This window comes from Peribacillus sp. NPDC096540 (assembly GCF_050278525.1).
GTDB lineage: Bacteria > Bacillota > Bacilli > Bacillales > DSM-1321 > Peribacillus.
Window position 1 is genome coordinate 172,241 of sequence record NZ_JBNNTG010000002.1, and the last position, 57,671, is coordinate 229,911.

At 38.0% G+C, this 57,671-nt stretch carries 52 protein-coding genes, 1 pseudogene and 4 riboswitches (2 of these 57 running past the window's edge); of the genes and pseudogenes, 33 read left to right on the forward strand and 20 right to left on the reverse strand.

Annotated features, from left to right (window positions below):
- From cysT to ACQKMR_RS02930, 5 genes are all read left to right on the forward strand, one after another.
- Positions 1-693 carry the 3' portion of a sulfate ABC transporter permease subunit CysT gene (cysT, locus tag ACQKMR_RS02910; protein ID WP_427695940.1) on the forward strand. Its footprint begins 147 nt before the window's first position, so the window shows 693 of its 840 coding nt (coding positions 148-840); the start codon falls outside the window, past its left edge; the stop codon is at positions 691-693.
- Positions 694-722: 29 nt separating this feature from the next.
- On the forward strand, positions 723-1,589 hold the full coding sequence (gene cysW, locus ACQKMR_RS02915) for a sulfate ABC transporter permease subunit CysW (RefSeq protein WP_427696086.1): 867 nt from the start codon (positions 723-725) through the stop codon (positions 1,587-1,589).
- Positions 1,590-1,600: 11 nt separating this feature from the next.
- Entirely contained in the window at positions 1,601-2,665 is a 1,065-nt protein-coding gene (locus ACQKMR_RS02920; protein WP_427695941.1) for a sulfate/molybdate ABC transporter ATP-binding protein, read from the forward strand.
- Positions 2,666-2,800: 135 nt separating this feature from the next.
- A riboswitch (M-box (ykoK) riboswitch) is annotated at positions 2,801-2,966 on the forward strand.
- 288 nt (positions 2,967-3,254) lie between these two features.
- Positions 3,255-4,613 carry a magnesium transporter gene (mgtE, locus tag ACQKMR_RS02925; RefSeq protein WP_427695942.1) on the forward strand — a complete coding sequence of 453 codons (1,359 nt, stop codon included), beginning with the start codon at positions 3,255-3,257 and terminating at the stop codon, positions 4,611-4,613.
- Between the two features lie 187 nt (positions 4,614-4,800).
- A complete protein-coding gene (locus ACQKMR_RS02930) occupies positions 4,801-5,256 on the forward strand; it encodes a hypothetical protein (RefSeq protein WP_427695943.1) in 456 nt (151 codons plus the stop codon).
- A gap of 524 nt (positions 5,257-5,780) precedes the next feature.
- Here ACQKMR_RS02930 and ACQKMR_RS02935 read toward each other — a convergent pair.
- A complete protein-coding gene (locus ACQKMR_RS02935; RefSeq protein ID WP_427695944.1) occupies positions 5,781-6,845 on the reverse strand; it encodes a M14 family zinc carboxypeptidase in 1,065 nt (354 codons plus the stop codon).
- A 673-nt stretch (positions 6,846-7,518) separates the two neighbouring features.
- On the opposite strand from ACQKMR_RS02935, the gene ACQKMR_RS02940 reads away from it, so the two are divergent.
- From ACQKMR_RS02940 to ACQKMR_RS02970, 7 genes are all read left to right on the forward strand, one after another.
- Positions 7,519-8,172: an HAD family hydrolase gene (locus ACQKMR_RS02940; protein ID WP_427695945.1), complete on the forward strand. Its 654-nt coding sequence runs from the start codon at positions 7,519-7,521 to the stop codon at positions 8,170-8,172.
- A gap of 439 nt (positions 8,173-8,611) precedes the next feature.
- Positions 8,612-9,187: a TetR/AcrR family transcriptional regulator gene (locus ACQKMR_RS02945; protein WP_427695946.1), complete on the forward strand. Its 576-nt coding sequence runs from the start codon at positions 8,612-8,614 to the stop codon at positions 9,185-9,187.
- Positions 9,188-9,265: 78 nt separating this feature from the next.
- The gene (locus ACQKMR_RS02950) at positions 9,266-12,433 is read left to right on the forward strand and encodes a bifunctional cytochrome P450/NADPH--P450 reductase (protein ID WP_427695947.1); all 3,168 of its coding nucleotides are present in this window, start codon (positions 9,266-9,268) and stop codon (positions 12,431-12,433) included.
- Positions 12,434-12,975: 542 nt separating this feature from the next.
- On the forward strand, positions 12,976-14,382 hold the full coding sequence (locus tag ACQKMR_RS02955) for a PcsB-like coiled-coil domain-containing protein (RefSeq protein WP_427695948.1): 1,407 nt from the start codon (positions 12,976-12,978) through the stop codon (positions 14,380-14,382).
- A gap of 203 nt (positions 14,383-14,585) precedes the next feature.
- Positions 14,586-15,032: a hypothetical protein gene (locus ACQKMR_RS02960; RefSeq protein ID WP_427696087.1), complete on the forward strand. Its 447-nt coding sequence runs from the start codon at positions 14,586-14,588 to the stop codon at positions 15,030-15,032.
- Complete coding sequence (locus ACQKMR_RS02965) at positions 15,020-15,319, forward strand: YxcD family protein (protein ID WP_427695949.1); 300 nt, start codon at positions 15,020-15,022, stop codon at positions 15,317-15,319. The genes ACQKMR_RS02960 and ACQKMR_RS02965 overlap by 13 nt, the downstream gene beginning before the upstream one ends.
- A gap of 152 nt (positions 15,320-15,471) precedes the next feature.
- Positions 15,472-16,443: an aldose 1-epimerase gene (locus tag ACQKMR_RS02970; RefSeq protein WP_427695950.1), complete on the forward strand. Its 972-nt coding sequence runs from the start codon at positions 15,472-15,474 to the stop codon at positions 16,441-16,443.
- 45 nt (positions 16,444-16,488) lie between these two features.
- Here ACQKMR_RS02970 and ACQKMR_RS02975 read toward each other — a convergent pair whose 3' ends face one another.
- Positions 16,489-17,877 (reverse strand): amino acid permease, encoded by a 1,389-nt coding sequence (locus ACQKMR_RS02975; RefSeq protein ID WP_427695951.1) that lies wholly within the window; start codon positions 17,875-17,877, stop codon positions 16,489-16,491.
- A gap of 559 nt (positions 17,878-18,436) precedes the next feature.
- Between ACQKMR_RS02975 and ACQKMR_RS02980 the strand changes: the two genes are divergently transcribed.
- The 3 genes from ACQKMR_RS02980 to ACQKMR_RS02990 all read left to right on the forward strand — a co-directional run bounded on the left by ACQKMR_RS02980 (position 18,437) and on the right by ACQKMR_RS02990 (position 20,379).
- Positions 18,437-18,604 carry a YezD family protein gene (locus ACQKMR_RS02980; RefSeq protein WP_427695952.1) on the forward strand — a complete coding sequence of 56 codons (168 nt, stop codon included), beginning with the start codon at positions 18,437-18,439 and terminating at the stop codon, positions 18,602-18,604.
- Between the two features lie 198 nt (positions 18,605-18,802).
- Entirely contained in the window at positions 18,803-19,588 is a 786-nt protein-coding gene (locus ACQKMR_RS02985; RefSeq protein WP_427695953.1) for a serine hydrolase, read from the forward strand.
- A gap of 212 nt (positions 19,589-19,800) precedes the next feature.
- Positions 19,801-20,379, forward strand: a complete 579-nt coding sequence (locus tag ACQKMR_RS02990) for a YdcF family protein (protein ID WP_427695954.1) — start codon at positions 19,801-19,803, stop codon at positions 20,377-20,379.
- Here ACQKMR_RS02990 and ACQKMR_RS02995 read toward each other — a convergent pair whose 3' ends face one another.
- Positions 20,380-20,583: a hypothetical protein gene (locus ACQKMR_RS02995; protein WP_427695955.1), complete on the reverse strand. Its 204-nt coding sequence runs from the start codon at positions 20,581-20,583 to the stop codon at positions 20,380-20,382.
- 469 nt (positions 20,584-21,052) lie between these two features.
- On the opposite strand from ACQKMR_RS02995, the gene cspC reads away from it, so the two are divergent.
- Positions 21,053-21,253 (forward strand): cold shock protein CspC, encoded by a 201-nt coding sequence (gene cspC / locus ACQKMR_RS03000; protein ID WP_010331195.1) that lies wholly within the window; start codon positions 21,053-21,055, stop codon positions 21,251-21,253.
- A 145-nt stretch (positions 21,254-21,398) separates the two neighbouring features.
- On the opposite strand, the gene ACQKMR_RS03005 is transcribed toward cspC, so the two are convergent.
- Entirely contained in the window at positions 21,399-21,566 is a 168-nt protein-coding gene (locus ACQKMR_RS03005; RefSeq protein WP_162878786.1) for a hypothetical protein, read from the reverse strand.
- A gap of 584 nt (positions 21,567-22,150) precedes the next feature.
- On the opposite strand from ACQKMR_RS03005, the gene ACQKMR_RS03010 reads away from it, so the two are divergent.
- Positions 22,151-22,402 carry a hypothetical protein gene (locus tag ACQKMR_RS03010; RefSeq protein WP_427695956.1) on the forward strand — a complete coding sequence of 84 codons (252 nt, stop codon included), beginning with the start codon at positions 22,151-22,153 and terminating at the stop codon, positions 22,400-22,402.
- A gap of 489 nt (positions 22,403-22,891) precedes the next feature.
- Here the strand turns inward: ACQKMR_RS03010 and ACQKMR_RS03015 are convergent, their stop codons facing one another.
- Together ACQKMR_RS03015 and ACQKMR_RS03020 are read right to left on the reverse strand one after the other, a co-directional pair.
- Complete coding sequence (locus tag ACQKMR_RS03015) at positions 22,892-24,124, reverse strand: aminopeptidase (protein ID WP_427695957.1); 1,233 nt, start codon at positions 24,122-24,124, stop codon at positions 22,892-22,894.
- Between the two features lie 583 nt (positions 24,125-24,707).
- Positions 24,708-26,195, reverse strand: a complete 1,488-nt coding sequence (locus ACQKMR_RS03020) for an aldehyde dehydrogenase family protein (RefSeq protein WP_427695958.1) — start codon at positions 26,193-26,195, stop codon at positions 24,708-24,710.
- 297 nt (positions 26,196-26,492) lie between these two features.
- Between ACQKMR_RS03020 and ACQKMR_RS03025 the strand changes: the two genes are divergently transcribed.
- Entirely contained in the window at positions 26,493-27,698 is a 1,206-nt protein-coding gene (locus ACQKMR_RS03025; RefSeq protein WP_427695959.1) for an MFS transporter, read from the forward strand.
- A 40-nt stretch (positions 27,699-27,738) separates the two neighbouring features.
- Here the strand turns inward: ACQKMR_RS03025 and thiE are convergent, their stop codons facing one another.
- The 5 genes from thiE to tenA are packed head-to-tail and all read right to left on the reverse strand — an operon-like array spanning position 27,739 to position 31,165.
- Positions 27,739-28,371 carry a thiamine phosphate synthase gene (thiE, locus tag ACQKMR_RS03030; protein ID WP_427695960.1) on the reverse strand — a complete coding sequence of 211 codons (633 nt, stop codon included), beginning with the start codon at positions 28,369-28,371 and terminating at the stop codon, positions 27,739-27,741.
- Positions 28,352-29,167 (reverse strand): hydroxyethylthiazole kinase, encoded by an 816-nt coding sequence (gene thiM / locus ACQKMR_RS03035; RefSeq protein ID WP_427695961.1) that lies wholly within the window; start codon positions 29,165-29,167, stop codon positions 28,352-28,354. The genes thiE and thiM overlap by 20 nt, the downstream gene beginning before the upstream one ends.
- Positions 29,164-29,970, reverse strand: a complete 807-nt coding sequence (thiD, locus tag ACQKMR_RS03040; RefSeq protein WP_427695962.1) for a bifunctional hydroxymethylpyrimidine kinase/phosphomethylpyrimidine kinase — start codon at positions 29,968-29,970, stop codon at positions 29,164-29,166. Before thiD ends, thiM begins: the two co-directional genes overlap by 4 nt.
- Positions 29,939-30,460: an energy coupling factor transporter S component ThiW gene (thiW, locus tag ACQKMR_RS03045; RefSeq protein ID WP_427696088.1), complete on the reverse strand. Its 522-nt coding sequence runs from the start codon at positions 30,458-30,460 to the stop codon at positions 29,939-29,941. Before thiW ends, thiD begins: the two co-directional genes overlap by 32 nt.
- A 15-nt stretch (positions 30,461-30,475) precedes the next feature.
- Positions 30,476-31,165: a thiaminase II gene (gene tenA / locus ACQKMR_RS03050; RefSeq protein ID WP_427695963.1), complete on the reverse strand. Its 690-nt coding sequence runs from the start codon at positions 31,163-31,165 to the stop codon at positions 30,476-30,478.
- Between the two features lie 118 nt (positions 31,166-31,283).
- Positions 31,284-31,373, reverse strand: a riboswitch (TPP riboswitch).
- A 75-nt stretch (positions 31,374-31,448) separates the two neighbouring features.
- Positions 31,449-31,553, reverse strand: a riboswitch (TPP riboswitch).
- Between the two features lie 148 nt (positions 31,554-31,701).
- Positions 31,702-31,806, forward strand: a riboswitch (SAM riboswitch).
- A gap of 177 nt (positions 31,807-31,983) precedes the next feature.
- Between tenA and ACQKMR_RS03055 the strand changes: the two genes are divergently transcribed.
- Positions 31,984-32,172, forward strand: coding sequence for a Fur-regulated basic protein FbpA (locus tag ACQKMR_RS03055; RefSeq protein WP_053345075.1), 189 nt, complete (start codon positions 31,984-31,986; stop codon positions 32,170-32,172).
- Positions 32,173-32,445: 273 nt separating this feature from the next.
- Complete coding sequence (locus ACQKMR_RS03060; RefSeq protein ID WP_427695964.1) at positions 32,446-32,637, forward strand: Spo0E family sporulation regulatory protein-aspartic acid phosphatase; 192 nt, start codon at positions 32,446-32,448, stop codon at positions 32,635-32,637.
- A 96-nt stretch (positions 32,638-32,733) separates the two neighbouring features.
- Here the strand turns inward: ACQKMR_RS03060 and ACQKMR_RS03065 are convergent, their stop codons facing one another.
- Positions 32,734-33,240 (reverse strand): N-acetyltransferase family protein, encoded by a 507-nt coding sequence (locus ACQKMR_RS03065; protein ID WP_427695965.1) that lies wholly within the window; start codon positions 33,238-33,240, stop codon positions 32,734-32,736.
- Positions 33,241-33,471: 231 nt separating this feature from the next.
- On the opposite strand from ACQKMR_RS03065, the gene ACQKMR_RS03070 reads away from it, so the two are divergent.
- A complete protein-coding gene (locus tag ACQKMR_RS03070) occupies positions 33,472-34,173 on the forward strand; it encodes a GDSL-type esterase/lipase family protein (RefSeq protein WP_427695966.1) in 702 nt (233 codons plus the stop codon).
- Between the two features lie 91 nt (positions 34,174-34,264).
- Here the strand turns inward: ACQKMR_RS03070 and ACQKMR_RS03075 are convergent, their stop codons facing one another.
- Positions 34,265-36,076, reverse strand: a complete 1,812-nt coding sequence (locus ACQKMR_RS03075; RefSeq protein ID WP_427695967.1) for an ABC transporter ATP-binding protein — start codon at positions 36,074-36,076, stop codon at positions 34,265-34,267.
- A gap of 213 nt (positions 36,077-36,289) precedes the next feature.
- Between ACQKMR_RS03075 and ACQKMR_RS03080 the strand changes: the two genes are divergently transcribed.
- The 3 genes from ACQKMR_RS03080 (at position 36,290) to ACQKMR_RS03090 (ending at position 38,063) form a co-directional block, all read left to right on the forward strand.
- A complete protein-coding gene (locus ACQKMR_RS03080; RefSeq protein WP_427695968.1) occupies positions 36,290-36,772 on the forward strand; it encodes a DinB family protein in 483 nt (160 codons plus the stop codon).
- Between the two features lie 74 nt (positions 36,773-36,846).
- A complete protein-coding gene (locus ACQKMR_RS03085) occupies positions 36,847-37,395 on the forward strand; it encodes a M15 family metallopeptidase (RefSeq protein ID WP_427695969.1) in 549 nt (182 codons plus the stop codon).
- A gap of 125 nt (positions 37,396-37,520) precedes the next feature.
- Positions 37,521-38,063, forward strand: a complete 543-nt coding sequence (locus tag ACQKMR_RS03090) for an acyl-CoA thioesterase (RefSeq protein ID WP_427695970.1) — start codon at positions 37,521-37,523, stop codon at positions 38,061-38,063.
- 28 nt (positions 38,064-38,091) lie between these two features.
- Here the strand turns inward: ACQKMR_RS03090 and ACQKMR_RS03095 are convergent, their stop codons facing one another.
- Positions 38,092-38,727: a Bax inhibitor-1/YccA family protein gene (locus tag ACQKMR_RS03095; RefSeq protein WP_427695971.1), complete on the reverse strand. Its 636-nt coding sequence runs from the start codon at positions 38,725-38,727 to the stop codon at positions 38,092-38,094.
- A gap of 508 nt (positions 38,728-39,235) precedes the next feature.
- Here ACQKMR_RS03095 and ACQKMR_RS03100 point away from each other — a divergent pair.
- The 7 genes from ACQKMR_RS03100 (at position 39,236) to ACQKMR_RS03130 (ending at position 46,438) form a co-directional block, all read left to right on the forward strand.
- On the forward strand, positions 39,236-40,261 hold the full coding sequence (locus ACQKMR_RS03100; RefSeq protein ID WP_427695972.1) for an ABC transporter ATP-binding protein: 1,026 nt from the start codon (positions 39,236-39,238) through the stop codon (positions 40,259-40,261).
- Entirely contained in the window at positions 40,239-41,165 is a 927-nt protein-coding gene (locus ACQKMR_RS03105; RefSeq protein WP_427695973.1) for an ABC transporter ATP-binding protein, read from the forward strand. Before ACQKMR_RS03100 ends, ACQKMR_RS03105 begins: the two co-directional genes overlap by 23 nt.
- Positions 41,166-41,180: 15 nt before the next feature.
- Positions 41,181-42,146: an oligopeptide ABC transporter permease gene (gene opp4B, locus ACQKMR_RS03110; protein WP_427695974.1), complete on the forward strand. Its 966-nt coding sequence runs from the start codon at positions 41,181-41,183 to the stop codon at positions 42,144-42,146.
- Between the two features lie 21 nt (positions 42,147-42,167).
- Positions 42,168-43,067 (forward strand): ABC transporter permease, encoded by a 900-nt coding sequence (locus ACQKMR_RS03115; protein ID WP_201183392.1) that lies wholly within the window; start codon positions 42,168-42,170, stop codon positions 43,065-43,067.
- Between the two features lie 19 nt (positions 43,068-43,086).
- Complete coding sequence (gene opp4A / locus ACQKMR_RS03120) at positions 43,087-44,859, forward strand: oligopeptide ABC transporter substrate-binding protein (RefSeq protein ID WP_427695975.1); 1,773 nt, start codon at positions 43,087-43,089, stop codon at positions 44,857-44,859.
- A 303-nt stretch (positions 44,860-45,162) separates the two neighbouring features.
- Entirely contained in the window at positions 45,163-45,300 is a 138-nt protein-coding gene (locus tag ACQKMR_RS03125; RefSeq protein ID WP_427695976.1) for a hypothetical protein, read from the forward strand.
- Positions 45,301-45,391: 91 nt separating this feature from the next.
- The gene (locus ACQKMR_RS03130; RefSeq protein ID WP_427695977.1) at positions 45,392-46,438 is read left to right on the forward strand and encodes a M42 family metallopeptidase; all 1,047 of its coding nucleotides are present in this window, start codon (positions 45,392-45,394) and stop codon (positions 46,436-46,438) included.
- A gap of 237 nt (positions 46,439-46,675) precedes the next feature.
- Here ACQKMR_RS03130 and ACQKMR_RS03135 read toward each other — a convergent pair whose 3' ends face one another.
- Positions 46,676-46,849: a hypothetical protein gene (locus ACQKMR_RS03135; RefSeq protein ID WP_427695978.1), complete on the reverse strand. Its 174-nt coding sequence runs from the start codon at positions 46,847-46,849 to the stop codon at positions 46,676-46,678.
- Between the two features lie 161 nt (positions 46,850-47,010).
- On the opposite strand from ACQKMR_RS03135, the gene ACQKMR_RS03140 reads away from it, so the two are divergent.
- Both ACQKMR_RS03140 and cphA read left to right on the forward strand, forming a co-directional pair.
- Positions 47,011-47,823, forward strand: a complete 813-nt coding sequence (locus ACQKMR_RS03140) for a cyanophycinase (RefSeq protein ID WP_427695979.1) — start codon at positions 47,011-47,013, stop codon at positions 47,821-47,823.
- The gene (cphA, locus tag ACQKMR_RS03145) at positions 47,820-50,441 is read left to right on the forward strand and encodes a cyanophycin synthetase (protein ID WP_427695980.1); all 2,622 of its coding nucleotides are present in this window, start codon (positions 47,820-47,822) and stop codon (positions 50,439-50,441) included. Before ACQKMR_RS03140 ends, cphA begins: the two co-directional genes overlap by 4 nt.
- 216 nt (positions 50,442-50,657) lie before the next feature.
- Here the strand turns inward: cphA and ACQKMR_RS03150 are convergent, their stop codons facing one another.
- The 5 genes and pseudogenes from ACQKMR_RS03150 to ACQKMR_RS03170 all read right to left on the reverse strand — a co-directional run.
- Complete coding sequence (locus tag ACQKMR_RS03150; protein WP_427695981.1) at positions 50,658-54,986, reverse strand: S8 family serine peptidase; 4,329 nt, start codon at positions 54,984-54,986, stop codon at positions 50,658-50,660.
- A 468-nt stretch (positions 54,987-55,454) separates the two neighbouring features.
- A complete protein-coding gene (gene yidC / locus ACQKMR_RS03155; protein WP_427695982.1) occupies positions 55,455-56,240 on the reverse strand; it encodes a membrane protein insertase YidC in 786 nt (261 codons plus the stop codon).
- A gap of 28 nt (positions 56,241-56,268) precedes the next feature.
- Complete coding sequence (locus ACQKMR_RS03160; protein WP_427695983.1) at positions 56,269-56,556, reverse strand: hypothetical protein; 288 nt, start codon at positions 56,554-56,556, stop codon at positions 56,269-56,271.
- Positions 56,557-56,940: 384 nt separating this feature from the next.
- Positions 56,941-57,150 (reverse strand): annotated as a pseudogene (locus tag ACQKMR_RS03165) (IS5/IS1182 family transposase); the annotation flags it as partial.
- A 223-nt stretch (positions 57,151-57,373) separates the two neighbouring features.
- Positions 57,374-57,671, reverse strand: the final stretch of a protein-coding gene (locus ACQKMR_RS03170) for a glycerophosphodiester phosphodiesterase (RefSeq protein ID WP_427695984.1). It continues 521 nt past the right edge of the window; 298 of the gene's 819 nt are visible here — the last part of the coding sequence; the start codon falls outside the window, past its right edge; its stop codon occupies positions 57,374-57,376.

Genomic DNA, 57,671 nt, shown 5'->3' on the forward strand with positions numbered 1-57,671 from the left:
CAGGATTTTTGGGCGACTATTACCGAACCAAGGGTTGTTGCTTCCTATAAACTAAGCTTTCTGACAGCTTTAACTGCGGCCTTTGTGAACGCAGTTTTTGGCGTTTTGATTGCCTGGGTACTGACTCGTTATGAATTTCCTGGAAAACGAATCATCGATGGTCTGGTCGATTTGCCTTTTGCCCTTCCGACTGCTGTGGCAGGGATTACGTTGACCACTTTGTACTCACCGAATGGGTGGATTGGACAATTTTTCAGCTTTAAAATTGCCTTCACTCCCATCGGGATTATCATTGCCCTGATATTTATCGGTCTGCCATTCGTTGTACGCATGGTCCAGCCGGTGCTTGAAAATATAGAAAAAGGAATGGAAGAGGCCTCTGCTTCGCTAGGGGCGAACCGAATGCAGACGTTTATTAAAATTATCTTTCCAGAATTGATACCAGCGATATTGACGGGTTTTGCACTTTCTTTTGCGAGGGCGCTTGGAGAGTATGGATCCGTTGTGTTCATTGCAGGAAATATGCCCTTTAAAACAGAGATTTCACCGCTCATCATCATGACAAAACTCGAACAGTATGATTATCAAGGTGCAACCGCTGTAGCAGCTGTCATGCTTATTATTACATTTCTAATTTTGTTCACCATCAATATCTTACAATGGTGGACTAGTAAAAGATATACCGGGAAATAGGAGGGGACATGTTGGTAAATCACAATTCAGTGGCTGCAGAGACGAATAAACCAGTCATTTTAACGAGAAACGCAACAAAAGAGCCTAAATCTATACAGTGGATTCTTATTTCCATTGTGTTGCTATTTCTTACTTTATTTTTAGTTGTTCCATTAATCGCAATCTTTGTAAAAGCCTTTGAAAAGGGGGCTGATGCTTATTTTGCGGCCATAGCCCATCCTGATTCTATGTCTGCCATTAAATTAACATTAATCGTTGTCCTAATCACGTTACCCCTTAATGCTATATTTGGGGTAGTGGCGGCATGGACGATTACAAAATATGAATTTAAGGGAAAAAACTTTTTAATAACTTTGATTGATCTACCCTTTTCGGTTTCACCAGTCATTGCTGGATTGATTTTCGTACTTTTATTTGGCTTACATGGGGCCCTTGGTCCATTGTTGCAAAACTATGATATTAAAGTGATCTTTTCGATACCAGGGATTGTCATCGCCTCTATTTTCATTACCTTTCCATTCATTGCACGTGAATTAATTCCCCTCATGCAAAGCCAGGGAACGTCTGAAGAAGAGGCATCGCTCACACTAGGAGCAGGGGGATTCAAGACGTTTTGGTATGTAACGCTTCCTAATATTAAATGGGGACTTTTATATGGAGTCATTTTATGTAATGCGAGGACAATCGGAGAATTTGGGGCCGTATCGGTCGTATCAGGCCATATACGCGGGATGACGAACACGATGCCGCTTCATATTGAAATCTTATACAATGAATATCAATTTTCAGCGGCCTTTGCCGTGGCATCACTGATGTCCATTTTTGCAATCATAACGTTGGTTATTAAAAGTTTCATAGAATGGAAAACAGACTTTAAATCAACAAAAGGAAGTTAGGAGGGAAAGAAATGAGTATCGTCATCGAAAATGTAACAAAATATTATGGGTCTTATCAAGCCCTCCAAAATATCAATCTGGAAATAAAAAGCGGAGAGCTTGTAGCGCTACTTGGCCCCTCCGGTTCGGGAAAAACATCATTGCTACGAATCATTGCAGGACTCGAACAGGCGGAAAATGGAAATATCTTATTTAATGAAGAAAATTACACCAATAAGCATGTGAAAGATCGGAATGTGGGTTTTGTCTTTCAGCATTATGCTCTTTTTCGCAACATGACCATTTTTGATAATGTTGCCTACGGTTTAAAGGTTCGTCCAAGAAAAATAAGACCTAGTAAAACAGCGATTGAACAAAAAGTTACAGAATTGCTTCAGCTAGTTAAATTGGAAGGATATAAGGACCGTTATCCTTCCCAATTATCAGGTGGCCAGCGTCAGCGTGTGGCATTGGCAAGGGCTCTTGCTGTAGAGCCGAATATTCTTTTGCTTGATGAACCATTCGGGGCACTGGATGCTAAAGTGCGTAAGGAACTAAGGCGTTGGCTAAGGAGGCTTCATGATGAATTCAATGTTACGAGTGTCTTTGTGACACATGATCAGGAAGAAGCGATGGATGTTGCTGATCGGGTTGTAATCATGAATGAAGGGAAAATTGAACAGATTGGAACTCCGGAAGAAGTGTATGATCAACCCAAAAATCCGTTTGTTTACGATTTTCTCGGAAGTGTCAATCTTTTCAAGGGCAAGGTTCATCAAGGGAAGTTGACAACAGGAAATGTGGAAATAAATGTTCCAGACAGTGAAGATGGAGAGAGTACTGGTTATGTAAGAGCCCATAACTTTATCATAGAAAGAGAGTCATTAGAAACGGATTCGATTGCATCTGTAATTGATCATATTCATACAATTGGACCTATTGTCCGTATTGAAGTGATTCGTCAGGATATAAATGAACCGCTTGAAATCGAACTTACAAAAGAACAATATAATAATCTTGATTTAAAAAAAGGAGAAATAGTGTTTGTCCGTCCTAAAGAATTGAAGGTCTTTGTTGACTATATGGCTGGCATCTAACAGAACGTCGATAAGTTAACCAAAAAACCGCTCATTAGCGGTTTTTTGGTATTTTCATTAACTAGATATCTAATATTATCTATAAAATAAACATTGACTTCTCAAAGAAACTCTTTTAAAGTGGATTTGTAAACTAAATATCCTCGTTAGGTGAGGCTCCTGTGTAGGAGATATGCTACTGCCCAAAAATGTCGAAAGACGCCAATGGGTCAACAGAAACCATCGACATAAGGTGGTTTTTAATGTAGCTGGCGTTGTCCTATGCCACACAGTGCTAAAGCTCTACGAATGGAGGAACAGGATTTCTGCTATGTATTTTTGTCATTCAGACAGTGTACGTATGTGTATTTGTCATTCAGAAATGTATGTAAATGAACCGTGTGAACACCTCCATTTGTAATGGAGGTGTTTTTAATTTTTCTGGGAGGTTAGGAAAGTGGATAACTATTCACGATCATACTCGAACGAAGCATAATAATAATCAAATAAATACAAAGATTAAGGAAGGGGAATTATTAAATATTTTTCTTACTTTTGTTATATCGTTAAGGGGAAATATTTTTTGCTCCTCAAAAAAGGAGTTGCGAAGATGATAAAAGACATGACTGAAGACCAAATAACTCTTCAAATTATAAAAGCATTAAAAGAAGGAAAAAAGAAGGAATTTCAAGCAATATTAGAAGAACTCCAACCCTATGATATTGCTCGAATTTTTGAGGGGCTTCCAGAAAAACATCATACACGTTTCTTATTGTTTCTTACTCCAGAACAAATCGCTGAATTAATACAGGAACTTGAAAAAGTACATCAATTAAAAATTCTTACTAAATTAGGAATTGAAAAATCAGGTCAAGTAATGGATCTAATGGATAATGATGATTTAGCTTCATTGTTAGAGAATCTATCTCCTGATAAAATTGAAGAACTTCTTTCAGGTATGAAACAAGAAGAATCTAAAATCGTTCAAAATATCATGAATTATCCACCTGAAACGGCAGGACGAATAATGACAAACCGTTTTGTGTGGATACCTCAACACTATACGGTTCGTGAATCAGTTGAAAAACTTAAAATATTTGCGGAGTTCTCGGAAACGATTAACTATCTGTATGTTATTGATAATAATAAAAAATTAGTAGGTGTAGTCTCATATCGAGATTTGATAATTCATGATGAATATGAAAAAATTCAAGATATTATGTACAGCCGAGTTATCTCCGTATTTGCTTATGAAGACCAAGAAGAGGTAGCACATGTTATTGAGCGTTATGATTTTTTATCAATTCCTGTTGTAGATAATAATAATGAATTATTAGGAATTGTAACCGTTGATGATATTATTGACGTTGTCATTAAGGAAGCAAACGAAGATATTGAAAAACTTTCGGCATCTGGTAAAGCTATTGATTTTGACACGAAGGCACACGTGGCTGCGTATCGCAGACTTCCCTGGCTTATTTTACTTTTATTTATCGGATTAGTGTCTGGAACTATTATTAGTGGTTTTGAAGAAACATTGTCTAAAGTTGTTGCACTTGCCTTCTTTATGCCGATGATTGCAGGGATGACTGGAAATACAGGTACTCAATCTTTAGCTGTTGTTGTAAGGGGTCTAATTACTAGTGATACGGATAAAGGAGTTGTTATCAGACTCATTATTCGAGAACTTAAAGTTGGATTGATAATAGGAATTACCTGTGGAATATTAATTTCCATTATAGCTTTTGTTTGGCAAGGAAATCCTGTTCTAGGATTAGTGGTTGGAAGTTCATTAGTTATGACCCTAATTATTGGGACTTTAGCAGGGACCATTATTCCTCTAATTTTATATAAATTCAACATCGACCCAGCAGTAGCCTCTGGTCCATTAATTACAACACTAAATGATATACTATCGTTACTTATATACTTTGGCATAGCAACAATGTTTATATCAAAATTGATGTAGTAAAACCACTTTTTCAAAATAAATCTTAACTAAACTCATTTACCAAGACTTGTTAAGCTAACGGTTGTTTTACTTCAATTAGGGAGGTTGCTGAGGCAACCTTTTTTTATGCAACAAATGGGGTATAAAATCTTAAGAGGAAAATTGGATTATTGTGGTAAAATAACAATAGATGGAGGGGAGTAGAATGACCTATATCGCAAGAACTCAAAGAGTGCTTTTGGGATTGTTACTGGCAACAATAGTTCTGCCGCCAATTATTACGCATAATTTCTCTATAGGTTTAATACCTTACTTTCAATTTCTATTAATTATTTTTATTTTTGTAGCAATCTTTATTCAATTTAAATTTAGAATAGATAAAGAGCGTTTATCGTATCAAATATTATTTTTGACAATGCCTATTTATAAAAAAGTAGTTTATCCTAAACAAATTGTCCAGATGAAATTTAAACGTGTCGGTTGGGCAACCAAAGGTGTTATTATCCAAGTAAACAAGGGGCTAAACATTCGGATTTTTGGTTTTGCCCCAGATAAAGTCTTAATAGATTTAATTATGTTCGCTAATGAAAACGATATATCAATATTTAAAACTAAAGATTATCTGGTTTTGGAAAAAACAGAATTAAGGCAGCATTCCTAACTAATAAAGATGAATATACAACCTTATTAATGCAAGGTGTCTGATGTGAACGGGGTATCTTCCAAGACATCAAAGGTCATTATAGTCATTATAGTTATTAATGAAATACTAGATTTTAAAGTGATCAAAATAGTAGAACTCTTCAAAAAAATAAGCAATTGATCAAGGAAGCAAAGGCTATTCAATAGAGAGTTATAAAACGAGTTTAATAAATGAAAGTTATAGTGGATTGAGTATGTTTTGACCTTATACTTGAAGGGGTTATGACCTTCTTGTTAAAAAGACTTAATACATCGTTAGTAAGAATACTATTTTTTATAGATAAAATAAAAATTCACTGCAAAAAGAGAGAAGTAAAGGTGGACATGTTTAAAATATGAGAACTTCACCATTACTAGAAAAACTCCTTGTTCAAACGTTGGTTATGTCAATGCTATGAGTCATACGATTTATTGGAGATGACAAAAAGGCCATAAAACCAAAAAAACACATCCCATTAGAAAAAATAGGATGTGTCGATTATTTTATTCGTCTGCTTCTTCCCCGGAACGATTTGTTTGTGTTGGAAGAGTGTCCCAAAAACTATCTTCAACAGTTTCAATTGAATTATCAGCAAGAGCTCTAACAGCAGCATCCAAAGTGGTGACTGTTTGCTTTATTAGATACCCGTTGCTTTTTTGTCCAAGTGCAACTGACTCGTTATTATGGTCTGACATACCTCTCATTTCAAAGAGAAGCGTTGCAATATCATAACGAACAGCTGCCCCGTTTCGACCTATATTTTCTCCTGATCCTCCATCATATTTACCAATATGCCCCCAACCAGTAGGTTCTATTGCGTTATATACAACAGCACCTAGTTTTTTAGAAGCTTCTAACACTTCAGGTTTTACGTTAGCGTTTGTTGGATAAAGCATCGAACCTGAAACAAGTTCACCCTCTGTTTCGCTTAGCGTCCCTTGATGATGTAAATCAATCATATAATCAATATCGTATTTTGCAAAAACATTTTCATGTAATGCCTTTACTTCCACTTGCATTTCACTAGTTTTTTTATCATGCTCACGGTTTAAGTCGATACCGTTAGCGTTTGCACGAGTTAGATGTCGATCACCCTTTGCTAAATAGTCATCAAGAGAGAAATTAACATCACCCATAGCTCCATCTGCATTTAACATAGGAATGATTAGGATATTAACATTTTCTAGCAAACCTTTAGTCTTATTCGTGCCTAGATGTTTAATAAATTCGAGTGCACCTTCAGTAGTCAGTTGTTCATTTCCATGCTGTTGGGTTAAAAATAGTATAGTAGGGTTTTCAGGATTAGATATGTACTTTGCTAGGTAAATATCTCGCCCTTTTACCGTTTCCCCGATTACTTCAAGTTTCAATGCTTCTTGTTTAGCATCCTGGGTTTTAAGGTAACTTACCAAGCTGTCATAAGTATGTAGAATTGAAGTTGTTACTTGACCATTTCCTGCACTGGGACCATTTCCAACCGCATCGACTGGTATCGCAACAGCTGTTACAGCGCTTAAAGTTATTAAACTAGATAATGAAACTGATAGCACTTTCTTCTTAAAATTCATCAAATACCTCCTATTTTTGTTTTGTAATTACCAGAAATACTATATATTAACATTTTATTATTTATAACACTGGGTGTTAATGGTTAAAAATAACTAAATTTTTCATTAGTCGAATCGTTATTCTAGTGGACAACTTTAGATACTGGTCTATGTAAACTTTAGAGGTCTCATAGGTTTTCCCCGGTTTTAATCTAAGGCGATGTAATTCTCGTATCAATAGTGATAATAATTGCATTAATGAAGATACAAAAGAGTGTATTAACCGACTGCAAAGGTAATGCAGAACAAAATGAAGAAAAACGGTAAGCTGATAAGTTGGTAAGTCGCCTCAATAGAAGTATTGTTTTGGAGCTTAATAATAATATGTATCGATTACTCAACTAACGAGTGCTTTAGTTGAGATGTTTTTTTAAAACGTAGCAAGATTTGTATGAGAGTACTGTTTGATCTTTATTCAACATTTGGGCCCTATTCTTGAATAATTGGAGAAAATATTAAACATTGAATCGAAGCTCTAATTTATTCAATAATAGAACAATTAAGTTGAACAATGGTATTCATTAAGGTACGTTTATTTAAGGATAGAAATTACTTTGAAACTTTTGCTATTCAATCAATGTGTTTTTCAGGGGAAAATGTGACCTTCTAATAAGAAAAAAAGGGGGGAATTAATTTGATTAAAGCAGTTATTTTCGACTTTGATGGTTTAATTTTAGACACAGAGACGGCTTGGTATGAGGCTTATAAAGAAACTATGGGTTTTTATAAATCTGATTTGCCTCTCGAACATTTTGTTAAATGTATCGGAACAGATAATACTGAACTTTATGAGTTTTTCAAAGAACAACTGGGGGAAAGTTGCAATATTGAAGAAATTGAAGCCAAAGCAAAAAGCTTATATAAAGTAAAGATGAAAACATCGCAGGCACGTGAAGGTGTAAAGGATTATTTAGAAGAAGCAAAAAAAATTGGATATAAAATTGCCCTTGCTTCAAGTTCCACAAAAGAGTGGGTCACTCATTATTTGGGTAAACTCGGACTGTTAAACTATTTTGAAGTTATTATCACAGGGGATGATGTTGATAAAGTAAAGCCAGCGCCTGATTTGTATTTAAAGGCAATTGAAGCCTTAAACATTCATTCCACAGAAGCCGTAGCATTTGAAGATTCGTTAAATGGGCTTCAATCGGCTCTACATGCTGGATTAAAGTGTGTAATTGTACCAAATCCCGTGACTGAAGCCTTGGCTTTTGAAAATCATCATTTACGACTTCAATCTATGATGGAAAAGAAATTGACTGATGTGATAAAGCTTATTGAGCAATAAGGCGTTCGAGAATAACTCTGCCCTATTGCTTATATGATTATGGTGAGGTGTTCATAAAAATTGAGTACAATTCAATGGAACACTATTCAACAAGTGTCTTTAGTAAATTAACTGAGGAGCCATCTTTGCAGATCTATCGTATTTTCAATATTCGCAATCAGTCGATATTACAGTGCTCTCTTTTCCATGTCCAACATATTGAAAAACTAATTGAAAATACAATAAGCTATCTTAAACCTCAAAAAATTCTATCTTTAACGAGATTATCTATTTAACTCCTTTTCTCAAATGAGGGCTACTCAGCCTTTTATCCCAACTCCGTTAACAAAACCTTCGCAAATTATAGGTCCAATGCGTGATTGAGATGGAATATTATGGGGTGTATAATCAAAAGGAATGAACATTCATTCTGTATTTAATAATGAAAGGCTGAATCATTATGCAAACTGCAGTTAATAAACGAGATAGTATAGTATCTAGCGCTTTAGTACTATTTGCAGAGCGGGGATATGATGCGACGACGATTCCAATGATAGCTACATCAGCAGGAGTTGGAGCTGGTACCATCTATCGTTACTTTGAAAATAAGGAAGTGCTTGGGAATAAGATTTTTCAAGAGTACTTGAATATTTTTACTGAAACACTTAAGACTGGGTTTCCTTATGATGAATCGATTCGTAATCAGTTCCACCATATTTTTAAATCAATGATCCACTTTACAACAGAGCACAGTCAAGCCCTTTATTTTATAAAAACACATAGCAGTGCCCATTTTTTAAATGAAGAAAGTCATTCTAGCTTTCAAGGGCTACTGAATATATTAAAATGTTTTTTTGATTCAGGAAAAGGGAAAAAAGAGATTAAGGAGCTTCCTTCTTCAGCTTTGATTGCCATTATTTATGGAGCGTTTCTTGAGCTTCAACGACTTGTCCGTATTGGGGAGTTAGAACCTGAAGCAATACTTTTAGCAGATGTAGAAGAAAGCTTTTGGGATGCTGTACGATTACACGTTTGAGAAAAATTTGATATCTCATTCAATAAACGGAATGAACGTTCATTCCGTAATCAAATCTATTTAAAGAGGTGCTAAAAAATGACAAACACAAATCAATTTCCACAGCCAAAGACTTATGGACCCCTGGGCAGCCTGCCTGTTATTGATAAGGATAAGCCACTTCAGTCATACATGAAGCTGGCAAGGGAACTTGGGCCCGTTTTTCAGTTTCAATTTCCGGGTCGCATTAGTACCTTTGTATCCAGTGCTGCTCTCGCTAAAGAAATTTGTGATGAAACAAGATTTGATAAGAAAGTCGGTCCTGCCCTGCAAAAAGTGAGAGCATTTGGCGGCGATGGCCTTTTCACAAGTGAAACGTCTGAGATAAATTGGAAAAAGGCTCATAACATTCTGCTGCCTAGCTTTAGCCAGCAGGCAATGAAGGGCTATCATGCAAAAATGGTTGATCTTGCTACCCAACTCATTCAAAAATGGGCTCGCTTAAATCCAGCTGATGAGATTGATGTTCCTGAAGATATGACACGCTTGACCTTAGATACGATTGGACTCTGCGGATTTAATTACCGCTTTAACAGCTTTTATCGGGAAACTTCCCATCCCTTTATCGACAGTATGGTGCGTGCATTAGATGAAGCGATGAGTCAAACGCAGCGACTCGGTGTTCAAGATAAACTGATGATTAAGTCTAAAAAACAATTCAGAGAAGACATTCAATACATGTTCTCTCTTGTAGATGAATTGATTGCAGAACGAAAACTAACTGGTGATAATGGAGAAGATGACCTTCTTTCTCATATGTTAAAAGGTGTTGATCCTGAAACCGGTGCGGCGCTGGATGATGAAAATATTCGTTATCAAATCATTACCTTTTTAATAGCTGGGCATGAAACAACTAGCGGTCTCCTTTCCTTCGCCATCTATTTTCTTATGAATAACCCAGAAAAGTTAAAAAAAGCACAGCAGGAAGTCGATGAAGTGCTGGGTGACGATGTTCCGGATTACAAACAAGTGAAAAAGCTGAAATATGTTCGTATGGTGCTGAATGAAGTGCTTCGTCTGTGGCCAACTGCTCCGGCGTTTTCCGTTTATGCGAAAGAAGACACCCTGTTAAACGAAAAATACAATGTGAAGAAAGGTGATGTGTTCACGCTGCTTATTCCTGAGCTTCACCGTGATCCATCCGTTTGGGGTGATGACGTTGAATCGTTCATTCCTGAGCGGTTCGAGAATTTGGATTCCATCCCTTATCATGCTTATAAACCGTTTGGAAACGGGCAGCGAGCCTGTATCGGACAGCAGTTTGCACTTCATGAAGCGACATTGGTGCTCGGAATGGTTTTACAGCACTTTGACTTGATTGATCATGAAGATTATCAATTGGATGTTAAAGAAACCTTGACTCTTAAACCAGACGGATTAACGATGCGCGTTTCACCTAGAAAACCTGTGATGTCATTTACCGTTGCTTCTTCAGAACCAGCGTATGCGGATATAGAAGCAACGGCGGCTTCTATCGGATCTGCACATGGCACGCCATTACTTGTTCTGTTTGGGTCAAACATGGGAACCGCAGAAGGAATTGCTCGTGACCTCGCTGAAATAGGGAGTCAACAAGGCTTCCATACAGAGGTTGCTCCTTTAAATGATTACACCAACCAGCTTCCTCAAGAAGGAGCTGTTCTCATTGTCTCAGCATCTTATAATGGAAATCCTCCTGATAATGCAGGTGACTTTGTTTCATGGCTGAAGGAATGTCAGGATGGAACATTGGACGGTGTTCACTATGCTATCTTTGGATGCGGAGACCGCAATTGGGCCAATACGTACCAACGCATTCCAACATTCATTGATGAGCAACTGGAACAAAAAGGAGCTAATCGTCTGTCAGAAACAGGTTATGGAGATGCAAGTGATGATTTTGAAGGGGATTACGAGAAATGGGCAGAAGCTCTTTGGCCGAATCTTGCCCAAACCTTGAACATTGAACTAAATACAAATGATCGAGAAAGTAGCTCGATTACGATGAATTTTGTAAGTGATGTTAGCGACACACCGCTCGCCCGAACTCACCATGCTTTTACAGCTGTTGTGAACAGGAGTGTAGAATTACAACATGAAGATAGCGGAAGAAGTACACGACATATAGAATTAACTCTTCCAGGGGGTATTCATTATCAAGAAGGCGACCATGTCGGGGTTCTTCCTCAAAATCCATCGGAGCTCGTTGAGCGAGTGCTCAGTCGATTCAATCTAAACGGCCAAGACAATGTCAAGCTGACTGGAGATTTAGGTAAAGCTGCCCATCTTCCTACAGAGAAACCTGTAAAACTTCAGGAGTTACTATCAAACTATGTGGAGTTTCAAGAACCTGCTACCCGTTCTCAAATTCGGGCGCTTGCTACTCACACAGTATGTCCTCCCCATGTAAAAGAGCTTGAAAAGCTTCTAGAGGACAGTACCTATAAACAGGAAGTCCTGAACAAACGTATTACCATGCTTGACCTGGCGGAAAAGTACCTTGCATGTGAAATTCCATTTGAAGGGTTTCTAGCTTTACTGCCTCCTTTAAAGGCAAGATACTACTCTATTTCTAGCTCTCCACTTCACAAGGAAGGAGAAGCAAGCATCACTGTCAGTGTCGTCCGTGGAGATGCCTGGAGTGGCAACGGAGAATACAAAGGAATCGCATCAAATTATTTAGCAGAACGTTCCGAAGGCGACAAGATAGCCTGCTTTATCAATACACCGCAATCCAACTTCCAGCTTCCGGAGCAAACCGGGAAACCTATCATTATGATTGGCCCTGGAACAGGAATTGCACCGTTTAGAGGATTTATTCAGGCTCGCCGCAGTCTAAAAGAAAAAGGTGAAACCCTAGGGGCGGCCCATCTTTACTTTGGATGCCGCAATCCGGAACACGATTTCCTATATCATGAAGAACTTGTGCAAGCTGAACATGATGGACTTGTAACCCTGCACACCGCTTTCTCAAGATGTCCTGGTCAAGAAAAAACATATGTCCAACATCGGTTAGCAGAAAACGCTCAAGTCATTCTTCCTTTATTAAAAGAGGGCGGACACCTATACATCTGCGGAGACGGAAGCAAAATGGCACCGGATGTTGAACAAACGTTAATCGAAAGCTATATGCATTTGTATCAAACATCTAAAGAAGAAGCCACAGGATGGCTGCGATCATTAGAGGAGAATGGTCGATATGCAAAGGATGTTTGGGCAGGAGCATAAATGGAGGAGAGCAGCGATCCCGGGGGATACGCTGCCTTTTTTAATATTCGTTAGCTACAGGGTTTCCAATAAGTTCACATTTTATTGAACAAATGTTGAAGGTTCCATGCTTTATTACATTCCTATTAAATTTAAGCGGACATAGTCCATTACAAGATTTTGGCGATAGCAGATTTTTATCTACTATCAGAATATAGTTCTTTGGTGCTAAACTCTTGATAGGAAATAATAGGAAGTAACTTGTAAATATATGGTAGGTTTATCTCGTGAAAAAGTCGAAATTTTACGGTTGGTGTTAAAAATGAAATGTAATTGTAATATTATTATTACTTATTTGACAAAATCTGATGTTATACTACGAATTAGGTGAAATACTTAGCAGAGTTTCAGAATTTATTATTATATTGTTACAACCTTAGAAGAATACATAATGAGTAAAAAAATAGAGAAGAGTTCCTAGTACTTTATTTTGGCTGCTATTTTCATAGAGGAAAGTAGTAGGTCAATTGAAATGCACAGGGAGGAAAGCAGGGGAAATGAGTTTGAAGAAAAAACTAATTGTATTAAACACGACTATTATGCTCGGATTAGGGAGTGCTTTTGCCATACCGTCAGTAAAAGCTGAATCTATCTCGGATATTCAATCAGAACGCACAGGAATACAATCAGATATTTCAGAGGCAAAACAAGTTATTCAGGAATTGAAAAAAGAACAATCGAAAATGAATTCCCAAATTGCTCAGATTGAAACAGCAATGAAAGAAAATGACAAAAAAATTAAAGATACTAAACAAGAAATTACAGACACGGAAAAAGATATAGATTCTTTAAAGAAAGAAATTAAAGCTTTGGAAGATAGAATCGCAAAACGCGAGGAAGTCTTGAAAGAGCGCGCCCTTTCATTCCAAGAGAGCGGTGGAGACGTTAAGTACTTAGAAGTTGTTTTAGGTTCTAAAAGCTTTGGTGAATTTGTTAATCGTGTTGGAGCGGTAGCAACTATTGTGGAAGCTGACCAACAGATTCTAAGCGAGCAGGAAGCGGATAAGGCTGACTTAGAAAAAAAACAAGCGACTGTAGAGAAAAAATTGCAGAGCCTGAAGGATATGGAAGTAGAACTTAAAGGCATGCAATCTCAAATTGAAGATCAAAAAGCAGAAACTATTAATATGAAGGCAAAGATTGAAAAGAAAGAATCAGAAACAGAGGCCCTTAAACAGTCTTTAGAGAATAAAGATGCAGGTTTAGAAGCACAAATAGCATCAATTCGTGAAAATCGCAAAAAAGAGGAAGAACGTAAAGCTTCAGAGAAAGCTGAACTTAACCGTGCTGCGGAAGAAGTAAATTCTTCAAATGCTTCTAGTAATGAATCATCAGGCTCGTCAAAAGGTGAAGCGTCAGCATCAGGTTCGTCAAAAGGTGAAGCGTCAGCATCAAGCTCGTCAAAAGGCGAAGCGTCAGCATCAAGTTCTTCTAAGGGTGAATCATCTTCAAATTCATCTAAAAACAGTTCTACTGTTAAACCTACAGCTAGTAAAACTGAAACATCAAGCAAGCCAAGCAGTGCAAATACAGGCTCTGCAATTACAGCAGGCTATAAATATATCGGTAACTCAACATATGTTTTTGGTGGCGGAAGAACAGCATCCGACATTGCTAACGGCCGATTCGATTGTTCAGCATTTGTTGCATGGGCATACAAACAGGCAGGTGTGAATCTTCCAGCCAGTACAGGAGCATTGACAAGTGCAGGACGTCAAGTATCTAAAAGCCAGATGCAACCTGGAGATTTAGTATTTTTCAATACCTATAAAACTGATGGCCATGTTGGTATTTATGTTGGTGGCGGCAAGTTTATCGGTTCTCAAAGTTCAACAGGTGTTGCTATTGCTAATATGGGAAGCGGATATTGGGCAGAAAAATTCAATGGCCGTGTAGTTCGTGTAAATTAATAGCTCATTAATAAGCAGGGTGGAAAGCACACCCTGCTTATTTTTTTTGAAGAAATATAGAAAAAAGTGAAACTTATTTTGATTATAAACGTAAATACTATAAGATAAAATAAAGATAGGTGATGTGGAGGTTCAGTAAATCTGAGAAGATATTTAATGAAATAACATTCCATACTATTTAAAACGGAGGCAAAAAAATCATGATGAAAAAATTTATGGCAGCTATACTCACGATTACATTAGCATTCTCGCCAGTAGGCACCTACGTATTCCAAGATCATTCGGAATCAGTAGATGCAAGGGGCTACAAGTCTGGAAAAAGAAGTTTTAACAGCAACAACAATAGTAATAAATCAAATTTCCAAAATAAAGAAACGAAAAAATCCGATGCGACTACGAACAAAGCAAAAACAGATACAAAAAGCGGTAACTCGTTTTCTAAAGGCGGCTTAATGAAAGGAATAATGCTAGGAGGACTAGCAGGCCTTCTATTTGGTAGTCTATTCGCCAATATGGGAGCGCTAGGTTCTATACTTGGGCTGTTAATTAACGTGTTAGCGGTTGTTGCTTTAGTGGTTGTAATCCGTAAAATTTTCACATATTTCAAAGATAAGAAGAAAAAAGAGGATCCAAACCCATGGAGAGGCTAAGAATTTCCGAACAAGATATCATTAATGCAGTTTGTGTTTACATTGCTCGTAAAAAGCAGGTGCAACCTAATGAGGTAGAAGTAGAGTTGATGTTTGATGATGATTACGGTTTTTCCGCTGAAACATATGTTGACGGCCGGAAACAAGTGTTAATTACCATCAACTTGATAGAGGCGCTTCGCCTATGGTTGGATGAATATTTGAACATAGATCCATATTCAGGTATTGAACTTGTTTTGGATGATGAAGAAGGCATAGTTGCCTTAGTAAGTGAAAGTAATAGCTAAACAAAAAGGATGCTCCTAAAGGGAGCATCCTTTTTGTCGTTTAAACACTATATTGATAGTTTTGTTGTTTTCTTTTTGGTTAATTTCCATTTGTTGCAAAAAATGGTTGATGCAAGTAGGATGAATATATTCATGGTAAAGGAGGAGAGTAAGTGACGGGTTATATAGAAGATATCATTTTTTTTAATGAAAAGGCTATAAAGTTTGGCAATGAAACATTAGAAGCAACACTTGTACCAGGCTTAGGAAGTAATCTTCTCTCGTTTAAGTTCAAACAGAAAGACATTGAGTTGTTGCGAACTCCGAAAACGTTAGAAGACTATAGAGAAGTTCCTATATTATATGGCATGCCAATCTTGTTTCCTCCTAATCGGATTGAGAATGGTCAATTTACATATAAACAAACCACGTATAAATTTCCGATTAATGAAATAGAAAAATCAAATCATATTCATGGTTTTTTGTATGATAAGCCATGGCAAGTTATTAAAAGAGAAATAAACGGTGAAAAAATCGTAATAACAACCGAGATTTTAAGTAGTGGTTTTCCTCTTCTAAAAAGATATTTCCCACATGATTTTACTATAAATATGACTTTTTCTTTAAACGATAATGCATTGGATGTACAACTAGAAATCATCAACAATGGCCAAGTGCCCTTTCCGTGGGGAGTAGGTTATCATACGATATTCAATTTTCCATTTGTATCAAGCAATAAGTTGATGGATTGCAGGATTTCACTGCCTGTAAACAAACAATGGGAGTTGAATGACAGGTCATTACCAACTGGAAAGATTTACACAACGCCAAATACGAGGGAAATTCAAAATGGGTTCAGCATTGAGGGGCGACAGTTTGATGATATATTCTGCTATGATGAGGATCTGGAAAACACGTGCGTACTCACTGATCAAGATGCAGGTCTACAAGTCTACTATCATGGTGATCAAAATTTTAAGTTTTGGGTATTATTCAATCAGGAGGGGTTCGTGTGTCCCGAACCATATACATGGGTAACGAATGCTCCTAATCTAGATTTGTCAGCAGAATTAACTGGATTGAGGGAGTTAGGACCAGGAGAAACGGTTCAGCTGAAGACGAAACTAAGTTTGAGGGAGATATAAAGAAGAAACGCCTTGGCATATTTGAATGCCAAGGCGTTTTTAGGTTTAGGCTTTCTTTCTCATCCAGAGTGGGTATAGCACGATTCCAAGTACATATAAGGCAATGCCTAGTTTGAACGTATTCATGTCAGCTGTACCTGTCTTAATGACCCATATGGAGTAAACTAATGCCAGGATAGTGATAATACCATCGCGACTTCTTGAACCTTTCATGATATCGTATGTTTCCCCAGTTACGACTAATTTCAATTGATATAAGGTTGATACGAGATAAGGAATCAGGTAAGCAAGTGTTGCGACAATCATAGAGAATTTATAAGCTTCTAAAATCGTTCCAGAGATAGTGGAGAATAAGAATATTTGTGTCATGATATTGGTTATTGTCATGGAACGAACCGGTGTACCATTTTTATTTGCCTTCGCAAAATACGTCGGAAATAAATCTGATTTCGCTGCTTGGTAAGGGACTTCAGATGCTACGACAATCCAGCCGATTGTTGAGCCTAACAAGGAAATGACAGCAAGAGCGGCCATAAGATACGTACCGTTTGAACCAACTACAGCTTGTAAAGCATCAACAAGTGGCTTTTGTGAAACTTTTAAATCGTCTTGTGATATAGCACCCATTGTCAATAAAGTAATTCCAATATAAATGACAACAGCGATAAGCAAACCAAGAATCGTAGCTTTTTTTACATCATTTTGTGACTTAGCACGATTTGAGAGCATCACAGCTGCTTCAATGCCGATGAAGGCCCATAATGTTGATATCGCGGCAGCATTAACTTGAGCTCCTAAGGAAATGGATGTCCCCGCTGTATCGTAAAATTCTGCACCGTTTCCAAGATTAGAAGAATCAAAGATGAAAATCGTAACAATAATGAAAAATAAGAATCCAAGCACTTTTGTTACTGTAGCAACAAGGTTTAGTTTTCCTGCACTGTTAAAACTTCTTACCAGAATTGCTTGAATCCCCCAAAGAGCAATTGTACATACAGAAAATGTTAGTGCTTTACCGAGTTCGAGATTGAAAGTACCTGCTGTATAAATCACTTTCGTACTATGCATGACAGGGAAAAACGTCGATAAGTAACCAGCAAATGAAATGATGACAGAGGCTGTTGCGGCCCAGTTTGCAGCCCAATAACCCCAGGCCATACTGTATCCTGATAACCTTCCTTTTGTAGGAGAACTAAATAATGACTGAGCATAACTTTGGGGACCGGCTTTCAGCTCCGGTTTCCGTACAGCTAAGTTACCAAATACGAGTGCTATTAAAAATACACCTAGTCCGGTAACCATCCATGCCAAAGTAGCACCTAATGGACTTGAAACCTGTGCCAATTGAGCAGGGAGCATGAAGATTCCACCGCCGACCATATTTCCAATTACGAATGTGGTCAAAATCAATAAACCCCATTTTTTATTTTCCATTTATAATCGAACCTTTCTTAAATACAGTTTGAATTTATATACCGACAACTTATACTAAAATAGTATATCCTGAATAGTTTAGTTTGGTAAAGTGCTAATTAGGTAAAATATAATACACAGATTAATCAGAAAATTTAAATGGTAATTGACAAAGAGTAAATATTGGATTATAGTGGTAATAATACCGAGTTATTCGGTAAGAATAATGTAATTTAACGGTATAAATGGAAAGTGTTAAATTTTGTATGATTGATTTTTTATGTAAACTATTGGACTCATAAAAATTGCCGATTAGTCAACTAAAGGCACCCTTCCATCTAACCTGTTAGATGCAGGGTGCCTTTTATTTTTTTAATATTTGAAGGGAGGAGAATATGTAGTTCAATATGAACTGATTATTTCTTATCCAGAGGGATAAAGGAAAGAGGATATAGAAGGTGAATCAATTTTCTAAAGGAAGCTTTAGAGGTAGGAAGAGTACGTGCTAATTTTTCATACAATCGCTTTTTATTATTAGGTATGAAGGGTGCTTAATTACCATTATTAAGAGGGGGATAATATGGAAAAAAAAGAGGAGTTAAAAATCAGACATATCATTTCCAGCTTGGAAGATCTACAGTATGGATCGGTTATTATAACCGTTCATGATGGGGAAATCACACAGGTGGATACCACTGAAAAGAAACGATTCCCCTTAGCGAAGGTTCGACCTGCAAAAGCCAGATAATAATTCCAGACCACAAGGGAGCTTTCGATACGAAGGCTCCTATTGTTTTTGGTAAGTGAAAACCTTTTATTTGTTCTATAATGAAAATTTAATCAATATAGAATTTGTAGAAGATTGTACTGCTTTTTGCATGATAGAATAGGTTAGGGTAGTTTTTAATAGTTAAAATTAGAAAAGCTTAAGGGGGAAAGAGAATCGATGACTTTACAAACTATAGAGCACGAAATCTTAGCATTAGTTGAAAGATTTGATGGAAGAATTGCATATAAAATTGAAAATGCCGATGGAGATACTATTGGCTACCACGAGGATGAATCCTTCCAATCAGCGAGCTTGATCAAAATACCAATGATTATCGAAGGTTATCGTCAAAGTGAAGAAAAGAAAATCTATTTAAATCAACCTGTGACTATTCCGCCTAATGAAGTGACTGGAGGATCGGGTGTCCTGCACGTCTTATCGAATAAAGTATTTTTAACCGTTGAGGATTTATTGACATTGATGATAACTGTATCTGACAATACATCCACGAATATGATGATGACCTTGCTAGGTCATGATGAAATTAATCAATGCATCAAAGGACTTGGTTTGAAAAATACCATCCTCGGGCGCAGAATGCAGGATTTCAAAGCATTAAAGGAAGGGCGGGATAATACTATCTCAGCTGAAGATACGATTACCTGCCTTAAAGCCATACATACAGGTGATTTCTTAACGAAAGAAAGCCAGGAAAAAATCTTACGAGCGTTTGACAATCAGCAATTAAGAGATAAACTTCCATCACTAATGGGTAAAGGGGTAAAGGTCGCAAGTAAAACGGGAGCAATTCGGGGAGTTGCCCATGATTGTGCGATCATTCGTTCAGAATTTCAAACCGTTTATGCTGTCGTCCTTACCGAAGATATGAAATCAGAGGATGAAAGCCGTCGAGTCATCAGTAAAATTGGTAAATTGATTTATGATGACATGATGGCTGAATAGAATAACCCTTATTAGTATTAGAATGTTTGTGGTCTTTGCGAAAGAATCAAGCTGAGTAAGCTTCCTCCTTAAGGCCATTCTATAAGAGCAATAGCGGGAAGTCACTTTGATTTCCCGCTATTGTACGTCTAGAGCATTTGGTTATAGTTATGTCGTGGATTTTGGCAAAATATGTTATATAATAAATGGAAAAATGAAACGGGGAAGTTGTTTTGAAAAAGGCGTTAAAATTTATCGTAATTGGTGTAGTTGCTTTACTAGTGTATTTTTGGGTTTTACATATGAAAATTCAAGAGAGCAGTCATCAGCCAATTCCTGAAGATGCCAGTTACCTTATCGTCCTTGGGGCAAGGGTTAAAGGAACAGTGCCATCATTATCTTTACAATACCGGATTGATAAGGCTGCTGATTATTTAAAAGCAAATAAAAATACGGTAGCCATTGTATCGGGCGGCAAAGGTCCGGGAGAAGATATTTCAGAAGCTCAGGCAATGCAGCAAGAGTTAATCAATCAGGGAATTGAAGGTGCAAGGATCATCATGGAAGACAAATCCACAACAACCATTGAAAATATTGCTTACTCAAAAGAACTCATTCCGGATTCAACAGCTACAGGATTGATTGTTACGAATGATTTTCATATCTATCGTGCAGTGGAAATGGCCAAAAGCGAAGGCTTAGACATAACCGGGATACCGGCAAAGACACCAAAAGTGGTCTTGGTCAAATCGTATATTCGTGAATATCTGGCTATTACCAAATACTATTTGACAAAGCTGTTTGGAATGTAACTATTTGAAATCCCTTACCTGTACGGTGGGGACTTCGTAATCCACAACAACATTAGGCACTTCCCAAAATTCTTTCTCATGATAGATTTGCTCTAGTGTCTTGTAAAGGGGATGCCCAGTATATGAAGCCTCGACTCTTACATCACGATCAACTTCTTCTATTTCTATATTATCAACAAAACCAATTTGGTCATCGATTTCCATCAAATAAAATCCAAGTGCTTCATAACCGCATATGCTACGATAACTTTACTGTCAAAACCGCTATTAGAAACTTTGTAATATTTCATTGATAGACCTCCTAGTTGTTTGCTCTTTTTGAATGTAAATTGAACTGTTTCTTATACTTTGATATACCCGTTACTCCTTATCTGAATCATATAATTGGAAAAAAATGAAAAAGTGCGATTGTATTTACTTGAAAATTTCAATATGAAATATGTATGAGCATCTAGGGAGGTATTAGAAAGGGTAGTTTAGGGGAAATGACACAAGCAGAAATAGTATGAAAATGAAATAACTCTGGTCGAATATAAAATATCTCCAGATAATTTGCTATCTTTATCATTTCATGTTACTCTAATAAAGAATTGTTTTTGATTGTGTTATTGTTCTTTAACAAACGATCAAAAATAGTAATACATTGTGTGTTATGCACTAGGAGGCAACAAAAATGGAACAAGGTACAGTTAAATGGTTTAATGCAGAAAAAGGTTTTGGATTTATCGAGCGTGAAAATGGAGACGACGTATTCGTACATTTCTCAGCTATCCAAAGCGAAGGCTTCAAATCTTTAGACGAAGGTCAAAAAGTAACTTTCGACGTTGAGCAAGGTGCTCGTGGAGCTCAAGCAGCTAACGTTCAAAAAGCTTAATTTTAATTTTAAAATTAAATTGTAACCTATATGAACAGACTCCTCAATGGGGTCTGTTCTTTATTTTGGGGAAAAAGACAATGAAAAACCCTACTCAGATGATAGGGTTTTTTTAGTACGCGTATTAAAAAATCAAAAGCCGATCTTACGCCTTTTTTAATTCTTCTTCAAAGAAAAAAGTAGTTGGATGTTCTTTGACAGTATAAGAATATCTTTTCATGTTTTTTACATATGCCCATTTATTAATTGTTACTAATTCATCAGTATCTTGAATAGTTACTGTTTCACCGCTATTATACTTATTGCTTTTCAATATATGCACCCTCTTTATTAATAGTATAACATAGTTCACAATAAAAAATGTGTCCAGGATATCCCATAGGATATTATGTGATGCATGTGTATTGACAAAAAAGTGAAGTTCTGGATACAGCAAATAAACATGCTCAAAAGCGTGGGATTACTGTTTGTTACAAAAGAGCCTTTAGATTTGAATGAGAAAATTGTAACCACATGTGACCAGAAAAGGACAGATAATCTTTATAATCAACGATTCTATCGTTCACTTACAAAAACCCTCAATACTTAAACTTCCCGTTCGTGAATGTGATCCTCGAAATAGGTAATTAGTCACGAAAGTCAGGCTCCCAAACTTCATTCTTAATTCAGTTATAGCGGTGTACGTGATGATTTGGGCTGTCGTTTCAACAACTTGGCAGTTTCAAGGTGTTCTTGGATTTTCAGCTTTTCACTCATTTCCTTTTGAATAAGTAGCTGGAATTTATCTGGAATAATCAGATAATAAATCAGCCTCTTTTTAGTATAGCATGACAAAAGAATGAACCAAGCTGTCTGAAATTGCATTAAATATATTAACAACGAAAAGAGGTGAATTATATGTCTGGTTCTTGTACTAGTTCTGTGGATGTAGTTACGATTCTTTGGGAAAGAGCTACGTTAATACCTTTAGCTCCGCGTACAATTGTAGAAGCTACAGTGATTGGAAGTGCTGCCCCTTGCGAAAACACTTTAAATCCTGGTGATTGTTTCAGAGCTGCTGCACTTTGTTTACTTGGAAATAGATTTGTACAAGTATTGAACCTTGACTTCGGGCTAACCGGAGTTGCCGTGTTCATCCGTATAATCTAGGATATTAATTTGGAGACAAAGTATTTTTGATATAAATACTTTGTCTTTTTTATAAATACACAAAAACCACCAGTCATTAAGATTGGTGGTTTTATCCATTTTACTAATACAGGAATACTAAGAAGGAAGCGGAACATTATCTTAGTGAATTTCTAACTGATGTTGATCCGATAAAATTAACTTTTGGTCAATTTATTCAAGACTGGTCGATTCAAATGAAATTGAATGTAGCGGTGAGTACATATCAAAACTATATTAACTTTAATAATTGTTGTATTAACCCTAGACTTGGTAGTATAGAATATTTTCAAAGCGGGTTGGTTATACAACTATCCAAAATTACGTTATATAAATAGCCACGTGCTTCCTATTATGCAGAAACACGTGGCTGATGAACTTGATAATTTGTTTAAAGTTAAAGAAATGTGACCATTTCTGTGAGCACTCAAGGTTTTAGACGTTCAAAACCCTTATACATCAATCCTTCAATTAAAACGCCCAATCCCCATTACAGAAGACAGGTTCTGAAGTGCCGTCCTGTTTGATGCCGTCGATATTCATTTTATCAGAACCAATCATGAAATCTACATGTGCAAGACTTTCGTTTAGTCCATTTTCTGCAAGCTCTTCTGGACTCATGGTTTTTCCACCTTCAATACAGAAAGCATAAGAGCTTCCAATCGCTAAATGGTTAGACGCGTTTTCATCAAATAAAGTATTGAAAAATAACACATTCGATTGAGAAATTGGAGAGTTGAAAGGAACAAGTGCTACCTCTCCTAGATAGTGGGAACCTTCATCGGTTTCAACTAATTGCTTTAGAATTTCTTCACCTTCTTCAGCTTTTACTTCAATGATGCGGCCCTCTTTAAATGTCACAGAGAAGTTATCAATGATGTTTCCTCCGTAACTAAGCGGTTTGGTACTCGAAACCGTACCGTTTACACCCGTTTTTAATGGAACCGTGAACACTTCTTCAGTTGGCATGTTAGCCATGAATTCATGACCCTTTTCGTTAACGCTTCCTGCTCCGACCCAAAGATGTTTGTCAGGTAACTCTATTGTTAGATCTGTTCCAGGAGCCGTGTAATGCAATTTTTGGTAATGTTTTTCATTTAAATAATCAACTTTTTCATGAAGCGTGTCGTCGTGCTTTTTCCATGCCTCTACAGGGTCCTTCACATCAACACGAACGGCTTTGAAAATGGCTTCCCACAGTTTATTAATGCGTTTTTCTTCTGCTTCTTCAGGGAACACTTTATCAGCCCAAGCCTTTGAAGGCACCGCGACTATCGACCAACTCACTTTATCGGATTGCATATACTGACGCCATTTTTTCAGTGCAGTACCAGATGCCTTTTGGAAGTTTGCAATCCTTTCAGGTTTTACGCTTTTTAATAAGTCTGGGCTAGAGGAGATGACTGATAGATAAGCAGCACCGTTTTCTGCAAGTTCAATTGTCTCTTTTGCACGCCACTCTGGATACTCGTTGAACACCTCATCCGGTGCCAATTCGTATTTGGTGCGTCCGACAATATCGTCATTCCAATTAACAATGACATTACGCGCGCCGCTTTCATAGGCTTTTTTAACAATAATGCGGACAAGATCAGCGCCCTCTAATGTAGTGTTCACAACAAGAGTTTGTCCTTGTTGAATATTGACGCCAACTTTAACAGCAAGTTCTGCATATTTTTCTAAATTTGTTTGAAATTCACTCATCATTTATAAACTCCTTTTCCATTTTCTACATTTATAATTGTACTGATTGTTTATTAAAAAAGAAACTTTTTACTCCATTGTATAGAAAAAACAGTGTAGATTGAATTGTAACTTAATAAAGGAGGAGTTTATCTTAATTAGGAAGAAGCTGAATTCAATCCCCATTGGGTTGGATCCAGCTCCACAAGAATATTGATTGATTTTTCAGTATATTATGGTCCACATAACGTTCTCCTATGATTTCACTGAGGAGATTAATAGCCACTTTAGCTTCATCACCAGCTGTAACGATGCTATGATCACTAACCCCGGCACCTGCCCCAGCTGCTCAAATACCATCAACATTTATTTTTCCTAAGGCATCAACATCATAAACCTTTTTAGTCCTTGGTTCGTACCATCTTTTGTCGTTACGCCGACTTCCTCTGTTAGGTTGGTTATATGCCGGTAGCAAGGATAACATTAAATAGGGAAAGTCTCTAATAATGATTATCCGAATAATGTAATTTTTGGGATGTGAAAAGTGTGAACTATAAGAAAGAGGATCCCCTTTGAGACCCTCTCTTTAAAATCAGTTTAAAAATTACTTATTTAGATTAACCCAAACGCTTTTTACTTCAGTATAGTTATCAAGTGCATAGGATCCCATTTCACGTCCGATTCCGGATTGTTTGTAACCACCGAACGGGGAAGCTGCATCAAATGCGTTATAACAGTTCACCCAAACGGTACCTGCACGAAGTTTTCCTGCTACATAATGGGCATTTGCTAAATCACTTGTCCATAAACCGGCAGCTAATCCATATTCACTGGCATTGGCACGGTTAATAACATCGTCTAGATCCTCATAAGGCATTGCGGCAATAACCGGACCGAAAATCTCTTCTTTGGCAATTGTCATTTTCTCTTCAACACCAGCGAATATAGTAGGAGACACAAAATAGCCTTCTTCACCCGGTTTACTTCCACCGACAAGGACTTCTGCACCCTCATCTTTCCCTTTTTCAATATAGCCAAGAACACGGTTTTGCTGTTCCAGAGAAACAAGAGGTCCAATTTGTGTATTCGGATCTAAGCCTACCCCTTGTTTAATATTTTTAGCATGGCTAGCCATATCGGCAACAACATTATCATAGTGTTTCTTTTGAATATAAACCCGAGATCCGGCACAACATACCTGGCCTTGGTTAAACATAACACCATTTAAAGCACCAGGAATAGCTTTTGAGAAATCTGCATCTGGAAGGATAATATTTGGAGATTTTCCTCCAAGTTCCAATGTGACACGTTTCAATGAATAGGAGGCAGAGCGCATGATTAATTTTCCAACTTCAGTAGAACCGGTAAATGCAATTTTATTGACCTGTGGATGATCGACAAGAGCTTGTCCAGCTGTTTCACCAAAACCAGGAACGATATTGACGACCCCATCCGGGAAACCGGCTTCAGAGATTAGTTCAGCCAAATAAAGGGCCGATAATGGAGTTTGCTCAGCAGGTTTCAGAATGACTGTACAACCTGTAGCGAGTGCTGCACCGAGTTTCCACATGGCCATTAGTAGTGGGAAGTTCCAAGGGATGATTTGACCTACCACACCTACAGCTTCGTGTTTTGTGTAGTTAAAGTAATTTCCGCTTACCGGAATAGTCTGTCCGACAATCTTAGTGGACCAGCCGGCAAAATATCTCATATGTTCAATGGCTAATGGAATATCAGCATTGGTTGTTTCACTGATGGGTTTTCCATTATCCAATGTTTCTAACTGCGCAAGCTCTGTTTTATTTTCTTCCATTATATCTGCTAGTTTATACATAAGCCTACTGCGGGCAGCTGCGCTCATCTTTGACCAAGGACCTTCATCGAATGCTTTGCGTGCTGCTTTAACGGCTAAGTCAATATCTTCTTTATCTGCTTCAAATACATCGGCAAGTTTTTGTCCTGTGGCAGGATTTGGAGTGGAGAAGGTTTTCTTTGAAGCGCTTTCTACAAATTGACCATTAATAAAGAGCTTTTTTGGTCCTGTTAAAAATTTTTGCAACTTTCCACTTACCTCTAACGTTAGATTTGTCATAATTACCCTCCTAAATTTAGTGGTTAAATCGGGCAAAACATGCTGACTTATAGATAACGCTTTGATTTATGCCAATTTTTATGATAAATGAAAAAAATGGAATATTCAATCAATATTATTCGACATAATAATTATTTCAATAAACATCTAGTTAAAAGTGTTTCTTCTTAATTTCACAAAGAAATATATGTTTTTGTCATGACATGTGTAAATACTATGGCGGAAATGATATTTAATAGTTAAAATTAAGAAAGGATAAAATATATAGAAGTTCTAAAGCTTTTCAGGAGGATTAATATGGGGAATAATGCAAAAATTATATCACAACGTAAATTACTTGGTGTTGCGGGTCTCGGATGGATGTTTGATGCACTTGATGTGGGTATGCTTTCTTTCATTATTGTTGCGTTGAAACAGGAATGGAACTTAACCAGTGAACAGGTTGGGTGGATTGGCAGCATTAACTCTATTGGTATGGCTGTGGGGGCTGTGTTTTTTGGAGCGATGGCAGATAGGGTTGGAAGAAAGAACGTCTTTATTATTACATTATTATTGTTTTCTATTGCTAGCGGTTTGTCAGCAGCAGTCAGTACACTTAGTTTGTTCTTGATTTTGCGATTTTTGATTGGAATGGGGCTTGGAGGAGAACTTCCGGTTGCCTCGACACTAGTCTCTGAAAGTGTAGAAGCGAGTAAAAGGGGACGAGTTGTCGTACTTCTTGAAAGTTTTTGGGCTGTTGGTTGGATATTGGCAGCCCTTATTTCTTTTTTCATCATTCCGGTTTATGGCTGGCGTGTTGCATTATTATTAAGTGCTGTTCCAGCTTTATACGCGCTATACCTGCGTTTGAAACTACCAGATTCACCTAAGTATACAGAACTGGAAAATAAGCAGCGGTCATCCGTACTCAATAATATGAAAAGCGTTTGGAAAAAGGAATATTCACGTCAGACCTTCGTGTTGTGGATTCTATGGTTTTGCGTGGTCTTTTCTTATTATGGAATGTTTTTATGGCTGCCAAGTGTAATGGTCTTGAAAGGCTTCAGTATGATTCAAAGCTTTGAATATGTCTTGATTATGACGCTAGCTCAGCTTCCAGGATACTTTTCGGCTGCGTGGTTGATTGAGAAGATGGGACGTAAATTCGTTTTGATCACATACTTAATTGGAACGGCTGTTAGTGCATTTTTCTTTGGTTCAGCAGAAGGGTTAGCACTCTTAATCATATCCGGGATGTTCCTTTCATTCTTCAATTTAGGTGCATGGGGTGCGCTCTATGCGTATACACCAGAACAGTATCCAACGGTAGTTCGAGGTACAGGTACTGGTTTAGCTGCTGGAATTGGTCGGATTGGCGGGGTCTTGGGACCATTGCTTGTCGGTTATTTAGTTGCTGCGGGTACACCAATTTCAACAATCTTTACTATATTTACAATTGCTATTTTAGTGGGGGCAGTTGCCGTAGCTTTTGGAAAAGAAACAAAGAATACTGTTTTGACATAACACAAAAGAGGGGGACTAAATTTAGTCCTCCTCTTTTATATTACTTGAAGTTTTTTATTTTGTTTAAAAGGAATTCAGCGGCACTCTGTGGACTATTCGCATTCATGATTGCGGAAACTACCGCTGTACCAGTTACTCCACTTTCTGAAAGAGATGAGATATTTTCGGCGGTAATACCTCCGATAGCTACAGCAGGAATCGATATACTGCGGCAAATTTTCTCAAGTTCTCCATTTGCCATTAATGTTGCATCTTGCTTTGTTTTCGTAGGGAAAATAGAACCAACACCGATATAGTCAGCTCCATTTTGTTCGGCTTCGATAGCTTCTTCTAGAGTTGAAACTGATACACCGATAATCATATTGTCAGGTACTAGTTGTTTGATGACAGGAAGTGGAAGGTCATCCTGTCCGATATGAACTCCGTCTGCTCCAACAGCAAGTGCTATATCTACCCGGTCATTAATGATCAACGGAATAGATAGTTCGTTTAGTAACTGTTTTAATGCAGAAGCTTTTTTGTAAAAGGAGAGGGAGGAATTGTTTTTCTCTCTAAGTTGAACGATCGAGACTCCTCCAGAAACCGCCTCTGCTATGATTTTGGTCAAATCTTCTATTGCTATGGACTCTTCTGTAACTAAATATAGGCTTAAATCAATTTGAGACTTCTTCATACAATTTCACCTCATTTATCCAAATTTCCTTATCCATTCTTGATATCGCATCGATTAATCGCACACGAAACGTTCCAGTGCCTTCATCTTTTTGAAGTTTTGCAGCAGCAAGTTCCCCGGAAATGCTCATCGTTGAGATCCCGGCAACTGCCGCAGCATAGAAATTGTCTGTGACTCCGGAAAAAGTTCCGATAAGAGCAGTAGCCATGCAGCCAGTACCTGTAACATTCGTTAATAGAGGGTTCCCATTATCGATAACGGACGTATGTTTACCATCGCTAACAGCGTCTTTTGCTCCACTGACTACGACGACACAATTCAATTTATTAGCCGCACATGCTGCCAACTCAGCATTGCTAATCGCAAGTTCACCTGAATCCACTCCACGTGTAACGATATCCCCACCCAATAACCGATGGATTTCACTCGCATTTCCGCGGATGATTTGGAAGGTAACTTTCTTCAGGAGCTCTGCCACTTGTTCTGTACGATAGGAAGTGGCACCAACTCCCACTGGGTCCAAAATAACTGGGATATTCAGGGAATTCGCCGTCTTACCGGCAATCTCCATTGCTTCCAATGCTTTTTCATCAATCGTACCGAAGTTTAGGACCAGAGCATCAGCTAATTTGACCATATCCTCGACTTCTCTTGGACTAGATGTCATTACAGGTGAACCACCGATGGCAAGAGTGGCATTGGCACAGTCATTGACCGTAACAAAGTTAGTGATTTGGTGAACGAGCGGTTTACTTTCTCTTACCTGAAAGAATAAGTCTGATACGGAAACATTCATATTAAATCACTCCTTTCTTCTTTTGAAAATGAATAAAAATGATGGACGGGTCCGTGCCCCTTACCGAGTGAAAAGCTATTTCGTATGGCTTCAGAAATATATGTCTTGGCTTGTTCAATGGACTGTCCTAAAGGAAGTCCGTTTGCCAGATTGGATGTAATGGCGGATGACAGAGTACAGCCTGTCCCATGGGTGTTTTTTGTATGAATGCGTTCTCCTTTAATCCAGAAAAAGTCGGTTCCGTCATAAAAAAGATCATTTGGATTCCCTGCTGAATGGCCTCCTTTAAGTAAAACCGCTTTTGCGCCAAGTGCTTTAATTGATATACAAGCCTCGTAAAAATCTTGCTTCGTTCGAATCGACAAGCTAGTAAGGACTTCGGCTTCGGGTACATTCGGAGTTACAAGTGTTGCAAGCGGAAGCAATTCTGTTTTTAAGGCAGAGATAGCTCTTTCATCGAGCAAATGATGGCCGCTTTTGGAAATCATCACAGGATCAAGGATAACGATGGCGGGTAAGAAGGTTTTAAGAGACGCAGCGACTGTTTCAACTATATCTTTTGATCCAAGCATACCTATTTTTACTGCATCGACGTGTATATCTTCAAAGATAGCTGCAATTTGATCCGTGATAATAGCTGTATCGATAGCCTGTACTGAACGGACCTCCATTGTATTTTGTGCCGTTACAGCTGTTATGACAGACATACCAAAAACCCCATGTGCAGAAAATGTTTTTAAATCGGCTTGTATTCCCGCACCGCCCCCAGAGTCAGAGCCTGCGATGGTTAGAGCTGTTTTCATAAAAAAACCCCTTTATATAATGATTTTTCAAAAGTGTTTTTAATAATATGAATGCTAGAGTAGCACCCACAAACGAACTAAGTAGAAAAGCCGGTAAAAAACCGAAAAGAGCTGCTTTTTCCCCTAAAAATAGTACAGCGAGTGGGTAACAGGCAAGAGATCCTAGAATACCGGTCCCAAAAACTTCTCCTAAGCAAGCGAATTCCATGCTTTTCGTTCTGCGATAGAGAACGGCAGCCAAAAGGGCTCCAATCATGCTGCCAGGAAAGGCAAATATAGAACCGGTACCTACCATGTTTCTAATGATGGAAATTAAAAAAGCCTGTGTTACCGCATATGCTGGCCCCAATAAAACGGCTGTCATGACATTTGCCAGATGCTGAATAGGAAAGATTTTTGCAAATCCGGCCGGGATGAAAATAAATGAACTGGTTAGAGTCGTAATAGCCGCGATCATTGCAGTCAGCGTCATTTTCTTGATTGGATTCATCATCATGCCAACACCCTACAGTGGCCAATCATGCTCATTTTGAACCATATCCCAGAATAAATATTCATAACGGGAAGTCACCAAAAAATGCTTCTCTAATCTAAGAAGTTCTTTTTCAGGCATTCCTTCAGATAACTCTTCTAGCAATGCAATCAGCCACTTGTGAGCTTCACCAAATTCAGGAGATGAATATGATCTAATCCAATCAGCATAGCGATTGTTTTCCAATGCTTCACCATTTTGTTCTTTTAATAGCAAACCGATCTCATAATAATCCCAAGCGCATGGAAGGAGGCAGGCGATTAGGTCGGCCAAAGTCCCATGCTGAGCTGCATTTAGCATGTAACCCGTATAGGCTAGGGTGGTCGGAGTAGGTTCTGTATTTTCCAATTCCATTGAGCTGATTCCGAATTCCAAAGCATAATTCCGATGGATATCCATTTCTACTTGAAGGGTTTCATTCAAAATACTTGCAAACTTAGCCATTATTTCGAGATTATGAGCTTTGATGACTCCTAAAGCAAAGAGTTTGGAATAATCCATAAGGTAGATATAGTCCTGCTTTAGGTAATAGGCAAATTTCTTTTCTGAAAGCGTCCCATCTCCAATAGCCTGAACAAAGGGATGTGTATGGTTCCTTTTCCAGATTCCTTTTGCACGTTCATGAAGTCTATCACTGAAGGTTTCTAATTTGGTATTCTCCATGGTTCATCCTCCTTGAAATTTAAAATTTACTAAAATTGTAAAGTGTGCATACACTATCTGATCAATAAAAAAACCGCTCTCTGAAGGAAAGCGGCTGTTACCGAGGAAGAAGCAAATTCCTTCTTACAGCCTGCTTCCCTCCGCTGGTACGACCAGATCAGGTGCAAAGGGTTTAATTCTCAGCAAAAGAGCTCCCCTAGCAGTCTAAGTATTCATTTTTTCATCTAAAAAAAAACCGCTCCTGAAAAACGGAACGGGTAGATGGATAAAGTCATGTGTTTAAAGACGATATCGTCCACTTTCCTCCGCCGGTATGATCCAGTTCAGGTTCAAAGGGTCCGGAACAAATTCCATCTCAGTCTAAAAAAAGACTCCCCTAGTGGTGTTAATGTATGTAATTACTGACATCATATCAGAAAGCCAGGAAATTGCAACCCGAATTTGAATGGGGCACCTATCAAAAGAAGGGGGAACCGGGTAATTGACTTTTGAAGAATATTGGGATAAAATCATTTCTACATCTTTTATATATTGAATTCTTATCCAGAGAGGTGGAGGGACTTGGCCCAAAGAAACCTCGGCAGCAGACCCATTTTGGGAACTGTGCCACATCCAACAAGCATACGCTTGGAAGATAAGAAGAGCCGAACGGACTACTGTAAGCCTCTTCTTGAATTAGAAGTGGCTTTTATTTTTGTGAAATAACGTTTAGTGACATAATAGAAAAGGTAAATATAAATTGGTGGAAATGAAATCTATTACTGCAATTTAGCTCATATTAAATTGAGCTCATGAAGACAAGGGAAGGAGCCATTTACATGGCAGAATTATTTAAGAGAATTGAACAAAGGAAGGCATTGTTGATTGAAGAGTTATTGGCGAATGGAGTTTATAAAACCTCTGATGAAAGACATCTATATGATGTTCCATTAAAAGTGCTTGAAGATGAATATAAGATTGTAATTAATAGACCTAATATCGAGTCTCCTTCAGAGTGGATGACATAGTAAGAGTTCTTAGAATACTTTACTATCTTAAAATATTAATTAATCTGATCAATATTATTAAAGCATTCGCAGGGTATATGAGTGAATGCTTTTTTATTTTTGTCTAGAATCAATATGTCACAAAAAAGACACAAACAGGAAGTGAAATAGGCTTTTTGTCACATTTACCTTGTGTAATAACATATTTTAATTCCCATATATGGTTGATTTTAACTACTAATTTCATTATCATAAAAGGTGTAAGAAAATTGAATAAATAGGAAGTGACTATAGATGCCCCCACAGATAACCGTAGAAAGAATAGAAGAAAAGAGACGGGAAATGATTAAATTGGCAGCAGATTATGGTTTTACAAGCCTTCTAACTGTTCAAGCAAGTCAAGAATTGGATTCGCTGTTAAATGCTATAACAAATAAAAGAAAATCAGAATATTTTTCGTTTAAGAAAGTTCATAGTGATTATTAAATTTCGTCATTGACTTTAAAATAGATTCCTTCATTTAAACTAAAAAAGGCTACTGCTGAATGAAGGCAATAGCTTTTAAGTAATGAAATTCAAATATTAATTATTAATACGCTTACCAAGGATGACTAAATCCCGTTCAATACCATCAAGCTCGGCAACTTGAGGTAAATGCGCCCATTCTTCAAAACCAAATTTAGAAAAAAGTCTTAGGCTCGGTGTATTGTGAGCAAATATAAAACCAAGTAGTGTCTTAACACCTAATTTTGGACTCACTTCAATTGCCTTTTGAATCGAAATTTGTCCGATTCCTTTTCCCCGGAAATAATCATCAATATATATGGAGATCTCGGCAGTAGAATCATAGGCTGGCCTACCATAGAAAGATTGAAAACTCATCCATCCAGCTGTTTTTCCTTCGAATGTAATAATATATAGCGGTCGTCTTTCAGAATGATGTTCCTCAAACCATTTAAGCCTTGATTGCACTGAAACAGGTTCTGTATCTGCAGTGACCATCCTTGAAGCAATAGTCGAATTATATATTTCGACTATTCTTGGTAAATCTGTTAGTTCTGCTTCCCTAAACTCTATATACTCATCCATCATTTTAACTCCTATCCTTTTTATGTATACAATCTCCAGAAACATGGGATTCTTATTACCCTATTTATGAATAAAAGGAGGTTGACGAAAACCCGTTTCATTGAATGTTTTTATTGTATCATACACTTTTTTCAGTTTTTCTGACAATTCATTTTTTTCATGTTAAGTATATTCTTTTTTGGGGTAATTAAAAGATAAAAAACTTCATAGTAAATACAAAAGGAGAAACAAATGAAAAAAATAGTAGGTTTATCTGTAATTGTACTAGTAATTTGTTTTGTTGCATCTATGTTTCAGGCTTCAGAGTCGAAAGATGAGCAAGATGTGATGGCTTTTGGAGATTCGTTAACCTATGGAAAAGGTGATAAGGATGGGGGAGGTTATGTAGAAGGTCTGGAGGATGAATTGAATAACCCTGATTCTGAGCAAAAAGTCCGTTTTTGGAATTACGGTATTAAAGGCCAGGAAACAGAGGGTGTCATTGATCAGCTTGAAGATAATCGAATTAAAACGAAACTGGACAAAGCAGACACGTTTATCGTATATATTGGAACAAACGACTTGATTAACAGTAATGGAGGTAACTTGAAAAAAATAAGTGATCAAAAAATAAATGATGGTAAACGAGAGTATATCGACCATCTACATAAGATCCTTTCTACATTATTAAAGAAAAACAAAAAAGCGGATATACTTGTAGTTGGGCTGTATAATCCAAAAAAAGATGATCAAAGGCTTGAAAAGCACATTCATGATTATAACCAATCAGTAAAGGAAGTAGTAGAAGAGGATAAAAGAATGATATTTATCCCTACTAATGATCTGTTTGAAAATAAAAAGAAAAAAGAGTATTTCAGTGATAAAATTCATCCAAATGAAAAAGGGTATCAGCTCATTACCAATCGGATTTTAGATAGTTATAATTTTAAATAAATTCAAAAAAAGTGCACAGAAGCAATATTTCTGTACACATGGCTTATTATATATAAATCGGACCCTGTTTCTTTAGGCAGTTGTATAGTTGTTACGTTATGGCCTTCAATTGAGGGAATTGCAAGTCATGAAGCTGCCTATATCTGCCGTTACTTGTCAATAACTGTTCATGCGTTCCTTTTTCATGGACCCTGCCTTTTTCAAGAACAATTATTTGGTCCGCATTTTGAACGGTTGATAATCGATGCGCAATGACAATTGAAGTCCGATTTACTAATAAACGTGACAATGCTTCCTGGATTAAATGCTCGGATTCTGTATCTAATGCTGCTGTCGCTTCATCGAGAATGATGATTTGCGGATTCTTCAAAAGTGCCCTAGCAATAGCGATTCGCTGCTTTTGTCCTCCTGAAAGTTTGACGCCTCGCTCTCCAATTTGAGAATCATAACCATTCGGAAAGGCACTAATAAAGTCATGAGCATTGGCTGCTTTAGCCGATTCAGTGATTTCATCATCTGTTGCATCAAGTTTTCCATAAACGATGTTATCCCGGATTGAACCATTGAATAAAATGATATCCTGAGAAACAATCCCCATTTGGCTACGTATAGATTTCAGCGACACATCACGGATATCAAGACCATCCATTTTGATTGTTCCTTGTTGTGGATCATAAAATCGGATTAAAAGGCTTGTAATTGTCGATTTCCCTGCACCAGAAGAGCCGACAAGAGCTGTTACTTGACCAGCTTTCATTGTTAGGTTTAGATCGCTAAGAACAGGAACACTTTCATCATAAGCAAAATCAACTGATTGAAATTCAATTTGGTTTTTTACTGAAGGAAGCTCAATTGCATTTCCTTTGTCTCTGACTTCAGGTTGTGTTTCCATAATTTCTGTAATCCGCTCAAAAGCTGCAGCCGACTGCTGGACAATGCTGATAACTCGGCTGAAATTGCGAACAGGGCTCTGCAGTAATCTCAAATAGGCGAGGAAGGCTACTATTAATCCCACTGTAAATGCACCTTCCATCACTTGCCAAGCCCCAAACACAATAACAGCAACAAGACCAATATTGTTCAATAAATCGATAACCGGACCGAACATAGATCGCAAGCGAACCGATTTAATGTTAGCTACCATGTTTTCATGATTACGTTCCGCAAAACGCTTCGATTCAAATTCTTCATTGGTAAAAGATTGAATGAGTCGCATTCCTGAGATCGAATCCTGTAACTGGTTGCTTACATCTCCTGCAGAACTTTGAACAGACCTAAACGACATTCGAATACGTTTTCCAAATACCCTTGTGATATAGAACATGAACGGGAATGTAAAAAGAAGGACAATGGTCAGTTTCCAATTAATGAAAAGCATATAGACTGCAACTGCAACAAAAGTTACCGTGTCTGTTACGACTTGCAGCATGCTTGAAGAGATGAGTTGTTGTAGTAAATTGACATCATTAGTCAGCCGTGACATTAAGTCACCCGTTCGGTTTTTATCAAAGAATTTCATATCCAGCCTTTGAATATGTTCATACATGCTATTCCGTAAATCCATAATCGCTTTTTGACCAACTTTGGAAACGATATAGCTGTTAAAGTAGTTTAGTAAAGCTAATAAAATAGCGGCTCCAAGAATTCCTGTGCCTACCCAAATCAAGGAGTCATATTTTTTTTCGGGAATGATATTATCAATCGTATACTGAGTCAACTGTGGGATGGAGAATTCAAGCAAAGAAATGAACAGCATTATACATAAAATCAAGGAAGAAAATTTCCATTTAGATGGGACACGATTAAACATTTGCCTGAGCATTGTCCAAATGCTTCCTTTTGAAGGCTTTGCATTAATGACGCTACGTCCTTTGTGGCTAAATGGGATATGTCCTCCGCTCATAACGATCACTCCTATTTTGACTATCTTTGATGAATTTTAAAAGTCATTTGTATTAGGTGAATATTACCTTTATGACTATCATAGAGCTTTTCTAAAAATAGACAACTTTAAATCGTTTTTCTTCCTATCAAAAAGTGTTTTTATTTTACACCTTTATACAGAACATGGAATAATTGATGGAGTTTAACTAAGCTTTCGGGAGGAGATGCTAAAATGGAAGATAACAAAAAAATTAGGAAAGAACTTTTAGAAGCGGTTAACAATTTATCGGATGAACAGCTGAATGCCCATCCAGAAGAAGGCCGATGGAGCATTATCCAGGTATTGAATCATCTATATTTAATGGAGCGAGTGATAACCAAGGGAATTGCTGACAAATTAAAAAGCGATGAGAGTATCCCTGCAGAAGATAAACCGATAGAGTATACTCTAAATCGTGAAGTGAAGGTCTCGGCGCCGCCATTTGTCATTCCATCCGAAGCATTTCAAACTTTGGACGAGGTTAAGAATAAGTTGTCCGATTCCCGCCAGGCATTTATACAAGTTGTTGACAGCGCAAATGAAAAAGATCTTGAACAAAAGTCATTCCCTCATCCATTGTTTAAAGAATTAAGCTTGAAGCAATGGATTCCGTTTGTGGGTTTACATGAAAGACGACATTTACTGCAAATAGAAGAATTGAAGTCAAAGTTATAATAGAAGAAAAACTCATCCGTTTTTGGTTGAGTTTTTCTCATTCAGATAGTTATTCGTAAAGGAAGGATTGTTCAGTGAAGGTTAACTGGGTAAGGGCATGTCTGATAATAGGCTTTTTCGGGTTACTATTAGGATTCATGCTTAAGCATTTGCTCCCCCCCGATCTAGATAAAATTAAACTGACTGACGAGTTGCATCCGATAGTCGCTGAAAAAAAAGAAATGCTCATTCAACAGGCTAATGAAAAAGGTATCACGGTAATCATAACAGCTGGATTCCGTACTTTTGAAGAGCAAAATGACCTCTATGAAAAAGGACGTTTAAAGTCTGGAAGCATTGTAACTAATGCAAAAGGAGGGGAGTCGCTCCATAATTTTGGATTGGCGATAGATTTTGCTCTCCTTAACAAACAAGGGGAGGCTATTTGGAATATGGAATATGACGGCAACGATAACGGGGAATCAGATTGGATGGAAGTCGTCGCTATCGCGAAAGATTTAGGGTTTGACTGGGGAGGAGATTGGTCAGGTTTTAGAGATTATCCTCATCTACAAATGACCTTTGGCTTGAGCTTACGAGAGCTACAACAGGCAAAGAGCCTACAGAACAGTAAAAGTGAATAAACGTGAATTGTTTCTTTCGAATAATTCCGACTAAAAGCAGGAAAATAAGCATGTGTGTTGCTTTACAGTGAAGAATTCGTTAAAGTGAACTAGTGAGAAATTAGACATAAAGGAGTGCAGTCACCATGGAAGAAATAAAACATTGCCGGGACTCTTTGGTCATAAAAACGAGCCTTGTCCTCCCGCCGGATACAAATAATATTGGTACGATGTTTGGAGGCAAATTGATGGCTTACATTGATGATGTTGCGGCTATATCTGCGATGCGTCATGCGAGAAGTAATGTCGTTACGGCTTCAACTGATTCTGTCGATTTCCTGCACCCTATTCACGAAGGAAATGCAGTATGTCTAGAAAGTTTCGTGACTTATACGGGCAGAACCTCTATGGAAATCATCGTAAAAGTTATTGCGGAAGATTTAGTTACGGGAGACCGTAACTTATGTGTTATTTCCTTTTTAACCTTTGTTGCAATTAATGAGGATGGAAAGCCAATACCTGTTCCGCGTTTGGTTCCAGAGACTGAAATGGAGAAGAATTTAAACGAATCAGCGAAACAGCGGGCCCAAATAAGGAAAAAAAGAAGAGAAGATACTCAGTTCATTGCCAGTACCTTCGGTGTAAAACAGCCGTGGACTGAAAAATCAGAGCCTGGACTATATAAATAAAAAAACCGGGCAGCTAATGCCCGTTTTTTTAATCTTCGCTCGATAAAATACCAAAGAAACGTAGGATGTTAATAAAAAGGTTAATGAAATTAAGATAAAGATTTAAGGCCATGAGCGGTACTTCCTCGGCTGTAACCCCGTAATGCTTCATTCGATTGAAATCATATAAAATATATCCACTGAATACAAGAATCCCAATAAATGAAAAGATTAGCATTGCTGTAGAACTTAAAGGTGAGAAAAGGTTAAAAATACTAATGGCTACTAAAGCTAGCAAGGCGGCAAATAACATTCCTCTTAAGAAAGAAAGGTCCCTCTTGGTTGTTGTAGCATATATAGCTAGTCCCCCAAATACAACTGTTGTCGTTACACCGGCTAACATCACAACATTCGCCCCTGCAGTTGCAAGATAGTGTGCAATAATCGGATAGGTGGTAATCCCAGAAATTAACGTAAAACTATACAGGAATGTGTAGCCAATAGCTTTTTTCTTCCGCATGATAAAAGCGCCAATTAGCATAGCAATTTCTAGAATCGCTAAAGGTAGAAATAAGGATGGTGGAACAAGAGTTCCAACAGCCATCCCTAAAACAGAGATTGCGAGAGAAAGAGCAAAGGTACGCATAACAGATGGCATATATGTGTTTACATTTTGTGAATACATTCAATCACCTCATTATTTATTGTCTACCGTTTTCTACGAAAGAGTTTTAAAAAGGTTTCAGTGCATTTAAAAATAATATTTAAGGTGTTTTTTAAAGAGATATGAAATATACATGAGAGTATTACCAATTTTATGATATTCTTACAATTAAGCTAATTTTTCTGAAATATTAAAATTTTTAAAATGCATTTGAAATAAGTACTTTTCCCCTAGGTGAAATTAAGTGATTAAATATTTTTAGTGGAATATTTAATCATTATTTCAAAATAAGAAAATTAAATTGTTTTATTCTATGCTATTAATAGGGCTTCATAACTTTACTGTGTAAAAGTTAGAAAGGGAATCATTTTTTATATTGCAGAAAAATATTCCTAAAGTTATAAAATATGAAAAAAATGTGATTATTTTGTATAAAACTATTGTATAAATGTAAAAAATTGATTAAAATTTTAAATAATTATCAGAAGATTTATTATTTTCCCGAAAAAATTGTTTAGGGGGAGCAGGGATGAAGAAAGCGATATTGCAAATTGAAAACCTTACTACCTCATTTCGAATTCAGAGCAAATATCATGCAGCAGTGGATGATGTTTCGTTTACTGTAAATGAAAATGAAATTGTAGCGGTGGTTGGAGAATCAGGATGTGGAAAGAGCGCACTGGCCCTTTCTATCATGCAATTACATAATAAACAGAGAACGAAGTCAGAAGGTACAATACATTATAAAGGTCAAAATTTACTTACACTTAATGATACACAAATGAATAAAGTCCGCGGAAAGGAATTAGGGATGATATTTCAGGAACCTTTGACAGCATTGAACCCGTTGATGACAATCGGAAAGCAGATTGAGGAAAATCTTGACTATCATACTGAACTTTCTAAGGATGAAAAAAAGAACAGGACAATCGAACTCTTAACACAAGTGGGTATCCCTTATCCTGAACGGACATACAAGCAATATCCGCATGAACTATCGGGCGGAATGCGTCAAAGAGCAATGATATCGATTGCCATTGCTTGCAATCCAGCACTAGTTATTGCTGATGAACCAACGACAGCATTAGATGTTACCATTCAAGCGCAAATACTTGATTTGTTGAAAGATATTCAAAGTAAAACAAAAATGGGGATTATATTAATTACCCATGATCTGAGCGTTGTAGCAGAGGTAGCTGATCGGATTGTTGTCATGTATGCTGGGCAAGTAGTAGAGACGGGAAGTGTTAAAGAGATATTTAACAATCCACTTCATCCATATACTAGGTCGCTATTAAATTCAATTCCTTCGGCTACCAATGAAAAAAAACGTTTGCACGTTATTGAGGGAATTGTTCCATCGATAGCAAAAATGGACAGGAAGGGATGTCGTTTCCAAGATCGTATCCCATGGATTCCTAAACAAGCGCATGAAGAGTCGCCTCATCTTCACGAGGTAGGTCAGGATCACTTTGTACGGTGCACCTGCTATAAAGAATTTTATTTTCAAGCTGAAGGAGATGCATCGACTCATGACATTACTCAAAGTAGATAATTTAAAAGTGCATTTTCCAATAAGAGGCGGTTTTTTCCGAAGAGTAGTTGATCATGTAAAAGCCGTAGATGGTGTGTCCTTCGAGCTGCAGCAAGGGGAAACATATGGTTTGGTTGGAGAATCAGGAAGCGGCAAGTCAACGACAGGTAAGGCAGTTGTCAAGCTGAATAATGTGACATCTGGACAAATCCTGTTTGAAGGCAGGGATTTAGCAGCTTTAAGTAGAAAAGAGATTAAACCATTCCGAAAAGATATCCAAATGATTTTCCAAGACCCATATTCATCATTGAATCCCAAGAAGAGGGTGCTGGACATCATTGCCGAACCGCTGAGGAACTTTGAACGGTTATCACCTGCAGAAGAAAAGAAAATTGTTCAGGACTTCTTGGACAAAGTCGGACTCAGTCCGGAATCGATTCACAAGTATCCTCATGAATTTTCAGGTGGGCAGCGCCAGCGAATTGGAATTGCTAGATCATTGACATTAAAACCCAAACTGATTATAGCTGATGAACCGGTATCGGCCCTCGACGTATCGGTTCAGGCGCAGGTGTTGAATTTTCTTCAGGATCTTCAACAGGAGTTCAATTTAACCTATTTATTCGTTGGTCATGACCTCGGTGTAATCCGGCATATGTGTGATCGGATGGGAGTTATGTATCGCGGTAGATTAGTAGAGGAAGGCAATAGCGATGAAATCTATGAAAATCCCCAACATATTTACACAAAACGATTGATTGCTGCCATTCCCGATTTAGAACCGGAAGTTCGTGAGGATAAAGTACAGCTTAGAAAAAAATTATCAGCAGAGTATGAGTCGTCTTATTCAAAATTTTTCGATGAAAATGGACGTGCTTACGACTTGAAGCCTATCTCAGCAACACATAGAGTCGCATTACAATAAGGAGGTGGAAAGGATATGTGGAAGTTTATCCTCAGGCGTTTTTTAGTTATGATCCCGCAGCTCTTTTTATTGAGCATTATCGTTTTCATGATGGCAAAAGCAATGCCGGGTGATGCCTTGTCTGGTCAAGAAATCAATCCTAGGGCTAATCCTGCTGAGCTTGAAAGAATCAGAGAAGATTTGGGCTTGAATGATCCTTGGTATCAACAATATATAAGGTGGGCATCTAATGCTGTACAGGGGGATTTTGGTATTTCCTATACACATAAAACACCGGTTATGGATGTTATCGAAGACAGGCTTTGGAACACGGTGTTCCTTGCGTTGGTAACACTTATCTTTACATATATGCTTGCCATTCCGTTAGGTATACTTAGCGGCAGATATAATGATACCTGGGTGGATAAGACCGTTACGGGTTACAGTTATATAGGATTTGGCACACCGATTTTTATCTTTGCGTTAATTATGTTATTTGTTTTCGGATTTGCCCTGGATTGGTTCCCGTCTGGAGGCAGTGTCGATTCCAAAGTGGATGAAGGCACATTCGCATACGTTGTAAGTAAGATCAATCACGTGATTTTACCGGCTTTAAGTACGGCCTTAATAGCAACAACAAGCACAATTCAATATTTGCGAAATGAAATTATTGATAATAAAATAAAGGATTTCGTAAGGACTGCGCGTTCAAAAGGTGTACCTGAATCCAGCGTATATTCACGGCATATCCTGAGAAATTCCCTTTTACCAATTGCAGCATTCTTAGGCTATGAAATTACTGGATTGATCGGCGGCGCTGTCATAATAGAGACTATTTTTAGTTATCCGGGACTTGGACAGCTTTTCCTTAGTTCCGTCAGTCTACGGGATTTCAGTGTAGTGACGGCCATCGTCATGATGACGGGATTTGCCACTCTGCTTGGCACTCTTCTTTCAGACATCATACTTAGTGCGGTCGATCCGCGCATACGGATAGAATAGGAGCGGGGTGAGCGTATGGAAATGAAAGTAGAATCCGGAAAAATCATTCAAACGAAAGATGTGAGCCCATCAGGTATGAAAATCATATGGCAGGAAATTAAAAAGGATAAACTTGCTATGGGCTCATTGATTATATTAGTAGCTATATTGGTTTTCGTTTACGGCGCGTCGTTCTTTATGGATGCAAAGGAAATTGCTAAGGTCGATTTCCTCTCCATTTATATGGAGCCATCTTCAGACTACTGGCTCGGAACCGATTATGGTGGACGGGATGTATTCGGACAACTGATCATCGGTACGAGAAACTCATTTACCATCAGTTTGTTCATTACCTTATTCACGGCTATCATTGGTTTATCTTTCGGGCTTCTAGCTGGATATTTTGGCGGGGCCACCGACAATGTGATCATGCGTGTTATCGATTTTGTGATTGCCCTTCCGCAATTGATGTTCATCATTGTTGTAGTCACGATTGTACCAGTATTCAATGTGTATGTTTTCATATTGATCATGACGATGTTTTTATGGACAGGAAAGGCACGGCTTATTCGTTCAAAGGCTTTGTCAGAGCGTGAGTTGGACTATATTCACGCCTCACAAACACTTGGTACACCACATTGGAAAATCATCCTTTTTCAGCTTCTTCCTAATGTAAGTTCACTGATTATTGTTAATTTTATTTTGAATCTTGCAGGTAATATTGGCCTAGAATCCAGTTTGACTTTCTTAGGATTCGGTCTTCCAGAGAGCACCCCGAGTCTAGGGACGCTCATCAGTTATGCTCGAAATCCAGATGTTTTGGAAAACAAATGGTGGATATGGGTACCCGCATCGCTCATGATTTTAGTGTTGATGCTGAGTATAAATTTTGTTGGTCAAGCGTTAAAACGCGCAGCCGATGCAAGACAAAGAAGAGGATAAAAAAAGGGGAGTGTAGGATATGAAAATCAAAAGCTACAGTAAGGTATTAAGTGCATTGGCCATTTCGTCTCTACTGCTTGCTGCATGTTCAGATGATACGGAGAAATCGTCAACGAAAGAGAAAAAAGGGAAAGATGTCGAACAAGTTGATACATCGCTATTCCCGACAAAAACAACAAATCAGGGAGAGCCGATTGAAGGCGGCCATCTGACTTACGGATTGGTATCAGATACCCCGTTTGAAGGGATATTAAACAAAGTTTTCTATCAAGGAGATCCGGATAACCAAGTTATCACATTCTTTGATGAAGATTTACTGGATACAGACGAGAACTATGTTTTCACAAATGACGGTGCTGCTTCTTATGAAATTTCAGACGATAATAAAACGGTAACACTTACAATAAAAGACAATGTTAATTGGCAAGATGGGAAGCCTGTGACTGGTGCTGATTTAGAGTATGCATACCTTGTCTTGGGAAGCAAGGATTACAAAGGTGTACGCTATGATGAACAAATGGCTTTAATTGAAGGAATGGAAGAGTATCATGCCGGAAAAGCAGACAGTATTTCAGGTATTAAAGTAGATGGAAAGAAAATCACCTTTACTTTTAAGAAAGCGAATCCATCTGTAACAACAGGATTATGGACATATCCGCTTCATAAAGAATACTTAAGTGATGTTCCAATTGCGAAGTTGGAATCTTCTGATAAAATTCGTAAAAATCCGATTGGTTATGGACCATTTAAAGTGAAGAAAATTGTTCAAGGTGAAGCAGTTGAATTTGAAGCCTTTGAAGGGTACCACCGTGGAGCGCCTAAGTTGGACAGCGTCACTTTAAAAGTTGTAAATCCGTCTGTGGTTGTTAAGTCACTGGAAAATGGGGATATTGATGTAGCTAATATTACTGCTGATCAATATGACCAGGCAAAAGCATTGGACAACGTTGAACTATTAGGAAAAGTCGATTTAGCTTATTCTTATATTGGTTTCAGGTTCGGTCATTATGATGAGAAAAAAGCAGAAAATGTTATGGACAACCCGAAATTCGAAGACAAACGTCTTCGCCAGGCAATGGCTTATGCCATCAATAATGAAGAAGTTGGCGAAAAGATGTATAAAGGGCTTCGTTTCCCTGCCAACTCAGTTATCACACCAAACTTCAAGTATAACAATAAAGATGTTAAGCCATATGAGTATGATCCTGAAAAAGCTAAAAAACTTTTGGATGAAGCCGGATATGTTGATACAAATAAAGATGGTCTTCGTGAAGACCCAGATGGAAAAGAGTTCAAAATCAACTTCGCTTCCATGAGCGGGGGAGATATTGCTGAACCGCTTACCAATTATTACATTCAACAATGGCAGGAAGTAGGACTAGACGTTCAAATGCTAGATGGGCGTCTACATGAGTTCAATTCATTCTACGATCTATTGAAAAAAGATAATGATGAGGTTGATATCTATCAAGCGGCATGGGGTGTTGCTTCCGATCCAGATCCATCTGGTCTTTGGTCAAAATCAGCAGAATTTAACTATACTCGCTGGGTGAACGACAAAAATGATGAGCTACTTGCGAAAGGAATCTCAGAGGAAGCATTTGATGATCAATACCGTATTGATACCTACAATGAGTGGCAAGAACTGATTCATGAAGAAGTTCCAATTATTCCAACATTATTCCGTTACACTACAACTGGAGTTAATAAACGTGTCTCTGGTTATGATTACCTTGCGGAGCGCCAATATAAATGGTTCAATGTTGGTGTCACTGAAAAAGAAACAAAATAATAAATCCAATCGGCTACCTGTAGAGGTGGCCGGTTTTTTACGTTTCAATGATTATATACATATTAGTAAGTAATTGGAAGGGTGATTTTGATGGAAGTGAGAAATCCTAATGAAACAAAGAGAGAGTTAGAAATTATTGTTTACTGAATCGGTTGGCTTTTATTAAAACCGCTTGAAGAGGAAATCATTGCTGACATTGTAGCCTATCCATACGAAAAGAGAAGTGCCTTCTTGGAACACATGAAGGAATGTCCAATAAGCAAAGACTGTAATGTGAACTTTCGTCATAGAGGAGGTATCTTTATGGGTAACGAAGATATGAGTAGATATAAAGTATGGCGGGATAAGTGGAGAAGGAAAATGAACATGGAGAATATTGCGATATATGGTATTGCTACATTGGTTATGGCAATCTTGCCTGTTATGGCCCAAATGAGTTAAATCAATTAAAGGACCGTCTTTGGACGGTCCTTTGTATGTTAAAAGTTGGCATGAAAAGATATAATAAACAAAGAGGAAGGGAGAGGAAGCAATGAGTTTTATTGATGAAAAGGAAATCGTTTCTTACATAAAAGAATTAGTATCAATACCAAGCCCATCTGGCTATACGGAGCAAGCAATTAAGTATGCGGCTAAATTCATGGAGAGTAAGCAGGTACCCTATCGAATCACGAATAAAGGAGCATTGCTAGCTACGTTAAAAGGTGAAGATGATACTAGACATCGTTTGCTGACAGCACATGTTGATACACTGGGAGCTATGGTCAAGGAAATTAAGCCGAATGGCCGTTTGAAATTGACAATGATCGGTGGTTTCCGCTGGAATTCAGTGGAAGGGGAATACTGCAAAATTCATACGGCTGACGGAGCTTTTGTCACAGGGACGATTCTAATCAATCAAACGTCTGTACATGTGTATAAAAATGCTGGAGATGCCAAGCGTGATGATGAGACAATTGAAGTCCGTATAGATGCTGTCGTGAAAACGAAAGCGGATACAGAGGCAATTGGCATCTCTGTTGGAGACTTTGTATCATTTGAACCAAGGGTAGAAGTAACAGAGACTGGCTTTTTGAAATCAAGGCACTTGGATGATAAGGCAAGCGTAGGCATTCTTCTTCATATCATTGATCTGATTTCTGCAGGAAAGATTAAATTGGCATATACCACACATTTCTTAATTTCAAACAATGAAGAAATAGGATATGGCGGGAATTCTAATATCCCAGAGAAAACAGTTGAATATTTAGCCGTCGATATGGGAGCGATCGGTGATGGCCAAACGACGGATGAATACAGCGTTTCCATTTGCGCCAAAGACTCTTCCGGCCCGTATCACTATAAATTGCGTCAGCATCTTGCCGCACTTGCCAAAACAAACGCTATTGATTATCGCGTCGATATTTATCCGTATTATGGATCGGATGCTTCCGCAGCAATCCGAGCAGGATACGATGTTGTACATGGTTTGATCGGACCGGGAATTGATGCTTCCCATGCCTTTGAGAGGACTCATATCTCTTCATTAAAGCATACAGCCAATCTGATTTTGCATTATATTCAATCGGAGTTGGTGTAATCGTGAAAAAAAGCCCACACTCATGTTGTTTGAGTGTGGGCTTTACTGGCTTTTATAGCGATAGTTTAATTTTACTCGTGAATTTAAATCATTTACTCGTGAATTTTGCCTATTCACTCGTGAGTTTTGGTCAAATACTCGTGATTTTTGCACATTTACTCGTGAATTCGTAAGAATTGCCGAATCCTTTATCTTCATAGCCGATTAGGATATGAAATAAAAGGATTCTTTTCAATTTCATCTATTTTTTCTGTGGATGCACTTGTTGGTTGGTGTATAAATGTTAATGCGTCGTTGAAAAATGTCATATAACGTGAATGTGGTTTTGTTATCTTCTACTGAGGATAGAACACCTATTTTATGATCGCTGATGATATTCAATACTTTTTCTTTTAATTGGTTTTGGCTCATTTTTACACACTCCTTTCTCTATTACTTTTCCTCTAATGTCATTAAGACAATTTTCTAATTTTATGAATGAAGACTACGTCAAGATGCCATACTATTCATTATGTGTTCTGTTTAGAGCAACTTCATGAATTTTAATCCATATGTAAAGGTGAGTATGAGCAATGAATTGTGGTGAATTACTTATCATCGGTGGGGCTGAGGATAAGTGCCTTGAAGGTGAAGTATTAAATAAATTTGTCGAGCTTGCAATACGCGCTAAAGGAGGAATTGGCATCCTGCCTACAGCGAGTCAAATACCTGAAGAAGTGAGTAAAGAGTATATCAGGATTTTTAGAGACTTAGGAGTGAGTAGGGTTGAAGTTATCAAGTTGAATTCAAGAGAGGATGCAGAGGAACCGGCCATTTGTGAACAACTGGCCTCTTTTTCAGCTATATTTATAACCGGAGGAAACCAAAGCCGATTATCCGAGCTTATTGGTCAGACTAAATTTCACAATACTCTTTCAAATGCCTGGCATAATGGAATGGTTCTAGCTGGGACAAGTGCAGGTGCTTCAATTATGGGTAAGCAAATGATTGTCGCAGCTGACACGATGCTGAATGATGATAAATTAAAAGTTGAGATTGGAAAAGGGTTTGGCTTCCTTGACGGCCTGCTTATTGATCAACATTTTTCGCAGCGTGGTCGCTTTGATCGACTTTTAAGTGCAATAGCAGAAAATAAAGAAATTATTGGTATAGGTATTGATGAAAATACAGCAATATTAGTGAAAGAGGGGCAATTTGAAGTATTTGGTCAACATCAGGTTTTAGTGCTTGATGGAAGCAATAGTGATTATATCAATATCACGTCTTCTGATAATGGCAGTGAAGAGCTAACCCTCTCAGGGTTTCAGCTTCATGCACTTACAAGAGGTTATCGTTTTGACTTGCATACAAGAAAATTGTTGATGAAAAAGGGGATCCAATCATGATAATCAATCGAGTCCGTTTTTTAAAAGGACCAAATTATTTTGCTTATACACCAACGATCTGCATAGAATTAGATATAGAGGAACTGGAAAACCAGCCATCTGATGCTATTCCTGGGTTTAATGAAAAGGTGTTAAAGACTCTCCCTAACCTTAGCAGCCATACTTGTTCACAGGGATATCAAGGCGGATTCACTGAGAGGCTGAAACGAGGTACTTGGATGGGCCATATTTTGGAGCATATGACGATTGAACTCCAAAATATGGCTGGAATTAATGCCATTCGTGGAAAAACGATTATGACGGAAAAACAAGGGCTTTATTATGTTACCTATGACTATCAGGAGCCTAAGTCAGGTCTTCAAGCATTTTTAGCTGCAAAAGAAATCGTAGAAGCTATCTTGAATGATGAAAAACATATCAATGTACAATTTTATGTGAACCAAATCGAACAGTTATATTATAAAAATAAACTTGGTCCTAGTACCGAAGCCATTTATCAGGCGGCTCACGCAAAAAAAATCCCTGTGGAACGAATAGGCGAAGAGAGCTTACTGCGTTTAGGAACTGGTTCAAGGCAGAAGTATGTCCAGGCGACAATTTCAAGCCAAACTTCAAATCTAGCCGTTGAGAATTCCTGTGATAAATCATTGACCAAGGCCATTTTAAAAGGTTGTGGTCTCCCTGTACCAGAAGGAGAGATCGCTTACTCAATTGAAGATATATTTGACTCAGCGGACAGGCTTGGATTTCCGCTTGTTATAAAACCGTATAACGGCAGACAGGGCCAAGGTGTGATAACCCATATCAAAAATAAGGATGAGTTGTTTAATGTTATCCATTGTTTGGATTCTCATGTGGAAAAATACATTGTGGAACGTCATTTTGAAGGTCATGATTATCGGTTACTGATAGTCAACGGAGAGCTAACTGCTACAAGTTTGCGGCTTCCTCCCTATGTTATTGGGAATGGAAAAGAGACGTTACGCAGATTGATAGAAAAGGAAAACCTCAATTCGTTACGGGGAGACGGACATGAAAAGCCGATGTCAAAAATCCCACTTACACATACGGTAACGTGTTACTTGGAGAAATCGAACCGAAACCTTGATACAATTCCGAAACAAGGTGAGCTGGTCCAAGTTGTTGGTAATGCTAACCTTTCAACTGGTGGAAAGGCCATTGATGTAACGGACCAGGTTCATCCAACTATTAGGAATATGGCGATAGCTGCTGCCAAAGCAATCGGATTGGATATTGCGGGAATAGATTTTATCTGTCAGGATATATCAAAACCTTTCAATCATTTAAAAACGGCGATAATTGAAGTGAATGCTGCCCCAGGAATTCGAATGCATCATTATCCAAGCGAAGGGAAAAAAAGGGATGTAGGAAAAGCTATCGTAGATTATTTATTCCCAACTCGAGAAGAGGCCGCAATTCCGATTATTGCAGTAACCGGAACAAATGGAAAGACAACAACAACCCGATTGGTTCATTATTTTCTTTCAGATGTGAAAACAAAGGTTGGAATGACGAATTCAGATGGAGTGTATATCGGCGAAGAGGTATTGGATCAAGGTGACTGCAGTGGACCGATTAGTGCAAGAACGATATTGGCTCATCCTGAAGTCGATGTAGCTGTTTTAGAAACAGCACGAGGAGGAATTCTTCGTGAAGGTCTAGCTTTTCGTCTATGTGATGTTGGTATTATTACAAATGTGAGTGAAGATCACCTTGGCTCTGATGGAATTGAGACACTAGACGATCTTGTTAAATTAAAGAGGCTAGTAGCTGAGGTCGTTCTAAAAACGGGCTATTGTGTTTTGAATGCCGATGATCCGAACGTAGCTGCTATGGCAGAATATACTGATGGAGAGGTTATATACACCTCTACATATGCCACTCAGCCATTGGTGAAAGCCGCGATTAATGAAGGACGTAAGGTTTGGTTTGTTGATGAAAAAGGGTTAATCAGTTATTCATCAGAGGGTGTGATATATCAATTTATGGACTGCACTCAAATCCCAATAACGATTTCTGGCATGGCGCGACATAATATCGCTAATTTACTTCAAGCATTAGCCGCGGCATATACGCAAGGTATGTCAATGGAAGAATTACGAAAGAAGGCTATTGCGTTTATGCCTGATAAAAAATTGTCTAAAGGACGTTTTAATTTAAAAAAACTAAAAGAACGAACCATTATTATCGATTACGCTCATAACGTAGCAGGGCTGCAGGCCATTTTCGATACGATTAGTGCCTATAATAGAAATCGTATTATCACTGTTTTGGCAGGGCCAGGAGACCGTATTGACGAAGAACTCATCAGATTGTCAGAGGTTGTGGCAAAACATTCAGATCTGTTCATCATTAAAGAAGACGATGATTTACGGGGAAGAGTACCCTTGGAGGTAGCCGAGCTACTTCGAGAAGCTGCGATAGTTGAAGGATTACATAAAGATAAGACATATATCGTACCTAATGAACTAGACGCATTCGTAAAAGCGTGGGAAGTTTCAAAACCCGGTGATCTTTTATTATTCTTCTACACGGATTTCGACTATGTAGAACAGTTTTTCGAAATAGTTTCAAAAAATCTATTGCCAAAGAAATAAAAAGGTAAATTCCGCTCAACATTGAGGGGAATTTACTTTTTTATTATATAAACTTCCCTTTTTACTATCTATGGAATAAGAAAAATGTACTTTTCAAAGCAGGGAGGATGGGAGGCATTTAATCGAGACGAAGAAAATTGCACTGATATAGTCCCCATTTGTATTAAAAAAGCCATGTTTCCAGCCGTTAGGCATGGAAAGCATGGCTTTTGAACTTTACTTTTTAGCGTTAATCCAAAGCAGGCCTGATGCTCTTTGTGTTGTAACATTTCCATAGCTATCTGTGGCTTTAACTTCCACGGCAGCACCAGGTGCCTTTACATTCGTTGTGGCAGTATAGTAGCCGACATAATGTCCAGAAGATGTTTCTTTCATTGGTAATTCAGTTGCGTTCGCAACGCCTCCAGCATTTGTCAAAGGCATCAAAATGGAGAAAATTGCTGCTAAGCCGGGTTCACTGTCGAACTCAATTTTGACCGATTCACCGCTTTTTAAGATCTTATCTTCATTCGGCACTAGATTGGAAATATCCGGAGCCGTATATTTTACATCGATGGAGACGGATTTTGTGATTTTATTGCCTGCCTTATCTTGAGCAACTACATTAATTTTATTGATTCCTTCATCAAGTACAAGTCGATAAGAGAAGGTGTTATTTTTCACATCAGCCTTCTTTCCATTTACTTTAACCGAATCAAGATTTTCATCCGAAACTGTACCCGTAACAGTAACTGTTTCACGATTTACTTTACTGCCCTCAGCAGGTGAAGTAATCGCTAGTTCCGGTTTAGCCGTATCCAATATCACTTTTACAGATGGAGAGGCCTCAGTCGAACCTTGACTAGTTCGAGCTTTTGCTGTCAAAGTATTTTCACCATTGTTTAATTTGACTGGAACAGTGAAGGTCCCTGTTTCAGTTGAATCAGTACTTGCTACTTTCTCACCTTTGTTAAAAATATCTACCTTTGTTGTAGGTGCGGATGTACCTTCAACCGTTACTTCTTTTTGATTCGTATAGGCACCGTCTTTAGGAGAGGTAATCACAGGTTCTTTCACTTCGTAATTGACAGTGGCACGAATCATGTAGTTTCCTTCCTCAGTTGGTGATTGCGACCATGCACCACCGACACCCTGCCAGCTACGTCCTGCATTTGGTCCATCTTCATCTGTAGCTAATCCTGGAGCATTTGGATTTGCCTTTGTTTGGGTATAAACAATAAAGAAATCACCGTCAACCATGATTCCATGTTCGCTTAGATCAACATGTGTCCATTGACCGTCACGCAGCGCAGTTTTATTGAAAGGACCTGCGATTTTTTTACCTGGCGATCCGTCTGATCCCGAAGCATCATATACAGAAACTTGGAATTCAGTCCCGCCTGGAACAGGCCATGTTGTATCCCAGAAGCGTAAGAGAGCGCCGGTTACATTTGCCGTTTTATTTCCCGAAGCTAGCGACATTTTTACTGCCCAGCTGTTGCCTGCCGCATTATAGGCACGGGCATTTTCTGCTGTTCCGTCGTCATATTTAATTTCATCTGGGTACCCGATGAACGGTTTCAGTTCAATATCTTTCGTGGAGCTATTACCGTCTGAAATCGTTACGGATGCTTCGTTGCCGTAATAAGAAGGAGCCGTGACTTTCAAAGTGTATTTTCCTTCATAAGCAGTTAGAGAGTATTCACCGTCCGAATTTGTAGTAACTGGTTGAATAGCAGCATCCTCAAGAAGGTATACTGTAGCACCAGAAACTGGTTCACCAGTAATTTTGTTGGTGATTGTACCGTTGATTGTACCTTTAGGAATTTCCTGAAGTGTAAAGTTCGCAGTTGATATGTCATCTTGTTCTACGTTGACCCTTGCTGTTTGCGATCGATACCCGTAAGTTTCTGCTTGCAATGTGTATGAACCTGATGCATGTGTTAGTTGGTAAGAACCATCTTGTGGGTTTGTATACACAGATCTTCCTGTTTCTAAAACACTGACCTGAGCCTGTAATGGAAGAAGTACTGGAGCAGGCTGATCTTTTTCAGGGTCATTTTTCACTTTTTCTGCAATGGGCTTAATTTTATCAGGATCAACTTTCGGTTTGGCTGAAACGGAAGAGTCAGACTTGTTAACACCTAATCCTGTTTTAGCTTTTGCAGCCGGCTGAATGGAAGTATCAGCCAATTTAACATCATCAATATACCAGCCAGGTTTTTGGACTGAACCATCAGATGTTACATTAAAGGCAATATAGATTCGTTCTCCAGCATATTGGCTTAGGTTTACTTCACCATCAATCCAACTATTTGACTTATCGTTAAAACGAGCTGCTTGTACCCAATTGGTTCCGTCTGTGGAGATAAATACATGACCGAAATCATAATTTTTTTCAAGTTCGTACCAATGTTTAAATTGTAAATAGCTTGTGCCTTCTGGAACATCTACTGGAGGCATAGATAGGCTCATATTGGCACTATTAGCATAGTTTCCTCCAAGATTTGTTGCATAGACCTTCTGACCGGATGCTGCAGATCCAGGCCCACTTGTCGGAATGCCCCATTCCCAGTTATTGTTTGTGCCGTAAGAGGTCCATCCAATTGGATTCTCTTCAAAATCCTCTGTATATCCCACACTGATTCCAGGCAATAATTCAATGGAATATGCATCAGTAGTTGTTACAGAGCCTCCGAAGTCCGTTGCGATCCATTTATAAGCGACTGTATCTTCAGTCAGCTCAGAACCTGGAATCGAAGCTTCATACGTTCCTGATTTATAATCACCGTTCGTTCTCTCTGCTTTGATTTCAGCCCAACTTCCGTCGGCTTTTTTGTAGCTAAGTTTAACGGCAGTGACACTTACATTGTCTGAGACTTCAGCCTGAAGCTTTAGATTCATTTTTTTATACGACTTTTCTGGTGCTTGATGAGAAATGACAGCTGCTTCAGAGTCATCTCCAGACTTGGTTACTTTACCTTCAATTTTCCCAAGTCCGCTTACAACGGAGGAAACTGCATCAAATGCGTTTACAAGGCCATAGCCATATGCATGATTAGGAGTTTTTGGATAATTACTGTCTGTCAAAGGAGTAGCAGTTGTAAGTAAGATTTCCTCAAGTTGGTCAACTGTTAAGCTGGCATTTGCTTGTCTTAATAGAGCAGCAACTGCTGAAATGTGAGGACCTGCCATTGATGTTCCATTCCAGCCGCCTTCATATGCACCGCCAGGAACGGCAGAACGAATGTTGACGCCAGGTGCAGAAATATCCGGTTTAATTTCTCCGTATGGAGATGGACCCCGTAAAGAGAAACTTCCGACTTTGTTGTTAAGGTCGGTTGCTCCAGTGGCAAAGGACTCTGGATAGTTTGCTGGATTGGCTACTGAACCAGCACCGCCAGGATTTGATAATGTGGTATTTCCGGCAGAAAATTCAGGGAATATCTCAGCAGCTTTCCAAGCCTGTACCATTGGACGGTACCACTCGTCGAGACCAGCTCCACCTCCCCAAGAGTTATTGACAACATCTGGTGCTTTCTCAGGATGAGGGTTACCAGCCGCATCTTTTGGAGCGATTACCCATTCACCTGCTTCTAATAAATCAATATCTGTACCGCCATCTTCAGAAAATGCCTTAACTGATATGAATTTAGCGCCTGGAGCAACTCCGATTTGATTTGCCCCATTTGGTTCAGAACCTACCATCGTACCAATTGTGTGTGTTCCGTGATCTAAATCATCATATGGTGAAGCTTGTCCGCTTACAGCATCAAACCAGTTATATTCATTGTTTGGAACATCTGGATTGGCAGGGTTATACCCGCGGTACTTTGTTTTCAAGGCTGGGTGGTTCCATTGGACACCCGTATCAATTGAAGCAATAACCGTTCCTGCTCCATCAATGCCCATATTCCATACAGCAGGAGCACTGATTTTTTCAATATTCCACTCAATTGCAGTGGTATCGGCTTTTATTTTGCTCGCTTTTGAGCCTTCGAGGGTCTTTGTGGCTTCAGTCTTACTTGCTGGCTGAATTAGCTGCCTAGTTTCATTTGGCATGATTTTTTCTACTTCCGGGAAAACTGCGATTTGCTCCATAACATCCTTTGTGGCTGTCACGGCAATCGCATTAACAATATAAAAAGATTGAAAATCCTTTGCATTACCGGCTTTTTCTTGCTTTTTTAAGTAGTTCTTAATATTGACTTGTGTTTCAAGAGCAGTAGCACGAAGCTCAGAGACTACACTTGATCGTTTAAGTAACTTTGAATTATTTGCAGATAATTTTTGTGATTTTGCTGTTTTTGCAGCTTTTGAGGATACGTCTTTGGTGTCTACTTGTTCTTTGAATTTAACGAGAAAGCTTACCTTTTCATTTTTTTCAAACTGTTTAAGTACTTTAGAGGCAACTTTCTTTTGATTCTTTCCCGATAATTCATCTTTAGCTGAGGTATGGAGCTTGTTTGAAGATGCAGCGATGGAGTTTGTTGGAATTATCAGTGATCCAATAAGCATGATAGCGAATACTAATGCTAACCACTTCGTTCTTCTTTTTTTTCGCAAGTTTTTTCCCCCTATTCTATTTTCAAAGAACAAAAACTTCGACCAGTCTACAGGTACAATGCACCTCCATTCTTAATAGATGGTCAGTATGTAGAACACTGATGTTCCTTTAATGATAACGAACAGGTAAACAAGAAATTTGTCATATTTTAGGATACGAAACTCGAATTATCGAAAATGAACATATTGTAGGAATGTATATTTTGGTAAAATAAGGAATTATGCCTTCCTTAGTAATATTTTTAGTGGTAAATTTTAGGGAAAATATGCTATTTTATGAGGTCAAAAGAACTTTCTTTGTATTTGATTATTAAAAATGGTAATAAAGGATTAAAAATATATGCAGTAAAGCTTTACTGACATGTTTTTTTTGTCTTATTTTTTGGGGGAAACACAGAATGAATCTACAACTTTTGTATATTAATTAAAATGGTTAAATAAACGAAAAAAAAGCTAATCCAATTTGGATTAGCTTTTTTTCATAATCGTTTCATTTGCGACTGTGGCAGCAGGTTGATCTTTCTTAAATACTCGCTGAAGTACAATAGACTGAACAATCATAAATAATCCACCTATTGACCAATAAAGAGGTAATGCAGCAGGCGCAGAGAAAGAAATGAATAAAATCATTGCTGGTGAGAGCAGGCTCATCACTTTCATTTGTTTCTGCTGTTCCTCTGGCATTTGTCTCATTGAAATAACCGATTGGAAATAATAGATGACGCCTGCGATGATTGCCATGGCGATATTCGGTTGGCCAAGGCTGAACCACAGGAAGCTATGCGTAGCAATTTCATGTGAACCTTGAATTGCATAATAAAATCCCATTAAAATTGGCATTTGAATCAAAAGTGGTAGACAGCCCATATTTAAAGGATTAACTCCATGTTTTTGATAAAGCTGCATCATTTCCTGTTGCAGAGCCTTTTGTTTTGCTGGATCTTTTGTTTCTTTAATTTTCTGTTGGATTGCTGTCATTTCTGGTTTTAGCCCATTCATTTTGGTTTTCATACTGAGCTGGGTTTTATATTGCTTGGCGGTCAATGGAAGCAAGACGAGACGTATGAAAAATGTCATCATAATGATGCTTAAACCATAGTTCCCGTTAAATAAATTAGCATTAAATTCAAGCATCTTTGTCATTGGGTTAACCAATGCCGTATGAAATGGGCCGCTTGTAGCTGCCGAACATCCTGTCAACAGGCTGGTTGATATAACTAGAGCTGCAATTAGTAAAATATTTTTCTTCTTCAATATATTTTCCTCCTCGAATTGTTTTTAATTAAACAATGTGAAGGAGGCTTGGCTCATCCGAATCATCAGGTGACTCTTTTTGACGAATATAAGTGAAAAAGCGCTGTGCTCCACGCCAGTCATAAATACTACCTGTATAAACAGGAGCTTTTCCATGACCTGAATGAACGGAAGCTTGATGTTTATCGTTTAAGAGTGACTGCTTTCTATTTAAGAAATAAAACGCTGCTAGTGGAAAGACAAAGGTAAACAAGTATCCTGCCCATACCGCATGGCGAACGGTTTGATAATCAAATTCTAACAATAATTCCCACATAGGAATCCCTCGTTTTTTCTAAGATAAAAAAATTGTAAGATTGGTTCCCGGCAAACAAGAGATATGCTTTAGAGCCAAATAGCGACTATATAATTTTTCAAAATATAAATCACTAATAACACTATAACAAATTCTAGGCCAAGAAAGCTAAAAATATAGGGATTTTTTCAAAAAATGAACAGGTAATTTTTTCTGATATATAATTCTGGTCATTAATACATCATTAGAAAGCTGCATTAAGAGAGGTAAATAAAGCACACATGGTCATTCGTCTATATATGGATAAATGAAGTTCAAATATGAGGTGAACATTTTTGGACCTTGCCATGTCCAATTGGCCATCTTCTTTAAATTCATGGCAGCGAAAGTGAGCATCGCCTGCATCAACAATTTTATAAATGTCAGTTTAACTAAAATAACTGGATCTATACTTGGGCGTCCTACCTCTGAATACATATCTTTCACCAAGTCATATATGAATGAGAAGTCAATGGCGGCCTCAATTTTTCGAACCAAATGGTTCGCTGGCACCAGTTGATCTAAAGTAATCATTTCAAGTTGATCTCGCTGAATAGAATCATGTTTAGAAAGCATCCTCATCACCTCAAGTTTTAATACTTCCATTTTAAAAACAAAAAAGACTGTAGGCAAAAGAGGTTCTATCTAAATTTTATAACAAAGTTGATTGGAGCTGAAGGTGCGGACCGCCCGCGGAAAGCGAGTGCCTGGAGTGGAAATCAACGTTCAAATTGTCTACAGTCTGAACAATTCACAAAAGTGGATTGTTTTTTAATGTAAATTAATTTACCTATGAGGTTTAATCCATAAAATAATCTGGGAAATCAGATATGATCCCATCCAATTTCATCTTCTTTAACATCTGAATTTGTTTTTTATTGTTGACAGTCCATGTAAATACTTTCATCCCTTGCTCTTGGATTCGCATTTGAAGCTTGGTACTTAAAATCGTTTGTTTTGGATTCAAAAACGAAGCAAACTCTGCTATCTCTTTCAATTTTTGATCAGTGATACGCCGCTTTATCAATACCCCGACTGGAATGTCTGGCATTAATTGATGAAACCTTTTCATGGATTCCATATCAAACGAATGAACC

Excerpts from the sequence above, each read along its gene's own strand:
- ACQKMR_RS03065 (WP_427695965.1), bottom strand. The coding sequence starts at position 33,240 with ATGGATGAGTATATAGAGTTTAGGGAAGCAGAACTAACAGATTTACCA.
- ACQKMR_RS03025 (WP_427695959.1), top strand. The coding sequence starts at position 26,493 with ATGGGGAATAATGCAAAAATTATATCACAACGTAAATTACTTGGTGTT.
- ACQKMR_RS03095 (WP_427695971.1), bottom strand. The coding sequence starts at position 38,727 with ATGTATTCACAAAATGTAAACACATATATGCCATCTGTTATGCGTACC.
- ACQKMR_RS02985 (WP_427695953.1), top strand. The coding sequence starts at position 18,803 with ATGACTTTACAAACTATAGAGCACGAAATCTTAGCATTAGTTGAAAGA.
- opp4A (WP_427695975.1), top strand. The coding sequence starts at position 43,087 with ATGAAAATCAAAAGCTACAGTAAGGTATTAAGTGCATTGGCCATTTCG.
- ACQKMR_RS02965 (WP_427695949.1), top strand. The coding sequence starts at position 15,020 with ATGGAGAGGCTAAGAATTTCCGAACAAGATATCATTAATGCAGTTTGT.
- ACQKMR_RS02935 (WP_427695944.1), bottom strand. The coding sequence starts at position 6,845 with ATGAATTTTAAGAAGAAAGTGCTATCAGTTTCATTATCTAGTTTAATA.
- ACQKMR_RS02995 (WP_427695955.1), bottom strand. The coding sequence starts at position 20,583 with ATGGAAATCGATGACCAAATTGGTTTTGTTGATAATATAGAAATAGAA.
- ACQKMR_RS03100 (WP_427695972.1), top strand. The coding sequence starts at position 39,236 with ATGAAGAAAGCGATATTGCAAATTGAAAACCTTACTACCTCATTTCGA.
- ACQKMR_RS03015 (WP_427695957.1), bottom strand. The coding sequence starts at position 24,124 with ATGAGTGAATTTCAAACAAATTTAGAAAAATATGCAGAACTTGCTGTT.
- ACQKMR_RS03130 (WP_427695977.1), top strand. The coding sequence starts at position 45,392 with ATGAGTTTTATTGATGAAAAGGAAATCGTTTCTTACATAAAAGAATTA.
- ACQKMR_RS03105 (WP_427695973.1), top strand. The coding sequence starts at position 40,239 with ATGACATTACTCAAAGTAGATAATTTAAAAGTGCATTTTCCAATAAGA.
- ACQKMR_RS03135 (WP_427695978.1), bottom strand. The coding sequence starts at position 46,849 with ATGAGCCAAAACCAATTAAAAGAAAAAGTATTGAATATCATCAGCGAT.
- ACQKMR_RS02960 (WP_427696087.1), top strand. The coding sequence starts at position 14,586 with ATGAAAAAATTTATGGCAGCTATACTCACGATTACATTAGCATTCTCG.
- cspC (WP_010331195.1), top strand. The coding sequence starts at position 21,053 with ATGGAACAAGGTACAGTTAAATGGTTTAATGCAGAAAAAGGTTTTGGA.
- ACQKMR_RS03055 (WP_053345075.1), top strand. The coding sequence starts at position 31,984 with ATGGCAGAATTATTTAAGAGAATTGAACAAAGGAAGGCATTGTTGATT.
- ACQKMR_RS03160 (WP_427695983.1), bottom strand. The coding sequence starts at position 56,556 with ATGTGGGAATTATTGTTAGAATTTGATTATCAAACCGTTCGCCATGCG.
- ACQKMR_RS02930 (WP_427695943.1), top strand. The coding sequence starts at position 4,801 with ATGACCTATATCGCAAGAACTCAAAGAGTGCTTTTGGGATTGTTACTG.
- thiW (WP_427696088.1), bottom strand. The coding sequence starts at position 30,460 with ATGAATCCAATCAAGAAAATGACGCTGACTGCAATGATCGCGGCTATT.
- cphA (WP_427695980.1), top strand. The coding sequence starts at position 47,820 with ATGATAATCAATCGAGTCCGTTTTTTAAAAGGACCAAATTATTTTGCT.
- ACQKMR_RS03115 (WP_201183392.1), top strand. The coding sequence starts at position 42,168 with ATGAAAGTAGAATCCGGAAAAATCATTCAAACGAAAGATGTGAGCCCA.
- thiM (WP_427695961.1), bottom strand. The coding sequence starts at position 29,167 with ATGAATGTTTCCGTATCAGACTTATTCTTTCAGGTAAGAGAAAGTAAA.
- tenA (WP_427695963.1), bottom strand. The coding sequence starts at position 31,165 with ATGGAGAATACCAAATTAGAAACCTTCAGTGATAGACTTCATGAACGT.
- ACQKMR_RS02980 (WP_427695952.1), top strand. The coding sequence starts at position 18,437 with ATGGAAAAAAAAGAGGAGTTAAAAATCAGACATATCATTTCCAGCTTG.
- ACQKMR_RS03140 (WP_427695979.1), top strand. The coding sequence starts at position 47,011 with ATGAATTGTGGTGAATTACTTATCATCGGTGGGGCTGAGGATAAGTGC.
- ACQKMR_RS03090 (WP_427695970.1), top strand. The coding sequence starts at position 37,521 with ATGGAAGAAATAAAACATTGCCGGGACTCTTTGGTCATAAAAACGAGC.
- ACQKMR_RS02920 (WP_427695941.1), top strand. The coding sequence starts at position 1,601 with ATGAGTATCGTCATCGAAAATGTAACAAAATATTATGGGTCTTATCAA.
- ACQKMR_RS03060 (WP_427695964.1), top strand. The coding sequence starts at position 32,446 with ATGCCCCCACAGATAACCGTAGAAAGAATAGAAGAAAAGAGACGGGAA.
- ACQKMR_RS03125 (WP_427695976.1), top strand. The coding sequence starts at position 45,163 with ATGGGTAACGAAGATATGAGTAGATATAAAGTATGGCGGGATAAGTGG.
- opp4B (WP_427695974.1), top strand. The coding sequence starts at position 41,181 with ATGTGGAAGTTTATCCTCAGGCGTTTTTTAGTTATGATCCCGCAGCTC.
- ACQKMR_RS03075 (WP_427695967.1), bottom strand. The coding sequence starts at position 36,076 with ATGAGCGGAGGACATATCCCATTTAGCCACAAAGGACGTAGCGTCATT.
- thiD (WP_427695962.1), bottom strand. The coding sequence starts at position 29,970 with ATGAAAACAGCTCTAACCATCGCAGGCTCTGACTCTGGGGGCGGTGCG.
- mgtE (WP_427695942.1), top strand. The coding sequence starts at position 3,255 with ATGATAAAAGACATGACTGAAGACCAAATAACTCTTCAAATTATAAAA.
- thiE (WP_427695960.1), bottom strand. The coding sequence starts at position 28,371 with ATGAAGAAGTCTCAAATTGATTTAAGCCTATATTTAGTTACAGAAGAG.
- ACQKMR_RS02945 (WP_427695946.1), top strand. The coding sequence starts at position 8,612 with ATGCAAACTGCAGTTAATAAACGAGATAGTATAGTATCTAGCGCTTTA.
- ACQKMR_RS03020 (WP_427695958.1), bottom strand. The coding sequence starts at position 26,195 with ATGACAAATCTAACGTTAGAGGTAAGTGGAAAGTTGCAAAAATTTTTA.
- ACQKMR_RS02975 (WP_427695951.1), bottom strand. The coding sequence starts at position 17,877 with ATGGAAAATAAAAAATGGGGTTTATTGATTTTGACCACATTCGTAATT.
- ACQKMR_RS02950 (WP_427695947.1), top strand. The coding sequence starts at position 9,266 with ATGACAAACACAAATCAATTTCCACAGCCAAAGACTTATGGACCCCTG.
- ACQKMR_RS03070 (WP_427695966.1), top strand. The coding sequence starts at position 33,472 with ATGAAAAAAATAGTAGGTTTATCTGTAATTGTACTAGTAATTTGTTTT.
- ACQKMR_RS03010 (WP_427695956.1), top strand. The coding sequence starts at position 22,151 with ATGTCTGGTTCTTGTACTAGTTCTGTGGATGTAGTTACGATTCTTTGG.
- ACQKMR_RS03080 (WP_427695968.1), top strand. The coding sequence starts at position 36,290 with ATGGAAGATAACAAAAAAATTAGGAAAGAACTTTTAGAAGCGGTTAAC.